The sequence below is a fragment of the Arthrobacter oryzae genome, from assembly GCF_003634095.1.
GTDB classification, from domain to species: Bacteria; Actinomycetota; Actinomycetes; order Actinomycetales; family Micrococcaceae; genus Arthrobacter; species Arthrobacter oryzae.
The window spans coordinates 57,672-110,307 of record NZ_RBIR01000012.1 but is presented as its reverse complement, the minus strand read 5'-3'; the positions used below and the strand labels follow the sequence as shown (position 1 = coordinate 110,307).

General features: G+C 66.0%; 50 protein-coding genes and 1 pseudogene. 17 read left to right on the top strand and 34 right to left on the bottom strand.

Annotated features, from left to right (window positions below; all coding sequences use genetic code 11):
- From C8D78_RS18750 to C8D78_RS18730, 5 genes and pseudogenes are all read right to left on the bottom strand, one after another.
- Positions 1-493 (bottom strand): annotated as a pseudogene (locus C8D78_RS18750) (HNH endonuclease signature motif containing protein); the annotation flags it as partial.
- 98 nt (positions 494-591) lie between these two features.
- The gene (locus tag C8D78_RS18745) at positions 592-1,485 is read right to left on the bottom strand and encodes a YqjF family protein (RefSeq protein WP_120955371.1); all 894 of its coding nucleotides are present in this window, start codon (positions 1,483-1,485) and stop codon (positions 592-594) included.
- Positions 1,486-1,594: 109 nt separating this feature from the next.
- Positions 1,595-2,383: an isocitrate lyase/PEP mutase family protein gene (locus C8D78_RS18740; RefSeq protein ID WP_120955370.1), complete on the bottom strand. Its 789-nt coding sequence runs from the start codon at positions 2,381-2,383 to the stop codon at positions 1,595-1,597.
- A gap of 35 nt (positions 2,384-2,418) precedes the next feature.
- Complete coding sequence (locus C8D78_RS18735) at positions 2,419-2,802, bottom strand: DUF1622 domain-containing protein (protein ID WP_120955369.1); 384 nt, start codon at positions 2,800-2,802, stop codon at positions 2,419-2,421.
- A gap of 42 nt (positions 2,803-2,844) precedes the next feature.
- Positions 2,845-3,774, bottom strand: coding sequence for an SDR family oxidoreductase (locus C8D78_RS18730; protein ID WP_120955368.1), 930 nt, complete (start codon positions 3,772-3,774; stop codon positions 2,845-2,847).
- Between the two features lie 183 nt (positions 3,775-3,957).
- Between C8D78_RS18730 and C8D78_RS18725 the strand changes: the two genes are divergently transcribed.
- The 3 genes from C8D78_RS18725 to C8D78_RS18715 all read left to right on the top strand — a co-directional run bounded on the left by C8D78_RS18725 (position 3,958) and on the right by C8D78_RS18715 (position 5,836).
- Positions 3,958-4,578, top strand: a complete 621-nt coding sequence (locus C8D78_RS18725) for a TasA family protein (RefSeq protein ID WP_120955367.1) — start codon at positions 3,958-3,960, stop codon at positions 4,576-4,578.
- 86 nt (positions 4,579-4,664) lie between these two features.
- On the top strand, positions 4,665-5,483 hold the full coding sequence (locus tag C8D78_RS18720; protein WP_244208499.1) for a signal peptidase I: 819 nt from the start codon (positions 4,665-4,667) through the stop codon (positions 5,481-5,483).
- Entirely contained in the window at positions 5,480-5,836 is a 357-nt protein-coding gene (locus tag C8D78_RS18715; protein ID WP_120955366.1) for a hypothetical protein, read from the top strand. Before C8D78_RS18720 ends, C8D78_RS18715 begins: the two co-directional genes overlap by 4 nt.
- Here the strand turns inward: C8D78_RS18715 and C8D78_RS18710 are convergent.
- A complete protein-coding gene (locus C8D78_RS18710) occupies positions 5,826-7,037 on the bottom strand; it encodes a sensor histidine kinase (RefSeq protein ID WP_279629538.1) in 1,212 nt (403 codons plus the stop codon). The genes C8D78_RS18715 and C8D78_RS18710 overlap by 11 nt on opposite strands.
- A 42-nt stretch (positions 7,038-7,079) precedes the next feature.
- On the bottom strand, positions 7,080-8,042 hold the full coding sequence (locus C8D78_RS18705; RefSeq protein ID WP_244208497.1) for a response regulator transcription factor: 963 nt from the start codon (positions 8,040-8,042) through the stop codon (positions 7,080-7,082).
- A gap of 235 nt (positions 8,043-8,277) precedes the next feature.
- Between C8D78_RS18705 and C8D78_RS18700 the strand changes: the two genes are divergently transcribed.
- On the top strand, positions 8,278-8,748 hold the full coding sequence (locus C8D78_RS18700; protein ID WP_120955364.1) for a hypothetical protein: 471 nt from the start codon (positions 8,278-8,280) through the stop codon (positions 8,746-8,748).
- A 48-nt stretch (positions 8,749-8,796) separates the two neighbouring features.
- Here the strand turns inward: C8D78_RS18700 and C8D78_RS18695 are convergent, their stop codons facing one another.
- Positions 8,797-9,693 (bottom strand): MSMEG_6728 family protein, encoded by an 897-nt coding sequence (locus C8D78_RS18695; protein ID WP_120955363.1) that lies wholly within the window; start codon positions 9,691-9,693, stop codon positions 8,797-8,799.
- A 145-nt stretch (positions 9,694-9,838) separates the two neighbouring features.
- Between C8D78_RS18695 and C8D78_RS18690 the strand changes: the two genes are divergently transcribed.
- Positions 9,839-10,411: a hypothetical protein gene (locus tag C8D78_RS18690; protein WP_120955362.1), complete on the top strand. Its 573-nt coding sequence runs from the start codon at positions 9,839-9,841 to the stop codon at positions 10,409-10,411.
- 129 nt (positions 10,412-10,540) lie between these two features.
- On the opposite strand, the gene C8D78_RS18685 is transcribed toward C8D78_RS18690, so the two are convergent.
- Both C8D78_RS18685 and C8D78_RS18680 read right to left on the bottom strand, forming a co-directional pair.
- Positions 10,541-11,191, bottom strand: coding sequence for a LysM peptidoglycan-binding domain-containing protein (locus tag C8D78_RS18685; protein WP_120955361.1), 651 nt, complete (start codon positions 11,189-11,191; stop codon positions 10,541-10,543).
- Positions 11,192-11,469: 278 nt separating this feature from the next.
- The gene (locus C8D78_RS18680; RefSeq protein ID WP_120955360.1) at positions 11,470-14,151 is read right to left on the bottom strand and encodes an excinuclease ABC subunit UvrA; all 2,682 of its coding nucleotides are present in this window, start codon (positions 14,149-14,151) and stop codon (positions 11,470-11,472) included.
- 48 nt (positions 14,152-14,199) lie between these two features.
- Here C8D78_RS18680 and C8D78_RS18675 point away from each other — a divergent pair, with 48 nt between their 5' ends.
- Positions 14,200-15,363: an adenosine deaminase gene (locus tag C8D78_RS18675; protein ID WP_244208496.1), complete on the top strand. Its 1,164-nt coding sequence runs from the start codon at positions 14,200-14,202 to the stop codon at positions 15,361-15,363.
- 89 nt (positions 15,364-15,452) lie between these two features.
- On the opposite strand, the gene C8D78_RS18670 is transcribed toward C8D78_RS18675, so the two are convergent.
- On the bottom strand, positions 15,453-16,427 hold the full coding sequence (locus C8D78_RS18670) for an aldo/keto reductase (protein WP_120955359.1): 975 nt from the start codon (positions 16,425-16,427) through the stop codon (positions 15,453-15,455).
- A 280-nt stretch (positions 16,428-16,707) separates the two neighbouring features.
- On the opposite strand from C8D78_RS18670, the gene C8D78_RS18665 reads away from it, so the two are divergent.
- Both C8D78_RS18665 and C8D78_RS18660 read left to right on the top strand, forming a co-directional pair.
- Positions 16,708-18,441: a SulP family inorganic anion transporter gene (locus C8D78_RS18665; RefSeq protein WP_120955358.1), complete on the top strand. Its 1,734-nt coding sequence runs from the start codon at positions 16,708-16,710 to the stop codon at positions 18,439-18,441.
- Positions 18,442-18,670: 229 nt separating this feature from the next.
- The gene (locus C8D78_RS18660; protein ID WP_120955357.1) at positions 18,671-19,555 is read left to right on the top strand and encodes a pullulanase X25 domain-containing protein; all 885 of its coding nucleotides are present in this window, start codon (positions 18,671-18,673) and stop codon (positions 19,553-19,555) included.
- A gap of 631 nt (positions 19,556-20,186) precedes the next feature.
- Here the strand turns inward: C8D78_RS18660 and C8D78_RS18655 are convergent.
- On the bottom strand, positions 20,187-21,962 hold the full coding sequence (locus C8D78_RS18655) for a glycoside hydrolase family 13 protein (protein ID WP_120955356.1): 1,776 nt from the start codon (positions 21,960-21,962) through the stop codon (positions 20,187-20,189).
- A gap of 166 nt (positions 21,963-22,128) precedes the next feature.
- Positions 22,129-23,391 (bottom strand): mechanosensitive ion channel family protein, encoded by a 1,263-nt coding sequence (locus tag C8D78_RS18650; RefSeq protein ID WP_208642010.1) that lies wholly within the window; start codon positions 23,389-23,391, stop codon positions 22,129-22,131.
- Between the two features lie 200 nt (positions 23,392-23,591).
- Here C8D78_RS18650 and C8D78_RS18645 point away from each other — a divergent pair, with 200 nt between their 5' ends.
- Both C8D78_RS18645 and C8D78_RS20025 read left to right on the top strand, forming a co-directional pair.
- The gene (locus C8D78_RS18645; protein WP_147429667.1) at positions 23,592-24,443 is read left to right on the top strand and encodes a hypothetical protein; all 852 of its coding nucleotides are present in this window, start codon (positions 23,592-23,594) and stop codon (positions 24,441-24,443) included.
- A 464-nt stretch (positions 24,444-24,907) separates the two neighbouring features.
- Positions 24,908-25,384, top strand: coding sequence for a hypothetical protein (locus C8D78_RS20025; RefSeq protein ID WP_244208495.1), 477 nt, complete (start codon positions 24,908-24,910; stop codon positions 25,382-25,384).
- A gap of 96 nt (positions 25,385-25,480) precedes the next feature.
- Here C8D78_RS20025 and C8D78_RS18635 read toward each other — a convergent pair whose 3' ends face one another.
- Entirely contained in the window at positions 25,481-25,747 is a 267-nt protein-coding gene (locus C8D78_RS18635; RefSeq protein WP_120955353.1) for a YegP family protein, read from the bottom strand.
- 277 nt (positions 25,748-26,024) lie between these two features.
- On the opposite strand from C8D78_RS18635, the gene C8D78_RS18630 reads away from it, so the two are divergent.
- Positions 26,025-26,342, top strand: coding sequence for an acylphosphatase (locus C8D78_RS18630; RefSeq protein ID WP_120955352.1), 318 nt, complete (start codon positions 26,025-26,027; stop codon positions 26,340-26,342).
- 92 nt (positions 26,343-26,434) lie between these two features.
- Here C8D78_RS18630 and C8D78_RS18625 read toward each other — a convergent pair whose 3' ends face one another.
- Positions 26,435-28,201, bottom strand: a complete 1,767-nt coding sequence (locus tag C8D78_RS18625; protein ID WP_244208500.1) for a RecQ family ATP-dependent DNA helicase — start codon at positions 28,199-28,201, stop codon at positions 26,435-26,437.
- 263 nt (positions 28,202-28,464) lie between these two features.
- Between C8D78_RS18625 and C8D78_RS18620 the strand changes: the two genes are divergently transcribed.
- Complete coding sequence (locus tag C8D78_RS18620; RefSeq protein WP_120955350.1) at positions 28,465-28,800, top strand: cupin domain-containing protein; 336 nt, start codon at positions 28,465-28,467, stop codon at positions 28,798-28,800.
- A gap of 72 nt (positions 28,801-28,872) precedes the next feature.
- Positions 28,873-30,243 (top strand): diacylglycerol/lipid kinase family protein, encoded by a 1,371-nt coding sequence (locus C8D78_RS18615; protein WP_120955349.1) that lies wholly within the window; start codon positions 28,873-28,875, stop codon positions 30,241-30,243.
- A gap of 369 nt (positions 30,244-30,612) precedes the next feature.
- Here C8D78_RS18615 and C8D78_RS20020 read toward each other — a convergent pair whose 3' ends face one another.
- Both C8D78_RS20020 and C8D78_RS18605 read right to left on the bottom strand, forming a co-directional pair.
- The gene (locus C8D78_RS20020) at positions 30,613-31,350 is read right to left on the bottom strand and encodes a TM2 domain-containing protein (RefSeq protein ID WP_120955348.1); all 738 of its coding nucleotides are present in this window, start codon (positions 31,348-31,350) and stop codon (positions 30,613-30,615) included.
- Between the two features lie 255 nt (positions 31,351-31,605).
- Entirely contained in the window at positions 31,606-31,893 is a 288-nt protein-coding gene (locus tag C8D78_RS18605) for a hypothetical protein (protein WP_120955347.1), read from the bottom strand.
- 40 nt (positions 31,894-31,933) lie between these two features.
- Here C8D78_RS18605 and C8D78_RS18600 point away from each other — a divergent pair, with 40 nt between their 5' ends.
- Positions 31,934-33,298 (top strand): MFS transporter, encoded by a 1,365-nt coding sequence (locus C8D78_RS18600; protein WP_120955377.1) that lies wholly within the window; start codon positions 31,934-31,936, stop codon positions 33,296-33,298.
- A gap of 16 nt (positions 33,299-33,314) precedes the next feature.
- Here the strand turns inward: C8D78_RS18600 and C8D78_RS18595 are convergent, their stop codons facing one another.
- The gene (locus tag C8D78_RS18595; RefSeq protein ID WP_120955346.1) at positions 33,315-34,040 is read right to left on the bottom strand and encodes a YoaK family protein; all 726 of its coding nucleotides are present in this window, start codon (positions 34,038-34,040) and stop codon (positions 33,315-33,317) included.
- Between C8D78_RS18595 and C8D78_RS20085 the strand changes: the two genes are divergently transcribed.
- The gene (locus C8D78_RS20085; protein ID WP_279629537.1) at positions 34,039-34,161 is read left to right on the top strand and encodes a hypothetical protein; all 123 of its coding nucleotides are present in this window, start codon (positions 34,039-34,041) and stop codon (positions 34,159-34,161) included. The two genes, C8D78_RS18595 and C8D78_RS20085, sit on opposite strands and share 2 nt — an antisense overlap.
- A gap of 518 nt (positions 34,162-34,679) precedes the next feature.
- Entirely contained in the window at positions 34,680-35,099 is a 420-nt protein-coding gene (locus C8D78_RS18590; RefSeq protein ID WP_120955345.1) for an ester cyclase, read from the top strand.
- A 198-nt stretch (positions 35,100-35,297) separates the two neighbouring features.
- On the opposite strand, the gene C8D78_RS18585 is transcribed toward C8D78_RS18590, so the two are convergent.
- The 13 genes from C8D78_RS18585 to C8D78_RS18525 all read right to left on the bottom strand — a co-directional run bounded on the left by C8D78_RS18585 (position 35,298) and on the right by C8D78_RS18525 (position 48,689).
- A complete protein-coding gene (locus C8D78_RS18585; protein WP_120955344.1) occupies positions 35,298-36,155 on the bottom strand; it encodes a PhzF family phenazine biosynthesis protein in 858 nt (285 codons plus the stop codon).
- Between the two features lie 154 nt (positions 36,156-36,309).
- A complete protein-coding gene (locus C8D78_RS18580; protein ID WP_120955343.1) occupies positions 36,310-37,155 on the bottom strand; it encodes an HAD family hydrolase in 846 nt (281 codons plus the stop codon).
- Positions 37,152-39,782: a phosphoribosyltransferase domain-containing protein gene (locus C8D78_RS18575; protein ID WP_244208494.1), complete on the bottom strand. Its 2,631-nt coding sequence runs from the start codon at positions 39,780-39,782 to the stop codon at positions 37,152-37,154. The genes C8D78_RS18580 and C8D78_RS18575 overlap by 4 nt, the downstream gene beginning before the upstream one ends.
- Complete coding sequence (locus C8D78_RS18570) at positions 39,779-40,960, bottom strand: HpcH/HpaI aldolase/citrate lyase family protein (RefSeq protein WP_120955341.1); 1,182 nt, start codon at positions 40,958-40,960, stop codon at positions 39,779-39,781. The genes C8D78_RS18575 and C8D78_RS18570 overlap by 4 nt, the downstream gene beginning before the upstream one ends.
- 34 nt (positions 40,961-40,994) lie before the next feature.
- Complete coding sequence (locus tag C8D78_RS18565; RefSeq protein WP_208642009.1) at positions 40,995-41,387, bottom strand: hypothetical protein; 393 nt, start codon at positions 41,385-41,387, stop codon at positions 40,995-40,997.
- Between the two features lie 398 nt (positions 41,388-41,785).
- Entirely contained in the window at positions 41,786-42,328 is a 543-nt protein-coding gene (locus C8D78_RS18560) for a TerD family protein (protein WP_120955339.1), read from the bottom strand.
- 8 nt (positions 42,329-42,336) lie between these two features.
- Complete coding sequence (locus tag C8D78_RS18555) at positions 42,337-42,858, bottom strand: hypothetical protein (RefSeq protein ID WP_120955338.1); 522 nt, start codon at positions 42,856-42,858, stop codon at positions 42,337-42,339.
- A 34-nt stretch (positions 42,859-42,892) separates the two neighbouring features.
- Positions 42,893-44,089 (bottom strand): toxic anion resistance protein, encoded by a 1,197-nt coding sequence (locus C8D78_RS18550; RefSeq protein ID WP_120955337.1) that lies wholly within the window; start codon positions 44,087-44,089, stop codon positions 42,893-42,895.
- A 30-nt stretch (positions 44,090-44,119) separates the two neighbouring features.
- A complete protein-coding gene (locus C8D78_RS18545; RefSeq protein WP_120955336.1) occupies positions 44,120-44,701 on the bottom strand; it encodes a TerD family protein in 582 nt (193 codons plus the stop codon).
- Between the two features lie 68 nt (positions 44,702-44,769).
- Positions 44,770-45,351, bottom strand: coding sequence for a TerD family protein (locus C8D78_RS18540; RefSeq protein WP_120955335.1), 582 nt, complete (start codon positions 45,349-45,351; stop codon positions 44,770-44,772).
- A 59-nt stretch (positions 45,352-45,410) separates the two neighbouring features.
- A complete protein-coding gene (locus C8D78_RS18535; protein ID WP_120955334.1) occupies positions 45,411-46,001 on the bottom strand; it encodes a TerD family protein in 591 nt (196 codons plus the stop codon).
- A gap of 56 nt (positions 46,002-46,057) precedes the next feature.
- On the bottom strand, positions 46,058-47,164 hold the full coding sequence (locus tag C8D78_RS18530; RefSeq protein ID WP_120955333.1) for a DUF475 domain-containing protein: 1,107 nt from the start codon (positions 47,162-47,164) through the stop codon (positions 46,058-46,060).
- Positions 47,165-47,405: 241 nt separating this feature from the next.
- Positions 47,406-48,689, bottom strand: coding sequence for a GmrSD restriction endonuclease domain-containing protein (locus tag C8D78_RS18525; protein ID WP_120955332.1), 1,284 nt, complete (start codon positions 48,687-48,689; stop codon positions 47,406-47,408).
- A 523-nt stretch (positions 48,690-49,212) separates the two neighbouring features.
- Here C8D78_RS18525 and C8D78_RS18520 point away from each other — a divergent pair.
- Positions 49,213-49,980, top strand: a complete 768-nt coding sequence (locus tag C8D78_RS18520) for a VWA domain-containing protein (RefSeq protein ID WP_120955331.1) — start codon at positions 49,213-49,215, stop codon at positions 49,978-49,980.
- Between the two features lie 387 nt (positions 49,981-50,367).
- Here the strand turns inward: C8D78_RS18520 and C8D78_RS18515 are convergent, their stop codons facing one another.
- From C8D78_RS18515 to C8D78_RS18510, 3 genes are all read right to left on the bottom strand, one after another.
- A complete protein-coding gene (locus C8D78_RS18515) occupies positions 50,368-50,952 on the bottom strand; it encodes a PASTA domain-containing protein (RefSeq protein WP_244208493.1) in 585 nt (194 codons plus the stop codon).
- 284 nt (positions 50,953-51,236) lie between these two features.
- A complete protein-coding gene (locus C8D78_RS19605; RefSeq protein ID WP_147429661.1) occupies positions 51,237-51,434 on the bottom strand; it encodes a hypothetical protein in 198 nt (65 codons plus the stop codon).
- Between the two features lie 109 nt (positions 51,435-51,543).
- Positions 51,544-52,437: a potassium channel family protein gene (locus C8D78_RS18510; RefSeq protein ID WP_120955329.1), complete on the bottom strand. Its 894-nt coding sequence runs from the start codon at positions 52,435-52,437 to the stop codon at positions 51,544-51,546.
- Positions 52,438-52,636 lie beyond the last annotated feature (199 nt).

Genomic DNA, 52,636 nt, shown 5'->3' with positions numbered 1-52,636 from the left:
GGCGCCGGGCCTCGCCCGCGCCGATCAGCAGCCGCGCCCGCAGGAATTCCACCGTGTTCCGGTACCCGTCATCCACCGACCCCGGACCACCCGGACCGCCCGCCGCCACGGAACCGTACACGCCGCCGGTTCCGGCTGCACCGCCCTCAGCCGCACCGGACATACGACCGGCGGTAACCGCGGCAGATGCGGTCTCCTCGCGCCAGCCCGTGGTCCACGACGTGGCCGCCGTCCCGGCGGCCGGGGTGGTTTGTGTCCGGGTCCGGTCCACCGCGGCGGCCGCCACCAGCTGCTGATACTCCACCCAGCGCGAGAGCTCCTCGACCCGCCCGGCGAAATCCGACGCGGCCCGGAAATCCCAGGACGCCGCGTCCTCCGCCGTCGCACCCGCGGCCCGGAGCGCGGCCAAGGCGACGTCCACCCCGGATGCCCGGGCCGGGCCGGTGCCCTGCCCGTCGTCCCCGAACGGAATGAAATCCCTTGCGGCTTCCATGATTCAAACCTAGCCACCAGGTACGACATTCTTACCCGGCACCGAGCCCCCCAGGCCGCCCACACCCCAGTGCCAGCCGGAGAACGATCGGACCGTATTTAGACGGCGCGGCCCAGGACCCTCGGCCGGCCAAACTGCGTGCGGACTCCGGGCGAGAAGAGCACAGACTCGGGAAGACCCGGGACCTCGATTCCCGCAGCACGGACCAGCTGATCCTCCAGAAGAGTGAGTCGCGCACGGTACAGCGGCCACGCGCTATGCGTGTTGGGAATGTAAAGCGTTCTGCCCCTGAACCGGGAATGCAGACCGAACCGGGCTGTCAGGTGGACCGACAGCGGGTCCGCCGCTTCGACGTCGAACTCGGGGACGACGGCGAAATCGCTCCTGGCTCCCCGGAACCGCCGAACGGAGTATCCGGTCGTCAGACCAGCCCGGACGTCGCTACTCACAACGTGCCCGGCGGCGACGTCAGGCGTCGCTGCCGTGCCCGCTGTGCCGTCCCGGAATCCGTCCCGGAATCCGTCCCGGAATCGGCCCCGGAAGGTGCGCCCCGAACCAGGGGAAGCCGGACGGCCAGGCTCCGCAGGGTGCAAGGGGTCCCCACGAACGAAGCTCGCGCGCGACCATACATAGGGGATCCCGGCAGCCCGGGCAGCGAGCACCACGGCCAACCGCGAGGCATCCAGGCTGAGGAAGACCACGCCCTGGGTCCCATCCGGTTCCCGGGAGTAGAGGCGCACATTGATTTCGTTGAAACTCCCGAAATAAGGAATGCCGGGTCCACGGCCCAAACCCGCGCCCAGCATCCGGAACCCGATCAGCCCCACCCAAGCGGACCCGTCAAAGCTGTCCGGAGCAACGCCCGGCGGCATGAACGACGCCGCCACCGGCTCCGGGATGCGCCAGTGCAGGAAGACCGCATCTCTCCAACTCTGATCCATGATGATCGGGGTGGGAAGGTCCGGGGCCTCCGGCCAGGGATCCAGGTCCATGAGATCGTGCCCTTCTCGGTAGGCGGTACCGGTCGATCTACTTGGGCGGTCCGCCCTCCGGACGCCACGGCCCGGACCGGGCGCCGGAGCCGGGCCCCTGACAGGCGCCCTAATTCAGCGGCCGGGTGCCTTCAGGGAGTGCCCCGCCGGCCAGCAGCTCCGCCGTCGCGTCGGCCAGGGCCGTCAGCGCCACCCGCTGGGTCCACGGGCCGTAGGAAATACGGGCCACGCCAAGCTCCTGCAGTTTGGCCGGGGCAAGCGACCCCGGCACGTTGATAACCGAAACCTTGTTCCAGCCGATTCCATCCACCAATGCAGTGACAGTCGCCTCGTCCAAAAGGCCCGGCACAAACACCGTGGTAGCGCCGACGTCGAGGAAGGCGCGGCCGCGCTCGATGGCCTCGGCCCGAACCGCGGCCGGATCGCGGCTGCCGGCCTTGAGGAAAGCGTCGGTGCGCGCGTTGAGGACGAAGTCGATGCCCTCGGCATCGGCAGCGCGCATCGCAGCGTTCATTTGGTCAACGGCATCGGCGAGTGGACGCATTTGATCTTCGATGTTGGCTCCGACAATCCCGACGCCGATCGCCCTGCGCACCGTCTCGCCGGGGTTCCCGTAACCGGATTCAAGGTCCGCGCTGACGGGCAGAGACGTGGCGGCAGCAATCAGACCGACGGCGGCGATCATCTCATCAACCGGGATGTTCTCGCCGTCCTCATAGCCGCGGGAGGCAGCGATGGAGTGACTGGCCGTGGCCAGAGCCTTGGTCCCGGGAACGTCGGCAACCACTTTTGCCGTGATTGCGTCCCAAACATTAATTACCTGAAGGACCTCGGGGGCCCGGTGGAGCCGGAGTAGTTCGGTGGCCTTGGGGACGAGAGAATTCGCTGCTTCTGTCATGCCGCGAGCCTAGCTGGCCGCCGCCCGGAAGGGTTTCAGCTGGTCGCGGCAGAGCCAGAGCCGCGCTGACTCTGCCAGGGCCAACGTCCGGTGATTTCCAGCTCGAGCGAGAAACTCAAGAAGGTCCGGATCAACACGATAATGCCCAGCACTCCGACACCCTCGAAGGTCGGTGTGACGGCGACTGAGCGGATGATGTCGGCCGCGACCAGCAGCTCCAGGCCAAGGAGGATGGAGCGGCCCAGCAACTGCCGGTACGAGCGGTAGAGGGTAAGCGGCGCGGAGCCTGCCGGCAGGCGCTCGGGCTGGTATCCGCGCAGCGCCAGGGGGATGGATATGAGCGCGCCGAGCACCATGACGGCCACCCCGGCGAAGTCCATGAAACTACCGACCGACTCAATAACGTGTTGAAAATCCATAGTTCCCCTCAGAGAAGTGGGCGGTGAAATTCATATCAGGGCTCAAGGATGCCGGACGCCGACGCCGGCCAGAATGGCCCGATAACCTTCCCGGAAACTCGGGTAGTGAAACTCGAAGCCAGTGCTGCGGAGCAGCGCGTTGCTAACTCGCTTGTTGCCGCCGCGCGACGGTTCGCCGCTGCCCGCAGCGCCGCTCGCGCCGGCGCCCGCGCCCCCGTTCGACGTCGGCGCCGCGGCCACGGCGTCGGATTCCGACGCCGGCGCAGGGAGTCCCAGCTCTGCCGCCAGAAAGCCGAGGACATTGCCAAGTTCCGCCGGTTCGTTGTCGACGCCCAGATAGACGGGCCCGGGGACCGTGTCCATGGTGCACAGGTGGACAATCGCGGCGGCCGCGTCGTCACGGTGGATGCGGTTGGTAAATCGCGATGCTGCCGGAATGACCGCGCTTCCACCGCGCACCTGGTCAATCAGGCGCGTCCGGCCGGGGCCGTAGATTCCTCCGAGCCGCAGCACCACCGGGGTGATGCCGGTGCCGCGCAATCGGCTGTAAAGGAGCTCCTCGGCTTCGCGGATGATGCGGCCGGAGAACCCGCCGGGTTCCGGCGTCGTGCGTTCATCAATCCAGCCGCCGCCGGCATCGCCATAGACAGCGGTCGAGGAGACGAACAAGACCCGGCGGACGCCGGCCCTGGATGCCAGAACCGCGTCCAGCACGTGGGCGAGACCGTCCACGTAGGCGGCCCGGTAAGCCTCTTCCGTGGGGGAGTCCGCGGCAATAGCGACCACGACGGCGGTGGTATCCGCCGGGACCGGTGGCAGCTCGCCTGAGCTCAAGTCAGCGGCGACGCCCTCGATGGCAGCCGGAAGTTTTTCCGGCGAGCGGCGCCACCCCACCACGCGGTGGCCGGCAGCCGCGAAACGCAGCCCGGCCTCGGTGCCCAGATCGCCGCAACCGGCCAGAAGTACAGTCATTAGGCCAGTCTGCCAGCCTTCACGAGGCGCCGCGGTCAGGCTTGAGCAAATCTTGAAGTGATCTTGCTGCCCACTGAAGCGTTGCCTTGAAGGTGTCCGGGCATCGTTGTACGGGTCAGCCAAGGGGCTGGCGGACACAACTACTTCACTCGGCCACGGCCGGCTCCACGAAACGGATAACTCATGGGTCTCAGCCTCAAGTCCACGTCCAGCAAGGTCCTTGCCTCCGCCGCGCTCCTCGCCGCCGCTGCCGGCGTAGCCGGCATGGGCACCTACGGTGGCTTCACCGCCAGCACTTCGGCTTCCGCGACTGTCAATGCCGGCACTGTTAAGTTCGATGTGGGCACTGCCGGCGCGGCCAACCGACTCACCGTTGCGGCCACCGGCGCAATTCCGGGCGACACCGTCCAGCGCGCGGTCACCCTGACCAACACCGGTGACCAGAGCCTGACCGCGGTAACCCTCACGACTGCGGCTGCACCGTCCTCCAAGCTCGACACTGACGCCGTCAACGGCCTGCAGATGCAGGTGGACGCCTGCCCAACGGCGTGGACAGAAGCGGGCGCGTCCCCGTCCTTCACGTACACCTGCTCGGGCGCGATCACCCCGGTCCTGGTTTCACGTGCCGTAGTCGGAACTAAGATGGCGTTGACTGGACTCACATCCGTGGCCCCGACGAAGACCGACTTCCTCCGCGTCACGCTCACCGTTCCCACGAGCGCTGACAACACGTTCCAGGGCTTGACCAGCACCATCGGCTTTGTATTCGACGCCGTCCAGCGCGCCGGCGGCGCAAGCAAGTAGCGATTTCCAGGAGCTCAGTCCGGGCTGGGCCGGACTGAGCTCCTGGCGTGAGTCGCACTATCCATACCGGCAGGAGGAACGACCCCGTGAGTGCCGTCATCAAGCTGAGTTCCCCGGAACCAACCGAACACGCCTTGGCCGCTGACGGCGCCCGGGAGGACATCCTCCTGAACGGTCCCGTCAAGGAAAGCGCCGTCCTGGACAGTCCCGTCACAGCTCCTGCGCCCCAAGGCCACGGACGCCGTCGGGCCGAACCGACCCCCGCCCGTATCGACCGCCCCCGACGCCTGGTGTCCAAGACGGTCGCGGTGGCCGGACGAGCCGTCTTCACCAGCATCCTCATCTTTGCCGCAGTGGTTTTTCTCTTCCTCGCCGTCGGGCCGCGCTTCCTGAACTACCAGACGTCCACCATGCTCACGGGGAGCATGGCGCCGGGGATCAACCCGGGCGATGTGGTGGTCAGCGTGAAGACGCCGGTGTCCGAGCTGAAGGTTGGCGACGTCATCACCTACAGCATCCCGATTGATGATCACCGGATTGAGACCCACCGGGTAGCCAGCATCAAGCGCGACGGCGCGGGCGCCACGTCTGTGACCACCAAGGGCGACGCCAACGCCGGGGCAGATCCGTGGACTGCCGTGCTGTCCGAGGACTACGTCTACACCCAGGCGGGCGTAGTGCCATATCTTGGCGACGTCATCAGGGCCCTGCGTCAACCGTTGCTCCAGTCCGTCTTCCTCTACGGCGCGTCCGCCCTGCTGGTTGTCGTCGTGCTGACGGCAATCTGGCGGAAGCCCACGAAATCCGCCTCCGGAGCACCCACCGCGGAGGGCCCGGAGGGCGTTGCGGAGGGCCCGGAGGGCACGGAAGAAACCCCTGGCACCGGTTCGGAATTGAGCAGGTGATCGCCGACGGCGTCATCCTGGATAGCGGGCAGATCGACAGGCTTGCTGCGGAACTGGAATCGCGTTCCACCGCCGTCGGCTTCGTCAGCCGCTTCCTCCAACGGCTGCCGGACAGCCTGGCGTGCGTCCACCGCAGCCTCCTGGAAGGCAAGAGTGAAGGGGCGTTAACCGCGATCCTGAGCGTGGCGACGTCGGCGGCGACGGCCGGCGCGGTTCAGCTGGAAGGTCACAGCCGGGCGGTCGAGCACAGCATTAGGGCCGGTGACCTGGGCGCGGCCCGGGCTGCCGCGGGGATCCTCGACGCCAACGCCGCGGACTTCGCACGGCACGCGAGCGCACTCTTCAGCTGCTGAGGATGCCGCTCGTGACGGCCGGGAGCCAAACGGACACTGTGGTTCCGCCGTCGGGTGCCGAACCGATGCTGAGCCGCCCGCCGTGGGCCTTTGCGATCCGGACGCATGTTGCCAGCCCCAGACCGGATCCCGGGGGATCGTCCTCCCGGTGCAAACGGGCCAGCGGCTCAGTGACGTGGATCCGCTCTTCGGCGGGAATGCCCTTGCCGTTGTCCGTCAGCCGGACCTCTATGGTGCCGGGAGATTCCTCGGCCGTGACCAGAATTCTCGGCGGGACGCCGGGCCGGGAGTAAGCCACGGCATTGTGGATCAGGTTTTGCAGCAGGATGCGCAGCTGCTCGCCGTCGGCCTGCAGGACCGCATCCGAAACCTGGATGTCCGCCCCGCTGTCCTTCAGGACCGCCGTGAGGTCCTCCTCGACGGCGCCCACCAGGGCCGCGAGGGACACCGGCTGGCGGCGGAGCGCTCCACCGATCCGGGAAAAGGACAGCAGATCGTCCACCATGGCCAGCATCCGGCGTGAGGTCCTGCCAATGAGGCGGACGTCGTCCGCGTCCGCGGCGCCTTGCATTTCGCCAAGTTCGGTGAAGCCGATGATGCTGGTCAGCGGGTTACGCAGATCATGGCTGATGCGGGCAGTGAACGCTTCCAGCAGCTCGTTGCTGATGCGTGCCTCGTCCAGGGCCCGGGCGAGCATCCGGGCATGGTGGTGTAGTTCGAGCACCTCCACCACCTGCGAGGCGATGATCTCCAGCGCCGACTGCTGCGCGGCAGCGAGTTCCGCGGGTGCCGGCGAAAAGACGCACAGGGACCCCAGCACGAACCCATCGGCCGTGGCGAGCGGGACCGAAGCGTAGAACCGGATGGCGGCGACGTGGCCCGTGACAAAGGGGTGGTCCCGGAACAGCGGGTCCTGCGAAGCGTCGGGCACCACGGTGGTCCTGCCGCTGAGGAAGACCCGGCTGCACAACGAATCTTCGCGGGAACAAATGCCGGGGTCCATGCCAACTGCGGCAATGTGATGCTGCTGATCTTCGGTGATGATGTTGACCGCGCCGAACGGGATACCTGTGGTTGCAGTGGCCAAGGCCAGCAGCTTTTGCAGCTGGGCCCGCGCATCTGGAGCCCGCGTGCCGGCAGTCGCGGGGATGGGTTCGAGGCGAGGCAGCCCGTACTCCGCGAGTCTCGACTGCCGGACCACTGTGGATTCGGCCGAGGCGGGGGCCGACGGCGACGCGGTCAGTTATCCCACCCCTTCTGCCGGTGCCATCCGGTAGCCAACGCCTCGTACCGTGCGGATGAACCGCGGTTCGCGGCCTTTGTCGCCGAGCTTCTTGCGCAGGTTGCCGATATGCACTTCCACGAGGTGTTCATCCATGGGCCACTCGGTGCCCCATACCTTGACCAGGAGGGCCTTCCGGGTCCACACCCGCCGCGGCGCGCCGGCCAGCGCTTCCAGCAGATCGAATTCCGTGCGCGTCAGCTCCAGTTCGACGCCGTCAATGGAGGCCGCCCGGCCTTCCGCCTCGACAATCAACGGACCGTGGCGGACGACGCCGCAAGCATCGGGGTGGATGCCGGCGCCGGCCGCCATGGCGGCCTGGCGCGACGGTGTGCCGGCAGGCTCTGGCGGGACGGGCACGAGGTCGCCCGCCCGGCGTCGTCGTGGCTCGGCCTGAGGGGGAGCAGTCAGTGGGAGGGTGGTGTTACCCGCTCCGGGCACGACGTCGTCCGCCCGGCGCCGCGGAATGTCCGGCAGCTCGGCAGTTGATCCGGGGGATCCAGACGATGAGTTTCCGGGCGCGACCGGCATGAAATCGGTGGCGCGTCGCCGCGGGGTGGGGCGTTGCGGGGTGGGACGGTGGCGCCGCATCACGGCTGTCACCCGCGCCTGGACGGAGCGGGGGCTGAAGGGTTTGCCGATGAAGTCGTCGGCGCCGATCTCCAGGCCCATCAACTCGTCGATTTCATCGGACCGTGCCGTGAGCATGACGACGTAGGCATCGGAAAATTTGCGCAGCCGGCGGCACACTTCAACGCCATCCAAGTCGGGCAGGTTCAGATCCAGCGTCACAAGGTCCGGCCGGTGTTCCTGGATGTTGACGAGGGCTTCGGCCCCGGAAGCAGCCTCAAAAACGGCGAAGCCCTGCATCTCCAAGGTCCGGCGAAGGAGCAGACGGACATCGCCGTCGTCGTCTACAACCACAGCTCTGAGCTGATTCGGTGAATTGACCATAATCCCAGCTTCTAAACAGGAGACCCGCGTGTCACAGCCACCCCCTGCGCCACACAATGTGACGCAAACCTCATGCGTCACAGTTTCGATTCAGGCTAACACGCTTTTCTTGAGCAAATGTTGAAGTTTAACCCGGCTCTGGGTTGAAGCTCGGCTGACAGAGTTGAAGCCACCAGATCACCTGCCCGGACAGAAAGCGCCACCAGTGAACCTCGCCAAGCCCTTTGCGGCAGCCTCGCGGGTCTCGCCCGCACGGCTGGTACATCGGCGCGGGCTGCTGGCCATCCCCTTGGCCGTGGGCTTGGTGCTCGGCGCCCCCGGGTTGGCTCTTGCCGCGTTTACGGCCAGGACCACCGCGTCCCTGAACGTTGGAACGTACACGGTCCCGGCCCCGGCATCCATCAACGGCACCTTGGTGTGCACCACCATCCAGGGGAAAAAGGGCGCATCCATCAGTTTCACGGGCTTTGCCGCCGTCGACCGAGCAACGGGTTACACCGCGACGCTCAGTTCTCCCACCGGCCCCACAGCCGTGGCCGCCATCGCTGACGGGGATACTTCGCAGGGGATGACGCTGCTCAGCAAGGGCAGCGGCAAGGGAACCTACACCTTCACGCTCTCCGCGGCCGTGGGTTCGTGGACCGGGCCGGCGCTGCAGCAAGCGGTCACCTGCTGAACTGCGCCGGCGCCGGGAGCCGGCGCCGGGCAGGCTGGCGGCGTGCCGCTATCGCGCCGGAATCGGGAAGAAGGCCCGCGGGTCCTGCAGCAGTGCCGGGTAATCGAAGGCCGAGCGGTCCACGATCTCGTCCACCTGGAAGTTGCGGGCGAACTGGCCGTCCACGGTAATTGGTCGGCCCAGGACCTTGCCGATCGCAAAGGAGGTCCCGCCATTGACCGGGATGGCCACCACGGAGTTGCCGGGAAGGGTGGTGAACGCCTCTTCCTGCTGCTGGCGCTTGCGGGTGGGCTTCTTGACGAGCTGCTTCGGCGGGAGCTTGCGCACCTTGGCCGGGCGGCGTGAGCCCGATTCGGCGTAGACGAACTGGTAGTCGTCGTCCGTCGCGGCCTTGGCGCGTCCCACGGGCGGCAGGCTGACGGTCTTCAGCTGTTGGGGCTCGGTGTCGCCGAGCGGCAGGCGCAATACCCACATGCGCTCTCCAGCCGGATCTTCCGGCAGGAGCTCGTGCTTCGGCTCGGGCCAGACGTACTCCAGGTCCGGATCGGTGCCCGGGAAGACCTTGGCGTAGAACCGCGGGTCCTTGGCCACGAGCCGGGACCGGTGGCTGAGGTGCAGATCAGCGTTGCCCAGCCACGGTGGCATCGGGATCTTGGCGGCGTAATCGGGGTGGGCCGCCTGCGGGGCGAACTCCAGAATCTTTTCGCGCGTGGTGTCCTCGCCGCCGCGGGCCGTCCATTCATCCACCATGGTCAAGCCATACATGGTGAGCGCCGGCACGTAGCCCATCCACATCCGGATAGCCGGGTGCGACTGCCAGCCGTACTCCGGGATCACCAGCGCACGCAGGATCTGCAGCGCTTCAACGCGCTGCTTGCCGAGCCGCTCGCGGTCCAAAACCGCGGCGCTCTGCTGGAAATCGGGGAAGGGGAGGAAAGTCTGCATCTTTCCAGTTTGAGGCCACAGACCAAATGCGCCAATTGCTGGGGACCTCGCGTGCCCATCTTCACATTTTGGAACGAAGCAGACAGTTCATTACGACGGGGCGTAATATAGCAGGACCCCACTAATGCCGCCCGGAGGACACGCCATGAATCCAGCCCTTGTTGAGCCGTTTGTACCGAAATATGGACAGCTGCTCGGACCGGAAGCGAACGGTATTTTGGTGCTCGAGGAAGTCATCCTCGATCCCGTGGCAGCCCGCAAGGAACAGCACGGGTTCCGCGCCGCCATGGCATCGGTGGCCCTGACCATGCGCCGGATACTGGCGCTGCGCCTCTGTATCGCCGTTGTGGCGATCGCCAACCTGCCTCTCTTCCTGCTCAACAAAGGCTGGTGGATCTACGCGGTCTCACTCGCTCTGGTGGTGGCGGTCCACGCAGCAGTGTCCTGGCTGAACCGGCACGAGCCGCGGATCCGCCAGCGCCGCATGCTGGAACTGCACCTGAGCCGGGAGCGGAGCGACAACTACCGCAAGGTCCGCGACGCCGTGAAGTACGTCATCGACGCCCCGGCCCGGATGAACGAGAGCCTCTACCTTGAGCTGCTCGCCGCAAAGCGGGTGGCCCTGCACCTGGCCATGGGCACCGTGGCGCTGCTGGATACGAGCGACGACGCCGCGTGGAAAGTCCGGATTGTCCGCGAACTCCCGCAGGCCGCCTGAGCCCGCACCCCTCACCGAAACAGCGCGCCTCACCTAAGCAGCACGACGCCGGAGCGTCCCCTTGCGGGATCGCTCCGGCGTCGTGGTGTTTACGCCCTACTGCCTGTGTGAGGCAGTGCTGTAACAGCCCTATCCGGGGAGCTGCAGCACCTGGCCCGGGAACACCAGGTTGGGGTTGCTGATGGTCGCCGCGTTCGCGTCGGCCAGCGACTGCCAGCCGCCGCTGATGTTGAGCTTGGCGGCGATCGTGCTGAGGGTTTCTCCGCTCCGGATGGTGTAGGTCTGGCCGCTCACTGACACCGGTGCAACGTGGCGCGGGACCTGGACGGCGGCCGCGGGGACAGCCTGCACGGGGACAGCCTGACGGACGGGAACCGCGGCGGCCTGCGGCGAGGGGGTTGTGCTCTGCGGGGCCGCGGCACCGCCGCTCAGGCCCAGCTTCGCAGCGCAGGCCGGCCACGCGCCCCATCCCTGACTTGCCTGTATCTTCTGGGCGACGGCGATCTGTTGTTCACGGCTGGCAGAAGCCGCGGACCCCGTGCCGCCATTCGCCGCCCACGTGCTTTGGCTGAATTGCAGGCCGCCGGAGTAGCCGTTTCCCGTGTTGGTGGCCCAGTTGCCGCCACTTTCGCATTGGGCCAGTGAGTCCCAAGTGGAGGCGGGGGTTGTCGCCGGGGCGGCGGCGTTAGCCGAAGTTGCGGACATCGCGACGGCGGCAAGCGAAACGGCCGCCAGGGTGATGCCGCGGCGCGCGGCAGTGCTGTAGGTGGATTTCTTCATGTTTCAGATGCTCCTGAGGGCCACCAGCGCTCGGTCCGTCCCCGGACGTTATGGCGCCACTGCCCGCCCCTGACAATAGAGGTCATATGCGGTGTCTACCGGTCGGGCAGTATCTGGTGGTGGTAGCACCGGGCATGCACTGCCCGGTTGCGGGCATTGCACAATAGGCTAAGTCAGGTCCGGCCCGTTATCAAGTCGTTATTTTTGGGCGCTTCTGCGGTTATCATAGGGCCGCTGCCCGGGCCGGCCGCGGACCCGCGTGAACATGCTGGCGGGCGTCAGCTTTTGAGCATCGCCGCGAGGTAGGGGGCCGTTCGGCTCGTCGTCGAACGCGCGACGGCGGCTGGGGTCCCGGTTGCCACGATCCGTCCGCCGGCGTCGCCACCGGCCGGGCCGAGGTCGATCACCCAGTCCGCGGCGGCCACCACATCCATGTCGTGTTCGACCACAATGACGGTGTTGCCCGCGTCCACCAGCCGGTGCAGCTGCGCCATGAGGAGTTCGACGTCGGCAGGGTGCAGCCCGGTGGTGGGCTCGTCCAGCAGGTAGAGGGAGTGGCCCCGCTGGGCGCGCTGCAGTTCGGTGGCGAGCTTGATGCGCTGGGCCTCGCCGCCGGAGAGCTCGGTGGCCGGCTGACCGAGGCGCAGATAGCCTAGGCCCACCTCGCGCAGGGTCTGTAGGCTGCGCGCCGCCGCCGGCACCTGCTCCAGGAACTCCGCGGCCGCGTTGACGGTCATGCCCAGCACCTCGGCCACGTTCTTGCCGCGATAGGTGACTTCGAGGGTTTCCGGGTTGTAGCGCGAGCCGTCACATTCGGGGCACGGGCCGTAACTGCCGGGCAGGAACAACAGCTCCACGGCCACGAAGCCCTCGCCCTGGCAGGTCTCGCAGCGGCCGCCGGCCACGTTGAACGAGAAGCGCCCGGCGCCGAAGCCCCGCGCCTTGGCCTCGTCGGTGGCGGCGAATTCCTTGCGTACCGCGTCAAACAGGCCGGTGTAGGTGGCCAGGTTGGAACGCGGGGTGCGGCCGATCGGCTTCTGGTCCACCTTGACCAGCCGGTCGAGTTGGTCCAGCCCGGTGACCGGGCCGACGCTGAGCGGGCCGACGCTGAGCGGCCCGGCGGCCTCGCCGGCCTCGGCCTCCAGATCCTCGAGGGCTTTCGCGCCAGAGTCGGCTGCCGCAGTGTCGGCTTCCGGATGGAGCCGGGCGCCCACCACTTCGGCCAGGACCTGGCTGACCAGCGTGGACTTGCCGGAGCCGGAGACGCCCGTGACCGCTGTCAGCACGCCCAGCGGGAAGTCGGCGTCGAGTTCACGCAGGTTGTGCCTGCTGATGTCCCGCAATTCCAGCCAGTCGGCGGCCTCGCGGCGGCCGCCGCCAGCCTTGCCGCCAGCCGCGCCAGCCTTGCCGGCCGTGCCGTCGTCCGCGCCAGCGTCCGAACCGTCGCGAGCACCGCCGTCGTCCGTGTTTTCCGGAACGTCAGCCGGCCCGTTCGGGAACAGGAACGGCCGGGTGACGGAGGCTTCCACCCCGGCGAGGCCGGCCACGGGCCCGCTGTAGAGCACGTCGCCGCCGCCTTCACCGGCGCGCGGCCCCACGTCCACCAGCCAGTCCGCGCGGCGGACGATGTCCATGTTGTGCTCCACCACGAACACCGAGTTGCCGGAGGACTTGAGCTGGTCCAGGACCGCAAGGAGGGGCTCGGCGTCGGCGGGGTGCAGGCCGGCGGAGGGCTCGTCCAGCACGTAGATCACGCCGAACAGCCCGGAGCGGAGCTGGGTGGCGATCCGCAGCCGCTGCATTTCGCCGGGGGAGAGCGTGGGTGTGGACCGGCCAAGGGCCAGGTAGCCCAGGCCCAGGTCCAATAGCACGGTGACGCGCTGCAGGAGGTCCCGGGTGATGGCGACGGCCACCTCGTTGCCCTCGCCGGAGGACTGTTTGCGGGAGGCGGTCCCGGCCTCCGTGAGCTCGGTAGTGGGGCGGATGATGTCCGCCAGTTCGGCCATCGGGACGGCATTGAGGTCCGCGATGGTCCGTCCCGCAAAGGTCACCGCCAGCGCAGCGGGCGTCAGGCCGCTGCCGCCACAGACCGGGCACGGGCCGGTTTCCATGAACCGCAGCACCTTCTCGCGCATGGTGGTGCTCTTGGAATCGGCCAAGGTATGCAGCACGTAGCTTTTCGCGCTCCAGAACCGGCCCTTGTAGGGCTTGGCGACGCGGTCGCGCTGGGGCGTCACCTCCACCACGGGCTGTTCTTCGGTGAAGAGGATCCAGTCGCGGTCTTTGCGGGGGAGCTTCCGCCAGGGGGTGTCGACGTCGTGGCCTAGGTGGGTGAGGATGTCGCGCAGGTTCTTGCCCTGCCACGCGCCGGGCCAGGCGGCGATGGCGCCGTCGCGGATGCTCAGCGAGGTGTCCGGGACCAGGGAGGACTCGGTGACCGTGTGCGCGATCCCCAGGCCATGGCACTCGGGGCATGCGCCGGCAGCCGTGTTCGGCGAAAACGCGTCAGAATCCAGCGGACTGGCGCCGTCCGGGTAACTGCCGGCGCGGGAGAAGAGCATGCGCAGCGAGTTGGACAGTGTGGTGAGCGTGCCCACCGTGGAGCGCGAACTCGGTGTTCCGCGGCGCTGCTGGAGCGCGACGGCGGGCGGCAGCCCGGTGATCATTTCCACCTTGGGATTGTGCCCCTGCTGGATGAGGCGGCGCGCGTAGGGGGCAACGGATTCGAAGTAGCGGCGCTGGGCCTCGGCGTAGATGGTGCCGAACGCCAGGGACGACTTGCCCGATCCGGAGACTCCCGTGAAGGCCACGATCGCGTCGCGGGGCACGTCCACGTCCACGTTGCGCAGGTTGTTCTCCCGTGCGCCGCGTACCCGGACAAACCCGTCTGTGGGGCTCCCTGAAGCGAGATCCGGGACGATCGGGAGCGGCAAATCGGAAGCATGCTGTGTATTTTGCATTGATTCGACTCTATCCGCTCCCCGCAGCACCGGGCATATCCTTACCGAATGGAAACCAACGAGGCCGGCACCACCACCGGTACCAACACCGGCACAGGCACCCCCACCGGCGCCGGCACGAACTCCGGCACCGGCACGAACACAGTGGCCGCAAACGACGCGTCCGGCCCTGACAATGGCTTCGACACCGGCGAGGCCCCCGATTTTGCCGAGGTCCCCCAGGGCGTCCTCTCGCTCCCGGTGGCCGAACTGCACCTGCACATCGAGGGAACGCTCGAGCCGGAACTGATCTTCGCGCTGGCCGAACGCAACGGGATCCAGTTGCCTTACGCTGACCTGGACGAGCTGCGCTCGCGGTATGAGTTCACGGACCTGCAGTCATTCCTGGATCTGTACTACGCCAACATGGCGGTGCTGCAGACGGAACAGGACTTCGCGGACATGACCCGGGCCTACTTGAGCCGGGCTGCGCTCGCCGGGGTCAGGCATGCGGAGATCATGCTGGACCCGCAGGCACACCTGTCCCGCGGAATATCGCTGGAGACCTGTGTCAACGGGGTGGCCTCGGTGCTGGCCGGATCCCTCGAAGAGTTCGGGATCTCCACCCTGCTGATCGCGGCCTTCCTGCGCGACCTCACCGAGGAATCCGCGCTTGAGGTGCTGGAGAAGCTGATCGCCATGGACGCCCCGATTGCCGGCATCGGCCTCGATTCCGCCGAGGTGGGCAACCCGCCGGCCAAGTTCGAGCGGCTCTTCGCCCGGGCCAAGGAGGCCGGGCTGCACCGGATCGCGCACGCCGGCGAGGAGGGCCCGCCGTCGTACATCATCGACGCGCTGGACATCCTGGAGGTGGAGCGGATCGACCACGGCATCCGTTGCATGGAAGATCCGGAGCTGGTGGAACGGCTGGTGGACGAGCTCATGCCGCTGACGGTGTGCCCGCTGTCCAACGTCCGGCTCCGGGCCGTCGACACCCTGGCCGAGCACCCGCTGCCGGCGATGCTGGCGGCGGGCCTGAACGTGTGCGTGAACTCGGACGACCCCGCGTATTTCGGCGGCTACGTGGATGACAACTTCGCGCAGCTGAAATCGGTGATCGGCCTCTCCGAGTTCGATTGCGTTCGGATGGCCGCGAACTCGATCCGTTCCTCCTTTGCCAGCGAGGAACGCAAGGCCGAACTCCTGGCCGAACTCGCCGCCTCCGGCCACTAACCACCCAAGCAACGCGGGGTCACTTACGGCCTGTCCGGAGGCTCCGGATGGGCCGTAAGTGACCCCGCGTTGCTTTTCCTAACGGCCGGTTAGACGTCGATCGAGTCCATGTGCGGGTACCGCGCCCCGGCTGCCACGCCGGCCGGAGCGAGTTCGTCCAGACGGGTCAGGTCCTCGGCGGAGAGCTCGACGTCGGCTGCGCCCAGGTTCTCGCGCAGCCGGTTGACCTTCTTGGTGCCCGGGATGGGAACGATGTGCTCGCCCTGGGCCAGCAGCCAGGCCAGTGCCAGTTGCCCGGGGGTGCAGCCCTTCGCGTCCGCCAGCTCCTTGACCCGGTCCACGAGTTGGAGGTTGCGGGTGAAGTTCTCGCCTTGGAAGCGCGGGGAGTGCCGGCGGAAATCGTCCTCCGGGAAGTCATCCGGGCTCCGGAACTGGCCGGTCAGGAAGCCGCGACCCAGCGGGCTGTAGGGGACAAAACCGATGCCCAGTTCCGCGAGGACCGGGAAGACCTTGGTCTCCGGCTCGCGCTCCCACAGCGAGTATTCGGTCTGCAGGGCGGTGATCGGGTGCACGGCGTGGGCCCGGCGAATGGTGTCGGCGCTGGCCTCGGACAGGCCAAGGTGCCGGACTTTGCCGGCCTGCACCAGCTCGGCCATGGCTCCGACGGTGTCCTCGATGGGGACGGTCTTGTCCACCCGGTGCTGGTAGTACAGGTCGATGTGGTCCACTCCCAGCCGCTGCAGGCTGGCGTCGCAGGCGGCGCGCACGTACTCGGGGGAGCCGTTGATGCCCACCCAGGACCCGTCGGGCCGGCGTTCGTTGCCGAACTTGGTGGCCAGGACGACGTCGTCGCGCCGCCCGGCGATGGCCCGGCCGACGAGCATTTCGTTCGTGAACGGGCCGTACATGTCCGCGGTGTCGAGCAGGCTTCCGCCGGCGTCGAGAAAGGCATGGATGGTGGCGATGGACTCGTTTTCCTCGGCTTGGCCGTAGAACTCGCTCATGCCCATGCAGCCCAATCCGAGGGCCGAGACGGTGAGTGAACCGAGCGTGCGGGTTTCCATAGATATCTCCTCGATACGAACGTTTGGGGGCAGACCGCCACTCTAGGCCCATCGGCCCGGGGGCACAACGACCGACGCAACCGGAGCTCCCCGCGTCCGGGAACCCGCTGACAAGCAACGCGGAGTCACTTGCAGCCCGTCACGGGGCACGACATGGGCCGTAAGTGACCCCGCGTTGCACCTTCTGCCCAAAGTCCATGCGCCGGCCCACGTCCGCCGCTGAGACGGTTCACCCTCGCCGGGGGATGCGTCGGCCAGCCTCTGGCGGCAGAGTGCAGCTATGACGAAGACCGGACGGCGGCGCAAGGACTCGCTGCGCCAGGTGATGCCGGGGATTGACGCCGCCGCCACCTATCAGAGGGAGTGGTTCGGCAAGGACGTCGTCGCCGGAGTCGTCCTGGCGACGTTGCTCGTTCCCCAGGGCATGGCCTACGCGGAGCTGGCAGGGCTGCCGACGATTACGGGGCTCTACACCACCATCCTGTGCCTGCTGGCCTATGCGGTCTTCGGTCCGTCCCGTGTCTTAGTGCTGGGCCCGGACTCTGCGCTCGGTCCGATGATCGCGGCCACCGTCTTGCCGCTCGTCGGGTCAGGCGGGGACCCTGTGAAGGCGGTGGCGCTGGCGTCGATGCTCTCGATCATGGTCGGCCTCATCATGGTCCTCGCCTCGGTGGCCAAGTTCGGCTTCATCGCCGACCTCATCTCCAAACCCACGATGATCGGCTACATGAACGGCCTGGCGCTCACCATCCTGGTGGGTCAGCTCCCAAAGCTCTTCGGATTCAAAGTGAGCAGCGAAAGCTTTGTCGGCGACTTGGTCGGCTTCGTACAGGGCGTGGCCAACGGCGAAGCGGTGGCCGCCGCCGCAGCAGTCGGCATCACCGGAATCGTGCTGATACTGGCCCTGCAACAGTGGCTGCCCAAGGTCCCTGCGGTGCTCGTCATGGTGGTCCTCGCGATCGCGGCGTCGACGATCTTCGACCTCGCCGCCCGGGGCGTCTCTTTGGTCGGGGAACTCCCGCAAGGCTTCCCCCCGTTTACGATCCCCCATGTTGATCTCGCGGACATCGGACTGATGTTCGCCGGTGCTTTGGGTATTGCGCTGGTGTCCCTGACGGACACGATCTCGAATTCGACGGCGTTCGCGGTGCGTTCCGGCCAGGAGGTTCATGGCAACCAGGAGATGATCGGCATCGGTGCCGCGAACCTGGCCGCGGGCTTCTTCCAAGGCTTCCCCGTCAGCACCAGCGGCTCCCGGACCGCCGTCGCGGAACGTTCCGGCTCCAAGAGCCAGCTCACGGGCGTGACAGGTGCCCTGCTGGTCCTGCTCATGCTCGTGCTGCTTCCCGGGCTGTTCCGGAACCTGCCGCAACCGGCCTTGGCGGCCGTGGTGATCACGGCGTCCGTTTCCCTGGCCGACGTGCCCGGGACGGTGCGTCTCTGGCGCCAGAGCAAGTCCGAGGTCAGCCTCTCGCTCGCAGCCTTCCTCGGGGTTGCTTTCCTCGGAGTGCTGCCCGGCATTGGCATTGCCGTGGGACTGTCGATTCTCAACGTGTTCCGCAGGTCGTGGTGGCCGTATGAGACGGTGATCGGGCGGGTTCCGGGCTACGAGGGGTTCCACGACGTGAACTTCCACCCGGACGCGAAGCACCTTCCTGGCCTGGTGATCTACCGTTGGGACGCCCCGATCTTCTTCGCCAACGTCAAGCCGTTCCGGGACAACATTCGTCACCTGGCCAGGGCCGAACCCAAGCCACGGTGGATCCTGCTTGCGGCCGAGCCGATCACGGATGTGGACACCACGGCCGCCGACGTGCTGATCGAATTGGACCGTGAGCTGGACGCGCAGGGCACCTCACTGGTCTTCGCCGAGCTCAAACACCTGGTCCGGGAGAAGATCGACCTCTACGGGCTCAAACAAGAGATCGATCCGCACCATTTCTATCCGACCCTCGATGCCGCCGTCGAGGCCTACATCGCGCTCACCGGGGCCGATTGGAGCGTCGGGGACTGACCTCCGAAGCCACGCGGGGTCACTTACGGCCGGTCCCATGGTCTTCCATGGGCCGTAAGTGACCCCGCGTTGTTTTTCTACTGACGGGTAGCGGTGAGTTGGTCCTTCCCGCGCTCCCGCCCACGCTGTCATAGTGGGTCACGACACATAGAGTTAACCGATCCGGCTCGCAAAAACCAATGATTCCTTGGCAAAATGCAGGTGGATCAATTGCTTCTAAAGGAGACCCATGGGCGCGAACACCGCGGAAAACACCAACCTTCGGCTGAAGGCCGTGCTGGATGTGCTGACAGAGGAGGGATGGACCGGCGAGAAGCTGAACGCCGGGGCCGTGCTCGGCGAGGCAATCGCACGGGTGCCCCTCAACGACCACGAACGCGAACTCCTCAGCGGCGGCATTCCCCGCGGCCACAAGACGCTGACCACCGCCACGGCAAAGCTGGTCAAGGCTGGCTGGCTGGTCAAGGGCCGCTCCGGCTGGTCCATCACCGACGACGGCCAGCGCGCCACGGTTGCTTTCGCCGATCCCGCTGCCTTCAGTGCAGCGCTCGACGCCGGCACCCCGGTTCCGGCCGGCACCCCGCTGCCGTCTGCTCCCGCAGTCAAGCCTGCCAAGGCAAAGCCTGCCGCCAAGGCCGAGGAAGCGCCGTCGAAAACGGGCAAGGTTGCGGGCAAGGCCGCCAAGCTCATCGAGGAGGCCGTCGCTCCCGTCGCCAAGGCCGTGCGGAAGCGCAAGCCCGCCGCCAAGGCCGAGGCGGCGGCGGAATCCGGGGCGGAGGCTCCGGCGGCGCCCGCAGTCAGCGTCGAAACCATCGAGCAGCCGGAAGCCGTCGCGGTGGCCGGCGACTTCGACATCCTGCTGGGCGCGCCCGCCAACTGGGCGCCGCAGTATGACGAAGTCCAGATGGAACTGGACCAGGTGGACCAGCTTTGGAAGATTGCCGCGGACATTCCGGCCGGCTTCTACTCCTTCAAGATCGCCCTGAACCGTTCCTGGGACGAAAACTACGGTGCGTTCGGCGTGTTCGATGGCCCCAACCACGAGGTACACCACGGCGGCGGCCCCCTGGTCATCCAGTACGATCACCGCACCCGGGACATCCTCCTGCCGTAAGGAGCGACGCCCAAGCTTTCTGCCGACGCGCAAAGGACCCTTCGATACCGGAATTCCGGTGTCGAAGGGTCCTTTGCGCGTCGCGGGCAGTTTTGCGCATCCTGGCACCTGACGAACCTGACGAACCTGACGAACCTGACGGTGGTCAAAGCCCCGGAGGACCATAGCGCGGGTCCGGCCGTAGCGCCTCGAACAACCAACGCGGGGTCACTTACGGCCCATGTCGTGCCCCGGAATGGGCCGTAAGTGACCCCGCGTTGCTCTTAGAGGCGGCGAAGGCTCAAAACCGGGTCGGGTCGGGCCGCGGCGGCACTGGGCCCGGGTCTGGAATCGGCAGGGGATTGGGCGTCGGGAACGGACCCGGGGCCGGGGAAGGCGTGGGCGCTGGCCCGGGCACCGGCTCGGGTCCCGGAACCGGCGGCGGGGTGACCGGACCGGGCTCCGGCGGGAACGGGTCTCCGGGTTCCGGCGGCGGGGCGGTGGGCCCGGGTTCCGGCGGAAACGGATCGGGTTCGGGTGTCGGTGGGATGGTCATGCCGGGCTCCCTTCCTCTATGTGGAAAATCTTGCGGATCGTGCGCCGTGTGGTTCGTGGGCCGTGTGGTTCGTGCGCCGTGGGGATCCTGCGCGGTCTACCGGTCCGGCCGCGCCACTCCGCCGCGCAGGACCTTCAGCTCCCAAGGGCGGAGGTGCAGTCGGGGCGCCCCGGAATCGGCGGGGTAGTTTCCCAGGACCAGTTCCGCGCTGCCCCAGTCAACCAGTGCGTCGCCGTCGAGCGTCACGTCCTGCTGGGTGCCCGAAAAGTTGCCGAGCACCAGCAGCGTGGTGCCGGCCAGGGCCCGGGTGAAGGCGTAGACGTGGGGGTCATCGGGCAGGAGCATGGTGAAGTCCCCGTGCGAGACCACCGGCTCCGCGTGCCGCAGCGCGATGACCTGGCGGTAAAAGCTGTAGACCGAGTCCGGATCGTCCACCTGGGCGGCGGCGTTGATGTGGTTGGCGTTGGGGTTGACGGCGATCCAGGGTGCGCCGGTGGTGAAGCCGGCGTGCCGGGAGGCGTCCCACTGGACCGGGGTGCGGGCGTTGTCCCGGTTCAGCGGTGCGAGGGCGGCGAGGACCTCGGCGTCGGTGTGGCCGAGGTGGGCGGTGGCCTCGCGGTGGTGGTTGAGGACCTCGATGTCGCGGTAGTCGCTGATCGCCCCGAAGCTCATGTTGGTCATGCCCAGTTCCTCGCCCTGGTAGACGTAGGGGGTGCCGCGGTGCAGGTGCAGGATCCCGGCGAGCATCTTGGCGGAGAGCTCGCGGTACTGCGGGCTGTCGTCGCCGAAGCGGGACACGGCGCGGGCCTGGTCGTGGTTGCCCCAGTAGAGGCTGTTCCAGCCGGTCTCGGCGAGGCCTTCCTGCCAGCGGCCCAGGGTCTCCTTCAGCTCGGTGAGCTGGAGTTTCTTGGGGCGCCATTTGTCGCCGTTTTCCTGGTCCAGGGCCACGTGCTCGAACTGGAAGACCATGTCCACCTCGGCCCGGGCGGGGTCGGTGAAGAGGACGGCGTCCTCGACGGTCACGCCGGGCATTTCGCCGACGGTGAGCAGCTCGCCGGTGCGGCCGGCGAAGACTTCCCGGTGCATTTCCTGGAGGAACTCGTGCATGCGGGGCCCGTCGATGTAGAACGGGGTGCCGTCGCCGAAGAGCTTGCCGTCGGCGATCGGGCCGTCCGGGAGGGAGGTGTCCTTGGAGATGAAGTTGATGACGTCCATCCGGAAGCCGTCCACGCCGCGGTCCAGCCACCAGTTCATCATCTCGTAGACCGCCGCCCGGACCTCGGGGTTTTCCCAGTTCAGGTCCGGCTGCTTCTTGGAGAAGATGTGGAGGTAGTACTCCCCGGTGGCCTGGTCGAACTCCCACGCGGGGCCGGAGAAGGCCGAGCCCCAGTTGTTCGGCTCCGCGCCGCGCCGCGGGGAGGCGCCGGCATCGGGCTCACGCGGTTGCCGCCACCAGTACCAGTCGCGCTTCGGGTTGTCCTTGGAAGACCGGGACTCGATGAACCAGGGGTGCTCGTCCGAGGTGTGGTTGACCACCAGGTCCATCACCAGCTTCATGCCGCGCGCGTGCAGCCCGTCGGTGAGTTCCCGGAGTTCCTCGAGCGTGCCGAAGAGCGGATCGACGTCGCGGTAGTCGCTGATGTCGTAGCCGTTGTCGTCCTGCGGCGAGGTGTAGATCGGGGACAGCCAGACGACGTCGACCCCCAGCTTGTGGAGGTAGTCCAGCTTGCTGATGATGCCGCGGAGGTCTCCGACGCCGTCGCCGTTGGAGTCGGCGAAACTGCGCGGATAGATCTGATAGACGACGGCGCGCTGGAACCAGTCGCGGGCAGGCGCCTGCAGGGTTTCCGTGGGGGACTGTTCGACCGTCATTGGACTCCTCAGCTGCTGCGGCAGACTACGGGGGCAACGCTGATGCTGTCCCGCCAACGTCTGATTATTGACCAGTTAGTGGAGGCTGGGAAGACCTGCCCGGTCCGCGGCCGGCCCGGTAGGTCCGGGTAAGCCGGGCACGTCCGGCTCGAACAGTCCGGCGGAGCTAGTTCTGCGAGGCGATGGCGTTATCGCGGTCCTCGAAGACATCCTCGCCGGGGCCAGAGAAGGCCTTGGAACGCTGGATCGCCTCGATGGAGCCGGTGAACAGCTGGGAGTCGTGGGGATCCGGGTGATGCGGGTGCTCGTCGGCAACGGAAATCTTGCCCGGCCGGCGGGTCCCCGATCCCTGAAGGCCAGTCCCGGCGTCGGACGCGGCAGAGGAGGCGAACGCCGCCGCAGGCACCGACTCGAGGCGCACATGGGGGAGCGACGTCGGGTGGTTCCGCTGCAGGAACAGCACGAGTTCCTCGCGGATCAGGCAGCGGAGGTCGAAGAGGGAGGCGCTGTCCGCGGCGCTGACCAGGATGCGCACCCGGACAAAGCCTGCGGTGGCGTCCGTGATCTGCAGAATCCCCACGCGCTTGTCCCACAGCGGGGTCTCGGCCAGGACCTTCTTCAGCTCGGTGCGCATCTCGTCGACCGGTGCCCGCCAGTCGAGGTCGAACTCCACGGTGCCCATCACCTCGGACTGCCGCCGGGTCCAGTTCTCAAACGGGGTGGTGGTGAAGTACGTCGATGGCAGGATCAGCCGGCGGTCGTCCCAGATGTGGACCACCACGTAGGTCAGGGTGATCTCCTCGATCCGGCCCCACTCCTTCTGGACCACCACCACGTCGTCCACCCGGATCGCGTCCGTGAAGGCAAGCTGGATGCCGGCGAAGACGTTGACGAGTGAGGTCTGTGCGGCGAGGCCGGCGACGATCGAGATGACGCCGGCGGAGGCCAGCAGCCCGGCGCCGAGGGCCCGGACGGCGGGGAATGTCAGCATCATGCTGCCCAGGGCCACCACCACGATCAGGGCGACGCCGATCCGCCGGGCCAGGATCACCTGGGTGCGCAGCCGCCGGGCACGTCGGTTGTCCGCGACATCCACCCGGTACCGGGTCAGCACCATCGACTCGACGATGAGCAGCATGGCGATGGCCAGCCAGCCCAGGGAAGCGATGAGCGCGATCAGCAGCAGGTGGTCCAGGCCGTGGCGCCATTCGAAGTTTCCGGTGGACGTGGCCAGCGCGATCCGGACGGCGACCAGGCACAAGGACAAGCGCAACGGAAGCCGGGCCACGCGGGAGGTCTCGCGGAGTTCGGGCTTGCTGCGGTTGAGCCGGAGCACAATCTTGCGGACCAGCCAGGACACCACGAGCCCGGCAGCCACGGCGAGGGCCATGGCCAGGAACGGCATTGCTTGGGTCAGGAATTCTTGCATTAGTTAAGCTCTAGCAAGCTTCCGCGTGCCACCTGAAATCGGCTGAAAGTCAACGTGGGTCTTGTCACGCCGCTCCAGGCAGTGGAGAGCCAGCGGAATCGGATACGGGCGGGTCCCCAAGCCTGGGACTTTCGGCTCTGGTTTCTGCGCCCGAACCCAACAGACTGGTCGAACCACTTGCGACCCATGGGGAGGGTGACATGCGTCGACTCCGGCCGATCGGCCCGGCAGTATCGGCCGGTTTCCTGGTGGCTGCATTGCTGGGTGCCTGCGGGGCACCAGCCGCCACGGGACCAGGCACGGGTACGGGCGCTGGTCCGGATACGGCGACGGCGGCCGTGCCCACCGTGCCCCCGCTGACGTCCGCGCCCGCCGGCAGCGGCGGAGGCGACGTCCCGACGCCCGCCGGCACCGGCTTAAGCGACGTCCCGACGCCCTCAAGCAGCGGCGGGGCCGACGCCCCGATGACTGAGTCGCCTCCGGCACCGGTCACGTCCATGCCCAGAGCGGTGAACTGGCAGACCCTCAAAACCCCGGACGGGAAGCTCCAGTTCGATCACCCCGCCGAGTGGACCGTGAAGGACCGCGGCGCGGAGGCCGCGAACGGCGGGGTGTTCCTGGAGGTCCTCAACCCGGGCGGCAAGTCACTGGCCACGCTGCGGACCAACGTGGCCACCGGCGCCGAATGCAGGCAGAGGATCCCGTACTCGGTGCTCGAGCTCGACCCCGTTCCGGCCCTGGAGCAGCAGGGGGTCATCCCGCACTTCATCTTCGAGCTGCGGCTGTATGCGGCGGAGACGGACCCCACCAAGGCCAACATCATGGCGTACGGCATCAGTTCGGCGCCCAAGCCGTCCGGGCGGGACGCCTGCCCGATTTTCCAGTTCTTCACCTGGCCGCCCGGCGGAGCGTCATTCGGCGGCGTCTACAACCCCTTCGACACCACCCCGGGCAACCAGCCCCACGTCGACACCCCGGAGGCCTACCTGGAGACCGCCGAATACCAGGACATCAAGAAAATGATCACCTCGCTGCGTCCGGTTGGGCAGTAGGGGCGGCCCGGCTCATGGCAACGCGGATGAGAGGACGGTTGGCAGTGGTCCCGGCTCCTGCACAGGCAAGGCGCGTATTCGGTTCGCGGGTTGTCCCTGTCCTGGTTCTGGCGGGCCTGCTGCTGACCGGCTGCGGGTCGCCGGCGGCCCCGCCGGTCACCTCCGGGCCAACGACGCCGGGGACAGCGTCCGCAACCGGGCCGTCGGCAAACACACCGTCGGGAACCCAGGGACCTCCGTCGTCAGAAGTGCAGTCAGGAACGCCGTCGGACACATCCCCGGGAGCGGGGACGGGATCCGGGACTGCTCCGGGGACCACGACGCCGGGAAACGCACCGACGTCGGCGCCGCCGTCGCCCGGCTGGAAGACGTTCACTACGTCGGACGGGACGCTGAGTTTCGACTACCCGGCCGCGTGGATCATCAAAGACCCCGCCGGGGAGGCACCGCTGGGCGGGGAGTTCGTGGACGTGCTGAATGCTGCAGGCAAGCCGATGGCGGCGTTGCGCACGAACATCGTCACGGGCTCCGAATGCGGCGACCAGCAGCCGTACGTGCTCATCGATTCGCAGCCGATGCAGGCCCTCGCCGAGCCCGGTGTGGCGGATCAGGCCGTGCCGCGTTACGTCTTTGAGGGCCGCGGTGACTTCACTGCGGCGAAAGCTTCGCCGCCCACCATCGCGTCGTACGGGATCACGATGATGCCGGAGGTGACCGGACCTACTTCGTGTCCGATGTTCCAGCTGTTCCTCTGGCCGCCCAGCGGCGCGCTGTTCGGCCAGGTCTATGACCCGGCGACGAACACGACGCCGGGGGACCCGGGGCTGCCGTATCTGGAGAAGGCAAAGCTGTACGCCACCACGGCCGAGTATCAGGATGTCAAGAAGATGATCACGTCGCTTCGTCCCGCCGGCGCGGCGGTGTCGGAACCGGCGAAGTAGCCGAAGCGGTCGAAGCAGCCGAAGTAGCCGAGGTGGTGTCGCCCGCTAGCCGACGACATTGTCGGCTAGCGGGCTGGCTCAGCTCACCGCCATGCTTTAGACGGCGGGCAGGTGCCGGTGATGGTGGTGGCTCGCGGACGACGGCGAGGCGTTCCTGCTGGCGTGCTGCCCGGTCCACGGGTTGCTGCGGGCCTCCCGGATCAGCCCGGTGCCGGCGCACTCGCGCACGGCCATGATGCCGTTCGCCGCCTGATTCTTGTTGTCGAATGCTCGGGAAATGGCCAACACGGTCCCGTCGGCGCCGAGGAGCCGGAACCTGACGTTGGATTCCGCGTCGGTGAAGATTTCGAATTGTCCAGCCATCGTTATGTCCTTATCTGGCAGCTGTTGCTGCTGGTTGGGGGTACGAGCACTTTCTTGTGCTGATGCCGGGTCTTCGACAAACTGCTTCAGTGCAAGTCACAAGCCTGTCCGGGGCCGCGGGCGCACAAAAGAGTCAAAGGTCCCGTCATGTCTGGCGGGTGAGACTGAAGGGGCAGGACTGAACGGGCAGGACTGAACGCGTGGGGCTGGGCCTGCGGGACTGCGGTGGGGCAAATGACACCGGACCGCGGGCCCGCCCGGGCGCTACATTGGGAGCATGGCTGACAAGCACCACGCGCAGTTTTCCGCGGATACCGGTGAGCTGGTGCGGCTGAACGCGAGGGTCTCCGGTGTGGTCCAGGCCGTCGGCTTCCGGTACTGGACAGTCCGGAAGGCGGAGGAACTCGGACTCACCGGGACGGTCCGGAACAACGACGACGGCACCGTGGGCATCGTGGCGGAGGGGCCGCAGCCCGTGGTGCTGGAGTTGCGCCGCTGGTTGCGCTCGCCGGAGGCGCCCGGCCGGGTGGAGGAGGTCCAGGAGTCTGTCTCGGCCGCCACCGGGGAGTTCGGCGGATTCCAGGTGGCGTACTGAGTCCTGGCCCGTGAACCGGCCCGGAAACTTCGGTCCCGCCGGTGGGCGGGCAGGTCGTCGTCGAGCCGGGCGGAATTCGGGAGCGCACGAGCTCAACAACGCACGAGCAGCCCGTGGCCCAGAACCGCCTTGCAGGACAGCGTCCGGTAGCCCTCGTGATCGAACAACACGGTGATGAGGTCGCCGTCGTGCCCCATCACCACGCCCGGGCCCCAGAGGGCATGCTCCACGCGGGACTCCAGCGGGAACGCCCCGGCATCGGCCGGGGGCGCAGCACCGCCGGCGGCAGCACCGCCGTCGTGCCCGCCGTTGTGCCCTTGCAGCAGCGCGGTCCCCGCCGAGCAGGTGTCGCAGTTCCCGCACGGTTCGGGCAGGTCCTCGCCGAAGTAGCCCAGCAGGAACTGGCGGCGGCAGCGGTGCGTCTCGGCGTAGCTGCGGATCATCGCGATGCGGGACTTGTCCACGCGCTCGCGGGCTGCGGCGAGGCCGACGGCGTGTTCCACCACGCGGGCGGGGTCCGCCGAGGGGTCGAGCGCCACCTCGAGCCGGGCGCCGTCATGGCATGCGGTGACGGCGCCGGTCTCCTGCAGCTGGTTCAGCAGGCCCGTGATCCGCCGGGTCGGGAAACCGGTCCGGACGGTCAGCGACTCGGGCTGCAGCGGCCCGCCCGCCTCACGCAGCGCGGTGAGGACCGCCAGCAGCGCCGTCTGGTCCGGGGTGTGGGTGGCGAAGTAGCGGCGCAGGCCGAGGTCCTCGGAGCGGTAGTGCAGAACGGCGACGGCGGGTTGCCCGTCCCGTCCGGCGCGGCCGATCTGCTGGTAGTAGCTGTCCAGGGATTCCGGGATGTCCGCGTGGAGCACAAACCGGACGTCGGGCTTGTCGATCCCCATGCCGAAGGCGGTGGTGGCAACCACCACGTCCAGCCGGCCGGCGAGGAACTTCTCGTGGACAAGCTCCCGCTCGGCAGGGGTGCGGCCGGCGTGATAGGCCTCGGCGCGCAGGCCGTTCCGGGCCAGCTTCGCGGCGTACTTCTCGGTGTCCTTCCGTTTGGCGGCGTACACCAGCCCGGGCCCGCGCCCCAGACTGATCAGATCTGAGGCCGGTCCTGGGGCCGGTCCGGTTACTTGTCTGGTGGCCCGTCCGGTGACCAACTCGGTGACCTGGCTGACGACCGCGCGGCGCTTCTCCTTGTCCTCATGGTGGCGGAGCACCTCCAGGCGGATGTTGGGCCGGTCGAAGCCATGGACCAGGACCAGCGGCTTCGCCATGCCGAGGCGGGCCAGGATCTCCTCGCGCACCGGGGGAGAAGCGGTGGCCGTCAGCGCCGCGGTGGTCGGGTTGCCCAGGCGCTCGCGGACCTCGCCGAGCCGGAGGTAGTCGGGCCGGAAATCGTGGCCCCAGGAGGAGACGCAGTGCGCCTCATCCACCACGAACAGGGCTATGTTCAGGGCCGCGATCCGTTCCACCGTGCTGGTCTTGGCCAGCTGTTCCGGGGCGAGGAAAAGGAAGGCCGCCTCGCCGTTTTCCACCGCCCGCCACGCGTCCTCCTGCTCGGCGGCGCTGTGCGAGGAATTGACCGCGACGGCGCCCCCCGGCCCGTCGGCCTGCCGCAGCCCCTCCAGCTGGTCCTCCTGCAGGGAGATCAGCGGGGAGACGACGACGGTGGGCCGCTGCTGCCGGCGGTGCAGCAGGAGGGCGGGGACCTGGTAGATGGCCGACTTCCCGTAACCGGTGGGCATGACGGCGAGGACGTCGCGGCCGGCGGCGAGGGCGCGCATCCCGGCCAGCTGGCCTTCGCGGAGGTGCGGCAGGCCAAAGGTGACGTCCGCGAGGAGGCGGAGGCCGGCGTCGTCGTTCACGGAAAGCTGGGGCGCCGGAGACCGGAGGGAAGGGGCGCCCGGCGGCGGAGCATCCGCGTTGGCTGCGACAGCTTCGGTCATGATGGCAGCTCCGTTGGGACAGATTCAGAGGGAGGCGGGCGGCCCTGCTGCGAGCCGGTGATTTCAGGGTAGGACCGCCCGACGCGTTAGGAAACCTGCGGGGCGTTGACGGCGTGCCTGGTCCAGCCTGAACGGGGCAAAGGACCCTCGGCAGGGAACGTGTTTCTGAGTAGGGTGACCCCATGCAAAAGATATCGCTCGATGCCCTTGCCCGGCAGCAGATAGCGGCTGCGGTGGCGGCACCCAGCGGACGTGCGGCGGACACTGCCTTTGGCGGACATGAGAAGACCCTCCGGCAAACCGTGATGGCTTTCAGGGCGGGGACGCAGCTCAGCGAGCATCAGAATCCCGGGGAGGCCACGGTGTTTGTGCTCCGCGGCTGTGTTCGCCTGCGCGCCGGAGACGAGTCTTGGCAGGGGAAGACCGGGGACCTGCTGATCGTGCCGGACGGGCTGCACAGCCTGGAAGCGGAAGAGGACTCGGCGATCTTGATGACCGTGGCGAAAATCAAGACCTGACGGCACAGCCGCAGGCGGGCAGACCGGTCGGGGCGGTCGACCCCGAGGCCGGACTATCGCAAGGAGCAGGATATGACTGTCACCCCTTTCGAAGATGTCCCACAGACCCGGCGGTGGTGGGCGAGGGGCGCTTACGTTGCGGTGGTCCTCGCCGCGGCCGTCCTCCTTGGGGCCGCGGGTCTCGCAGGAACTATTGTTCTGCTCCTGACGGCTGCCGGCGGCCTCGTGGTGACCGTGGCCGGGATCTACTGGTTCCTCATCAGCCGCGGTGTACTGCGCTGGTGTGCGCTGGGATTGGCGGTGCTCGCCCCTCTGGTGATCCTGGTCCTTCACATCCAGGCGGGCCTGGTGTTGGAGGTCACGATCGCGATCGCGCTGGTGGTCGTGGCGGTGGCCTGTGCCCGCGCCGCCCTCCGGGAGCAGCGGGAGGGTTCGTCCATGGCCGAGTACCCCGCACCCACCTGGAAGCATGCCTTCCTGGTCATGAATCCACGGTCCGGCGGAGGCAAGGTGGTGAAATTCGACCTTCAGCGGAAGGCGGAGGAGCTCGGCGCCGAGGTGGCACTCTTGGAGGGTCCGGGACCGGTGGACGTCGATGCGTTGGCCCGGCAGGCCGTGGCGCGCGGGGCCGACCTGCTCGGCGTCGCCGGCGGCGACGGAACCCAGGCGCTGGTGGCCGGCATCGCAGCCGAACACAACCTGCCGTTCCTGGTCATCAGTGCCGGCACCCGCAACCACTTTGCCCTGGATCTCGGGCTGGACAGGGAGGACCCGACGGGTTGCCTGGACGCTCTCCGGGACGGGGTGGAGCTTCACGTGGACCTCGGGAAGATCAACGGCCGCACCTTCGTCAACAACTCATCGTTCGGCGTGTACGCAGAGGTGGTCCAGAGTCCGGCGTACCGGGATGACAAGACCGGGACCGTGCTGGAGATGCTTCCGGATCTCATCAAGGGCGACAAGGGCGCGCGGCTGCGCGCCCAAATGGACGGCGAGACGGTGGACGGCCCGCAGGCGGTGCTGGTCAGCAACGGTCCGTACGGCAGCAACGATCTCGCGGGCCTGGGCCGCCGAACCAGGCTGGACCGCGGCGTGCTCGGCGCCGTCACTATCTCCGCGGAAAGCACCCGTGAAGCCGTGGGCCTGCTGCGCCGGGCGACCAAGCACGGTTTGATCCAGCGCACCGCCTCAGAGGTGGTGGTCGGCGCCGACGTGCCCGAGATCCCCGTCGGCGTGGACGGTGAGGCTCTGCTGATGGCCACGCCGGTGCGGTGCACCATCGAACCCCGTGCCCTGCGGGTGCTGGTTCCGCGGAACCGGCCGGGCGTCCCCCCGGCCCAGCCCTCCCTGGACCTGGTCCGGCTCCGTGAGCTGGCCTGGGGGCGCCGGCACGCCGCGGTGTCCGCGCCGGCCGCGCCGTCGGCGTCGTCCGCCGGTGATTGATCGCGTTGCGAGGCGCCTGACCGCCCGGGAGCCCTAATCCACTTATCGCTGCCCGCCACACGTCACTCCCGGCAGTTTTTGGGGCCCCGGCCCTGAGGTATTCCCTGGTATTCCGGGAGAGCCCGGCTGACGCAGGGCCCAAAGTCTGTCCTGCGTGACGCTCCAACCGGCCAGGTGCCGCGGGGGATGGCAGCTAGTTGTGTCGGGCCCATAGCTGCAGCCACACGAGCAGGCGGGTGCCGGCGTCGTCGAGGTCCAGGCCGAGGAGCGGCGCCACCCTGGACAAGCGGTACTCGCTACAATGCTTGCCGCGGCCGCGGCTCCGACGCGGACCAATTTCGTGGGCCGTCCGCGTCGGAGCCCGGTGGACTACTTTTTCACGTGGACGACTACGGCCTTATCAGTCGACTGTTCCACGCCGGGGTTGTCGATACCCGTTACGGTCCAGTTACTGAGCAGGAGAACGGTCTTCCCTGTGTCCGAGTTGTATATGACCTTCTTGAAGCCCAGAGCCTTCAGATCATCGTCCAAGGCTTCGGCGTTGGTCCCCGCGACGGCTGCCGGAATGACAGCCGCCAGGGGCGCGGCCGAAGCTGCTGGTGCGGCTGCCACAGGGGCGGCGGGGGTAGTAGTCGAAGCGGCCGGATAAGTCACCGGAGCAGTGGCAGGGGTTAACGCCGGAGCGGGTCGGGTTGAGTTAAAGATGAAGCCGAGCACCATTACGACCGCAGTGACGATGAGGGCGACCTTTTTGTGCTGGTCGTAACCCGCAAGTTTGTATCCTTGTTTGTCTGTCTGCTTGTTGGTGAGGATGAGAATTAGGTCCACAAGAGCCCAGATTCCGAAGCCACCAAATGTGACGAGCTTGAGGATGCCGGTACCGTTCTTGCCTAGGTAGAAGCGGTCGACACCGAAGACGCCGAGGAGCAGGGACAGAAGCCAAGCTGTCAAAAACGACTTGCCGCCGACGGCATACTGCTGGCTGGACTGAGTCTTCCGAAATGCCTCGGGGACATCCTGATAACCCGCAGGAGTTCCCGGGTAGGGTACAGGCGCCGGCGGGTACGATGCTGGGGGACCTGCGGGAGGGGGTGTTGGCTGGCTCATTGAGACCCTTTTCTTGGGCAGCCCTGTGGCGGGCAGCCGAGGCTAAGTGCGAGGTGCGGTTCGAGTTGTATTGGCTGGCATTTTGGCCAGTTCGGGGCGCGACATTTGCGCTGGGAGCAGTCGGGACCGCTGCGGACTAAGCCCGTTTTGAACGTTATTCATGCCCATTTCCCCCAACGCAATGTGCGGCGTCGCTGCCCATTCAGAGAATACACAGAAGATTGCCGTGCAATCGAGTTTGACGCCGTTATCGCCCTACGCTGTCGCGAAGAACGAAACCTTCATCGGAAGCTCGAAACGACGGTCATTGAACACGATGCCGCCGGTGTCTAGAAATTCCAGAATGATCGTTGAACCGGAAAACTTGGGATAAGCACCGTTCACCCGAAGAGTCGGCGATTCAGCATCGAGCAGCAACGTGCAGAACAGGTCAAATTCAGAGCGCGAAGATATGCCTGGCAATTCTCGCGACATGATCGCCCACGGGTCATGTTTGGCTGAACGCCCGCAGTTGAAGCAGTCGGCGTCGAACTCGCCCGTCATGGAGTTCCGGTCAGCGGCGGCCTTGGGACAGACTGTTGCCGTGAGCAACTCTTCCCGGACGGGACTAGCCGTCGCCGGACTTAGTCTAGGCACGTCGCTGAACCCGCTGAATTCCTCGATGATCGCCGTCGCCCTGGTGGTGCTGCGCGAGGACTTCGGGCTCGACGTCGCCACGGTCACCTGGGTGATCACCGCGTTCTACCTCACCTCCGCGGCGGGCCAGCCGCTCATGGGCCGGCTGGCGGACCGGTTCGGCCCGCGGCGGCTGTTCCTGCTGGGCATGACCCTGGTGGCCGCGACCTGTGTGCTCGCTCCGTTCGCGCCGAACTTCGCGCTGCTCTGCGTGGCGCGGGCGTTCATGGCGCTCGGGACGGCGACGGCGTACCCGAGCGCCGTCGTCATGGTCGCGGCGCTGGCGAGGCAGGCAAATGTGAAATCCACGCGGCCGCTGGGCCGGATCCAGATGGCGAACACGTCGGCGGCCGCCGTCGGCCCCGTGGTGGGCGGGCTGCTGGTGAGCCTGGTGGGGTGGCAGGCTTTGTTCCTGATCAACGTCCCGCTCTCGCTGGTGGCGATCTTCGTGGTCCGGCGCTTTGCCCCCGCGGACGCCGCCCGGGAACGCGGCCGGGTCTCGGAGCTGGTCCGCGACTCGGACCTGCCCGGCATCGGGGCCTTCATCGGCGCCCTGGTGCTGGTGATGATGGCGCTCCTGAACGTGCTCCCGGCCTACCGGTGGTGGCTGCTCGGGGGAGGGCTGCTCCTCGCGGTGCTGTTCGCGTGGCGCGAGCTGCGGTTCAGGCCGCCGTTCCTGGACCTGCGGCTGCTGGGCCGCAACCGGCCGTTGCTGCTGGTCTATCTGGGCTTTGCGCTGTTCAACGGCGTCTACTACTTCGCGTTCTTCGGCCTGCCGCAGCTGCTGCAGACCGCCGGCGGCTACGATCCCGGCGTCGTCGGTATCCTCATGCTGCCGCTCGCCGCGATCTCGGTGGTCGGGACGCCGTTCGCGGTCCGCGCGATCGACAGGTTCGGCGTGCGGCGGGTGCTGATCGCCGGCGTCGTGCTGCTCATCGTGGCGTCGGGGGCGATGTGGCTGCTGACGGCGTCCCTGGCTGTCCCGTTGGTGCTCGCCCTGACCGCGCTGCTGGGCGTGCCGTATTGCGTGGTCGCGATTTCCTCAAGCCAGGGCATGTACGTGTCCACCCGGCCGGAGGAGCGCGGGGTGGCCGCCGGGATCTTTCAGACCTGCCGCTACCTGGGCGCGATCACGGCGACCGTGCTGATCGGCATCTTCTACGGCAGCGGCGTCAACCAAGCGAACTGGGGACTGATGGTGTTCGTGATGCTGGGGCTGGGCGCGTTGGTGCTTGTGGTGTCGCTGGCGTGGCGGGAGCGGGTGAAAGTCTAGGACCGCCGGGTGCCTATCAGCGAGACTCCGCCGGTACGGCTGGTTCGGCTGCGGGCGCCTGCGCCCGCAGCCGGGCGGTGCCGCCGGCGAGGGCCACGCTCACGGTGAGCACCGCGGTGAGCAGGACGCCGTAGCCCGGATGCAGATGCAGCAGGGCTGCGCCGACGGTGGCGCCGGCCAGGATGAGGACGACGGCGCTGAAGCGGCGGCCCGCATGGGCGCCCTTGCCGCCGCCGAGGCGGGAATCGGCCGCCAGCCCGGTCAGCGTCGAGGTGACCACTACGGTGGTGACGTCCTTGACGCTGAGGTGGCGGGCCGTGGCGGCCTGGATTCCCATCGCGACCGCCAGCGCGCCGGTAATCGCCAGGGTGACGGGATCGCCGCCGTGCGGGGCATGGACAAACAGGACGGCGGCCACCGCCGTCATGGTCACCCCGACGGCGGCCAGCAGGGCCGTGGTCCGCCGGCTCCAGCCTGCCGGTTCGGGCCGCAGGGTGCGTCCGGCGATCACGGCGCCGAGCATGAAACAGCCCAGGGCAATCGAGGGCCCCACCACGGGCAAGTTGTTCCCGCCGATCAAGGCCATGCCCAGGATGACGACGTTGCCGGTCATGTTGCCGGTGAAGACCCGGTCGAGGCCCAGATAACCCACGGCGTCGATGACTCCGGTGGAGAACGTCAGGATCAGCATGAGGATCAGGTGCAGCCGGGCCGGTTCGGCGGACTTCAATCTTTTACGCATGGGTCATCTTTCGCTGCTGGAGTTGGTCGCTGATCTGGCGGGCCACGCGGAGGAGACCGGCGTCGCGGTGTACCGGACCCACAATACTCACGTCGCAGGGGAGTCCGGCTCGGGTGGATAACGGTATGTTGTTGGCCGGGAGGCCGGAAATCCCCGCGTGCTGGTCAGTTGCCTGGTGGAGCGACGCACGGCTTTGATGGCTTCACCGTCCGGGGCGGCTTCGCTGGTCAGTGGTGCCACGGACGCCGCCGAGGGGACCATTCATGCGCCGGATTCGTTGCGTGGGTACTGCCCCGGCGGCGGCTGCGCGCGGCCCGAGCAATGACATCTTGACACGCCGGAAGGGCCGGAATAAGTTCTGCCTTAACGAGGCGTTTCGCCCGTTCCTCACTCGTTTTTTCACAGTATTGTTTGGCGCCCAACACGGGCCGCTGAAGCCTGGCCGCGGAGCCAGCAAGGGAGAGTCCCTCCCGTTAACCGCCAGAAAGTATGGCGATAAAACGTGGCATCCGGCGGCGACCCGCGCTGCGGTCCGGGGCGTTGCCCGGAAGGCCGACCTGATGGAGTGGGTCTGCGCGCGGCCGGTTCAAGACGCCGGGGGGATCCAAAATTCGGTCTCTCGCCTACAAGGAGTCGGAAATGTCTGAAGGTGTTGGATTGCTTGAGAGGTTTTACAGGGACGTCATTGAGAGTGGAAATCTCGCCCTCATTGATGAGCTGGCCGCGGACAGCTTTGTAGATCACGAAGAGGCCCTGCCCGGGCAGCCGACCGGCAAGGACGGCGTCAAGTACTTTGTGACCACGATGCGGTCGGCTTTCCCGGACATCAAAGTCAAGGAGATCATGCCCAAGGTGGCCGCCGGAAACCTGGAGGCGTGCCATGTTGTTCTTACGGGTACGCATCGCGGGGACCTGGCCGGTATGCCGGCAACGGGCAAGAGCGTCGAGTTCGACTGCACTGACATCATCCGTGTCGAGGGAGGCAAGGTGGCCGAGCACTGGGGTACCACGGACAACCTGAGCCTCATGCGGCAGATTGGCGCCGTGGCGGTTGGCTGAACCTGTCGACGAACAACAGGGCCGACGCCCCGCAAAAAGTGGCTGTCCACGTTCCGTACCGGGAAGCGCGGACAGCCTTTCGGCGTCGACTGCGTCGAGGGCATCGTTGTGTCAGGCGCTGTGCCGGCCACACATCCTCGAGTCGGACCGTCACGCTGGATCGACGGAAGAGCTCGCCCTACGACCGGTTCGTACGATTCAGCTGATCTCGACGGCTCCACCGCTCACGATAATCCCGCCGGACGAAGGAATGTCGACGGTGAGCACGCTCGGTCGGCCGACGTGGCTGCCTTGGTGCACGATCACGCGGCTGGGCGGCTCCACGAGTGAGAGCAAGCGGAGGTATCCGCCGAAGGATGCGGCGGCCGACCCGGTCGCCGGATCTTCGGTGATGGTGCCCACCGGGAAGAGGTTGCGCGCGTCGAACTCGCCCGGGCCCATCTCGTAGAGCGTGGTGACGGTGCCGGCCCAGTTCTGGGCATCCATCAGCGTGCGCATGGAATCCGGGTCGAAAACGAACGAGTCGAAGGTCTTTCGTTTTGCGAAGACGAGAATGGGGTGCCAGTTCCCGGCAAAAGCGATCATCGGAGGGTACGCGGGGTTCAGATCGTCCAGGCTTACGCCGAGCAACCCGAGCAAGGTGGTCAGAACGCCGTCGGGGAACTCGGCCACTCGCGGTTCTATGCTCGTAAAGCTTGCCGTCACCTCTGCGCCCTGGGCTGTGGTCTCGATGGCGACTGGCCCCACCGGCGTGTCGAAGACAAAGGTGCCCGCCCCATCGCGTCCTGACAGTGCGACGGCCAAAGCAATCGTGGCATGGCCGCAAAACGGCACCTCGGCGATGGGGGAGAAGTACCGGACACGGTTTCGGCGGGAGTCGCCGTCCACCGCGGCTTCGGTGACAAAGACCGTTTCCGCGTAGCCGACGTCGGCCGCGATGGCCTGCATCCGGGCGTCGTCGAGCCGGGTTGCGTCCAGGACTACTCCGGCTGGATTTCCCCCGTCGGGGGTGGTGGTGAAGGCGGCATAACGCAGTATTTCCGACGTCGGTTCCATTCCGACATCGTCGCACAGCGGCCCGGATGGCGGAGAACGCCGTGCGCGCCCTGCTTGGACTCACCTCTCGACGTCGTCCAGTTGCCCTTCAGAAGGAAGCGGCTGGGAGTGCCGAAAGCGCGGATCGGCCAACCGGCCTCTGTCTGGCGACAAACTAGGGGAGTGGAACCAAGGTTTCCGCGAGGACGCGGCTGACGAAACGCAGGATCTCCTCGCCAGCCAGAATTCCTGAAGCCGAAGTGACCGCCAGGTTCGGCAGGGTGAACGCGTCGCTGTCGAGTTCGCCGTGCGCTGGACGGATCGCGATGTCCGCCAGCTCGAGGATGCCCGCATCCAACCGGGAGTCGCCGGCGGCTAGAAGAAGACCTGATCCGCTCCGCCGCCGGACCTCGTTCACAGCGGCTTCCTTGGTGATCGGCGCCGGCACGCAGTAAAGCTTCCGGCCCTGCAACGAGGTCGTCCAGCCGCGCGCCTCACACCAGGCGTCGAGCTCGTCCAGATACCCGTCGGGCAGCGCCTGCCGGTCAACGATCGAATACACAAAGTATTCTTCGGCGGTCCGGACCCGCAAGACGGCGGGGACCGCCGCCGCGCCCCTGAGATGGCCCAACACGTCGTCCAAGGGCGCACAGCCGGACCCCACAGACCGCTGGATATGCCGCGACCAGTCACTGTCCGGCTCGCCGTTGTGCAGCAGCACTGCGCCGTTGGTCGTCACGGCGTACCCGCGGCCGGAACCTGGCAGCCGCACGCGGGAAAACTGCGCCTGTGTGCGGGTGGTGACGGGCACGAAGACGCTCCGCTCGACGATCCCCTCCAGCAGCTCCTCCGCTGTCCGGGTCATAAAGGACAGCGGCGCTCCGTCATACACCTCGGCGACCACCATCCGGGGCGCCAGGTTGTCGCCTGCAATGAGCGCCATTGAGTTCGCCGAATAAATCAGCGTGCGATCCAAGTCGCTGGCCACCATGACCGGCTCGGCGCGTGAGTGAACGCTCATACGTCCACCACGGCCTTGCCATCGGCGCCGGTCGCTCCCGGCGTGTGCAACGGGTGGATCAGTCCGACGCAGCTGTAGGCCAGGCCAGGGACCTCCAGCACCTCTACGCCGCGTTGATCGGCCAGATGCAACACATGTGCGAGTTCCGGGACGGCCTCGGGGCGCACCAGCACCTTCCAAGGCACGCGCCGCAGGAGGACCCTGGTGGTTTCGCCGACACCTGGCTTGACCAGGTTTACGTTGTTGATGCCGAAGCTGCGGCTGATGTCCTCGACGGCGGACCATCCGGACCAGTCTGCTTCAGGGAGCCGTGCGATGTCGGACGGGGCGTCGGCCGTTGAGTGCAGGACGTCCTCCCGCACGCTGGCGAACTGGGCCGTCACGGCCGCCAGGAAGTCGCGGGAGACGTCGCTGCCGGACAGCTCCGAGTAGAACTTGGCCCCGTGGAAATCGCCTGGGCCGATCAGCGCCTTGTTGAAAACGGTGCGGGAGACGAGACCGGAGACGGTCGAGTTCAGGCAGGCTGAGGGAACCAGATAGTCGTCCCGCGTGCCGAAGATCCGGACGCTATGCCCCGGGTCGGCGAGAACTGCAAGGTCGGGACGGAACGCAGGCCCGTCGGTCTGTCGGAAGAGTTCGACGGCGGCGGCGAGTTCGCGGGCGATGGCTCCCTTTCCGGTCCAGCCGTCGACAAACATGATGTCGTCGGGGCTGTGCTGTGACGCGAGATAGCCGAGGGCGGTCTGGTCGATGCCGAGGCCGCGGACAATGCTGATGGCGTAGTGCTGCAGTTTCAGTCCGTGGACTTCCCAGGCCCAACGCTTCATTAGGATCCCGACGGGAGTTCCGGCGCGGGCAAGGGAAACCAACACTGGTGCGTTGCCGCGCAGCTTCAGGACCTGCTCGGTCAGCGTTCCTACGGCGTGCGCAATCCGGACCGCAGTGCTCTCCAGAGCGGACTGGAACAATGCGCCGTACTCGGGCGAAGGTTCGAATTCCTGCGGCAGCGATTCGGCGTAACTGGCCTTGCCGGATTGGATGGCGGCCTCACGCTCTTCCCTCGGCGCCTCCAGCTGGGCAGAACTCAGGTCCTTCAGCAGCCATTGAACGTCTTCCGGCTGATAGGAACCAAAGGCGGGGCCTAGCAGCGGCGTCGGGAACGGTTGCTGGACCGGCAACATTACTAACCGGACATCGTCGGCACTGCCGGAAACGGCCTCGGCGATCTTACCGGGGCCCAAGAGCCCGGACTCCGCGGTGCCGGGTTCCGCCATGATCAGCACGGTATCGAAGCGCCCTACTGGGTGCGTGAAGTTGTAGGCAAACCGCGGCCCCGGTCCGTCCGGGGCGTCGTCGTCGCTGCCAAAGGCAATCGCCGAACGGATCGCGTAGTCCGGTTCGTCCAGCGCGGCGATCGGTGAGCGGGTGCTGGTGGAATAGCGGATGTCAGTGTCAGGGCGCAGGTCTTGCAGCCGGGCGGCGACCGCCAGTGGCAGTGCCATGAATTCCTCCGTGGCGAGGACCAGCACTCGGGCACCCGCCCTGCCGCTGCTGCCAAGGGCATCGGCCAGGGCGCCCGCGATGTGCGCCGCCTGGTTCGGATCGGGACGCCCGGCAACGCCAAAGCGAGCGCTGCGGATTGGTGGAACGATGCCGCGCAGGTCCAGCAGTTGGATCTGGCCCGGCGCGGGGACCGGTGCGCGCGAGAGCGGGATGCTGCTGATCAGTTCCGCCGCGTCCGCCGCGAGCGTTTGCGGCAGTTGGATGCGTCCCTGCGCCAGCGCCACGGAGCTGATTCTGGAGTCGAGCTCGCGCGCCAGTTCCTCAAGGCGGTCCCGGTCTGCCGGGGAGCGCAAGTCCACTAGGGAGGCGACGACGTAATGGCGGTGCGGTGCGGTGCGGTGCAATTCGCGGATGGTGTTGATAATCGTGGAGCCTGTGCTCAGCTCGTCATCCACCAGGACTACGGTCTTGGCCAGGTTCAGGGCAGCACGGCTGGTCGGCAGCAACTGGTGGGAGGTTGCGTGCGAATGCATTTCCTCGAACGCGCCGTAGGGTTCCACCCCGCTGCTGCTCTGCCGTGTCGAGTGGATGTAATACGTCCCTAGTTGCCCGGCCACCAGGTGGCCCAACCCGGTGGCGGTTTCTGCGTAACCGATGGTTACGACGCCGGGAAGTTCTGTTTGCCATCGGGCGAGCAATTCGCCCAGGCCCGCCAAATCGGCAATTCTGCGGCGTCGGCCGTCCTCGTCCGGGGCCGTTCCGCCGTTCGGGGTCATGTCCCGGTCCAGCAGACTCGCCAGCCTGCCTGCGCCCTCGGCAATGACGGCAGTCAGCGATCCGGCGGCGGCGTCCGGACCGGCGGCCGCGGGGAGTTCGAGTTCCCTGCGGACCAAGAGCCCCAGAAGCTGCCCCGCGGAGGTCGCGATCCCGGGTTCGGTGGGGACGTGCTTGGCGAGCACCTGGGAGACAAGCAGGTGGGCCCTTTTAGGATTGCGCCGCAGGGCCAGCCCGACAAGTGCCTTAACCGGCAGCACGCTGGGGCCGGGTTCCGAGGCGACGTCGACGCCGAGGGCATCGCGTACGTAACCGCCGCTCCAGCGGGCATCCGTTGAGAGTTGCTTCACCGCATGCTCGCTTCCAGTAGTTCGACAAAATTGACGCCGGGCCTTGCGACCCCGAAGGCCCTGGCACGCAACAAGGTGCGCTCCGCCCATGCCCGGTGTGGTTTGAACTCATTCATCTTGTTCCCATAGGACGACGCCTTCACGCCTCCGCCCGCGCTCCCGGCTATGTCCAGGGCATCGAGGTATTCCTCGTGGCTTACGACGCACATGGCGTGCACCACGGGCACATGGCTGGGATGGATAACCGTCTTGCCCAGCAGGCCGTTGGCGAGGTCCAGCTCGATCTCGCGAATCAGGCCGTCCAGATTGTCCAGCAGGATGCGCTGCCGGAGCTTGCCCTCGTTGACGGCCTCGAACGGGGTGGACCGCAGCTGCGGCCGCAGGATCCGTTCCGTGTTGACGAAGTGTTCCCAGACGGGCCCTGAGATGATCCAGCCGTCATGCGGGCGGCCGAAGATGTTCACGACGTCGCCAATGATGTTGGCGACCACCTTGACGTTGTAGATGGTCAGATCGCGAGAACGCCGCAGGCCAAAGGCACTGGACATATCTGTGGCACCGATCCGGACGCACAGCACCAGTTCACGGAACTCTTCGACCAGGGCCAGATTGTCCGTCAGAACCCGTACGCGTGACTCCAGATGGGTTGTCGAAAGGTCCTCGATGATCGGCATCGCCCTCAGAGCCTGGTCCTGTGAGCCCCCGGTGCGGCCGGCTTCCTTGTTCAACAACTCCAGTGCCTCAAGGAAGGCACGCCCGCGCCCCGTCTCGTTCTCGAACTTGGGCAGAACGAAGCCGTAGACGACTCCGAGGGCCGCGCCTGCCCTGCGTCCGACGTCGAGAAGCTGTTCGGGCGTACGGCACCGGATGAAGATCAGGGGGAGCTCGCCCGGATCGTCCTGGGACAGTTCATCCAGTGCAACGAGCAGGTTCTCCTCTGCGGCGGGCACTTCCTCGTCGGGAACGGCATCTTCAAGGCAGACGACGATGCTAAGACACCCTGCCCCGGCTTGTTTCCGGATTCCGTGTGCCAGCGAGCCTCTCGTGGCCGGCGAGTACAGGGTGGCACCCAGTGCGACGGCGAGCAGGCCGGGGTCCGACGTGCGGTGAAGGTATTCGGGGCGCAGGTGGAAAAGCCGATCCTTGACGGAATCGGCCAAGGCTTTGAAGTGCTGCATCGTCCCCTAGTTGTTACAGTAGTGCGCTGCCGGATCAGCGCCGCAGGACCCGTTGGTCCAGTGGAATAGTCATATTGAAACCGAAAATTGCCCAGATGGCAGCGTCGGAGGCGTCCGCCGCGACGAATTCGGCGCGAAGCTCCAAGAGAGCACCGACCCGCGCGACATACAGGACGCTTCGCAAACCGGCATCGTTTCGGGCGGCCACCGCGGCGGCCGCGCCGTCGAAGACTCCGACGGTCAGCGGGGTCTCGCCTGCGACGAAAAGAACCCGGCGCAGGAGCCGAACGTGGCGCAGGGACACGATTCCGGCCGCGTCCTGCACTCCGGCCAGCGGCCGGTTTCCGGGAGTGACGACGGCGGTGCCGGCTTTGTGCCCGTCCACGTGGTGGGCACCCGCGGTGAGCTGCTGGTCTTCCCATGCCACGGAGCGAACCCCGGTCACTAGGAGCGAGCCAATCGCGGACTGCCGGGCGTTTAGGCGCACCACGGGGTTGGCTTCCCCCAACTCGCGGACGCTGCCAAAATCCGGGGCCGGGAAGAACCTCTCCGACGGGGACGGAACGGGCCCGGGCCCCGGCCCTGGAGTCACTGAGGCTTTCGCGGACGGCGTAGGCGCCGGGCGGCCATCGAGCGTGAGTCCGCCGGAACGCGCCCGGTTTGCGCCCAGCGTCAGTCCGCTGGGCGAAGGCCGGCTGGTGCCGAGCTCAGGGGACGTTGCTGTAGTTTGCGCAGCGGGTCGAGGCTCAGGCTGCGCCGCGGCCTTCCGGCGCCGGCTGAGATATCCGATGTCGGTACGGAGCGAGGTTCGGTCTAGCGCCATGCTCAGAGCCTCAATTTGAAGTCGGCGGCAACGGCTGCGAGCCCGGCTTCATATCCTTGGCCGAGGGCACGGAATTTCCAGCCCCCGGCGTGCCTGTAGAGCTCCCCGAGAATCATGGCGTTGATCTTGTCGAGGTTCCCCCGCGGCACTGTGAAACGAAGCAGCTCCCGGTTTTGGTCGGTGGCGACCCGCAGGTAGGCGTTCTTGACCGCCCCGAAGGTACCCGGTCCCCGCACCTCCGGATCCACGTAGAGCAGCACGGCGATCTTGTGGACCGACTCGGGCACCCGGGTGAGGTCGACGTCGATCTGTTCCTGGTCTTCCGCTCCCGCGAAGGAAATGCTGCCATCGGGGCTGGCGATCTGGTTGAAGAAAATCAGATGGTCATCCGAAATGGCGCGGCCGTCCGTCCCGCACATGATCACCATCGGAACCAGCTCTGCCTGCGGGCCGCGGCTAGGGACCATGTCCCAGCCGATTCCCAGCAGCACCTTGTCCAGTCCGGGGTTCTCAGCAGTGAGGGCGGCATTGCTGCCCGCAACCATAGATGCCACTAGCGTCCTTCCAGATGTAGACCATCAATATCAAACTTGTCCCTGAGGAACTGGCCATGGACAGCCAGTTCCGTAATGGCACCGGTACGGACCTGGTTGTCCAGGTTCTGAACGGTGGCGTAGAGCGTGGCGAGCTGTTCCAACAACACAGCGGTGTCGGGGGATTCGTCCCGCCGGGACCCAGCGGCCAGCATTAGGTATGCCCGCAGCGGGGACGGAAGGTAGTCGGTGATGACGGCGTTCAGCAGCACGCGCTGCTCCGTCGATGCACCCGACGGGCCGATGTAGCCAATGAGGGCCCGCAGGATGTCGGCCAACTGCAGGAGTTGGGACACCACGATAGTGGGCAGTTGCGCGCCATTGCCTAGTGCCGTCCGCCGCAGCTCTTCGAGAGCGGCCCCGGTGACTGCCAGTTCGTCCGCAGCCGGATCCGCGACACCTGGAAGTTCGGCCCCCGCAACGGCGGCGGAGCGGGGTGCCGCTCCGCCGCCGAATAGCGAACCTAAGAAATTTGCGACCATAGCCCGTAAGCCTATTGCTCAGGGCTGACGGCCACTAATTCCCCTCCTGCTGCCGCACCCTGTCAAGGTAGGGGCGGGCCCGCTCCAGCCCGGTTTCGAGGGCATGCACGGTGCCTTCCATGCTCTTGTTGGCCTGGGAACGGAAGGTGTCGATGGCGTCCATGGTCTGGAAGACGTTGTCGAATGCTTTCTGCAATGTTTCCACGCTGACACCGGAGCTCGCTGCCTGCTGGTGGATCCGCGCGGTCTGATCCTTTAGCATTTCGCTTGTCTTGAGGATCATGTTGTTCGTCGTTGTGTTGATGGCGTCGATCTGGTCCAGCACCATCTTCTGGTTCGCCAGGGCCTGGGCCACAATGACGGCGGTCCGCAGCGCGGAGATCGTCGTCGTGCGGGCCCGTTCCACGCCCTTGATCAGTTCAGTGTTGTTCTTGCGGATCATGTCGATGGCCAGATAGCCCTGGACCGAGACGGCCAGCTGGGTCAGGATGTCCTGGTGGCGCTGGCGGATCGGATACAGCACGTCAGAGTCGAGCTTGCCTGCCTCTTCGATCTGGCCCTGCATCTTCATGTCGTCGATCCTGCTGGCAGTGGCCGTGTCCAGGGCCTTGGCAAAAACTGCGTATTCACTCAGTCCCTGCATGGTCTCCCAAAGCTGGGTCTTTTCCTGTGCCAGCGAGGCGTTGTCCTTCAGCAGGGCGTCCTGGCCTGCCATCAGGGACTTGATGATCTTATCGAGCTGGGTCTGGGCACTCTCGTACCTCTGGAAGTACTTGGCCAGCTTGTTGCCGCCGGGAATAATTCCGAGGATCTTCCGGCCGACGCCCAAGTCAGCGTTGCTCGGCGTCAGGTCTTCAACTGTGGAACGAAGCTCACCGAGCGTTGAGGCGACCTGCACCTGGGCGCTGCTGCCGGACTTCTTCGCGCCGGCCAGCGACGTGGAAGACCGCTCCAGCAGGCGGCTTGAGGTGTTGGCGGATGCCACGAGCTGCTGGCCGCCAAGCCGGTTGATGCCATCGATCTTGCTGGAGTACTCGGGGCTGAACGGGCTCATGGCCGACACTTCGGTGATGAAGGCACGCGCCTGTGCATTGATTTCCTGCTGACGTTCCGCCGGAACGGGGACCATTCCCGGGGCGTCGTCTTCCTTGACGATGCCCGGAGCCTCCGGGGCATTCAGGACGAGGGGGTTCGAGGCCGACGTTTCAGGCGGGGTGAGTTGCATGCTCATTGTTAAGTCTCTCTTTCTGTGGTCTCGGACTTAGCCGAGCTGAACGCCGAAGTCCGCGGCAATACCAGTGAGGCCTGTGGCGTATCCCTGTCCGACGGCCTTGAACTTCCACTCGCCGTTGTGCCGGTAGAGCTCTGAGAAGATCATGCAGGTCTCGGGCGCGGCATCCTCGCTCAGATCGTAGCGAACCACCTCTGCGTCGCTCTCCTGGTTGACGACCCGGCAGTAGGCGGAGCGCACCTGGCCAAAATTCTGTCGGCGGGTGTCCGCCTGGTCGATCGATACCACGAACACGATTCGCTCAACATCTGAGCCCACGGCCGAGAGGTCGACGGCGACCACTTCGTCGTCGCCGTCGCCCTCGCCGGATCGGTTGTCGCCCTTGTGGATCACCGAGCCGTCTGCTGCCGACGGCTGGTTGTAGAAGATGAAGTCCGCCGAGCTCCGGACTTTGCCGTCGGCCCCGAGCAGGAGCGCTGATGCGTCCAGATCAAAGGCATCGCCTGTCGTAGTGCGGGGATCCCAGCCCAGCCCGACGAGAACCTTGTTCAGCCCCGGATCGGTCTTGGTGAGCGAGAGGTTACTGCCTTTGGTAAGAGTCAGGCCTGCCATGGTTGTTCTCCTTGTTCAATCTGGTGAAAGCGGGGTGAAGTGGCCCGGCGTTGCCGGGCCACCGACTTCTAGTCCAGCGCGATGCCGAAGTCTGTCGCCACGCCGCGGAGGCCTGAGGCGTATCCCTGGCCCACGGCACGGAACTTCCACTCGCCGCCGTTTCGATAGATCTCGGCAAAGATCATGCAGGTTTCCGCTGCAGCGTCTTCCGTGAGGTCGTATCGGACAACTTCGTTGTCCGTTTCCTGATTGACGACCCGGCAGAACGCGTCTCGGACCTGGCCGAAGTTCTGGCGGCGTGCTTCTGCCTGGTCAATGGAGACGACGATGACGATCTTCTCGATGTCTGCCGCAACGGAGCCAAGGTCAATGAGGATCTGCTCGTCGTCGCCCTCACCCTCGCCGGTGCGGTTGTCGCCCTGGTGGACGATCGAACCGTCGGCCGAGGACAACTGGTTGTAAAAGATGAAGTCATCATTGGAGCGGACCTTGCCGTCAGCACGGACCAGGAGAGCCGAGGCATCGAGGTCGAACTGTTCGCCAGCGGTGGTCCGCGGATCCCACCCCAGGCCGATCATGGCCTTGCGAAGTCCCGGGTCGGCTTTGGTCAGTGACAGGTTGCTGCCCTTGCTCAGAGTCAGGCTAGACAAGAGGTACTCCTTCAGTTTGGTGTGTAAATTCGATAGAGCTAATGAGCGCTCGTTTGATCCTAGAGGGCAGATGCCGCGGCGCCGCGGACGTCGCCGGGCGTACGCCCGTTGGCCGGCGCGCCGATTGCCTGGAAGGTCCAGGAGTTTCCGTTCCGGGAAAGCTTGGACATGATCATGGCCGTGTAGGGGCCCGATTCCGTGAGGTCGTAGCGAGCAACTTCGGGGCTACCTGCCACCGAATCGTCGATGACGCGGCAGAAGGCGTTCTGGACCATGTCGAAGGTCTGCTGGGTGTAACTGGTGATGACAAACACGATGTGCGTGACGGCCGCCGATACGGTCGGCAGGTTCACCATGAGGGTCTCGTCGTCGCCTTCGCCTTCGCCCGTCAAGTTGTCACCCGTGTGACGAATGGATCCGTCCTTGCTGGTGAGCTGGTTGAAGAAGACCGTGTCGAGGTGCTGGCCGCGAGAGTCAAACAGGATGGCCGATGCATCCAGGTCGATTTCAACCGTTTTGGTTCCGCCGAAGAAACCCTTCTTGGCGGGAACCGCGGAGTCCCAGCCGAGACCGAGACGGACATTCGTCAGGGATTCACCGTTCTGCTTTGTCAGCGACAGTGACTGGCCCTTCTGCAAACTCAAACCCATGTGATGACTCGCTTTTCGTCGTAGTAGTTGTTGTTGCTTTGGTATTAACCGCGGGGCTAGCTTTTAGCGGGCTCGAGCGCTTCTTCCTGCTCAGCGGTGCGGGCCCTGTTGTTGCGTCGGACCGAGCCAAGAAAGGCCGCACCGATGAAGACAACCCCGACGAGGCCTGTGACGATCTCATTGACCGGAACCACGATTGTGATCAGCAGGATGACGGCCAGGGCACCGATGGCCCAGTGTGCGCCGTGGTCCAGGTACTCGAATTCGTCAAGCGTGCCCTGCCGGACCAGGAATACGGTCAGGGAGCGGACGAACATGGCTCCGATGAAGCCCAGTCCAAGCGCGATGATGATGGGATCGGACGTGATGGCGAAGGCTCCGATAACGCCGTCGAACGAGAAGGATGCGTCGATGACTTCCAAGTAGAGGAAGAGCATGAGGGCGGCCTTGCCGGCAAGTTGAGCCGCACCGGAGGGACCGGAATGAACCACGAGGTCCGCATCGGCGGCATCGACGTCGCCGTCCTCATCGACGTCGAACAGGTTTCCGAGGCCGTTCACGAGGAAGTACGTGATCATGCCCAACAGGCCCGCGAGCAGCACAATGCCTTGTTGCTCGCCCGCTACAGCCCCGGCGATTGCCAGCGCCGCCATCCCGATGATCAAGGATGCGCCTTCCAGTTTGCCCAACCGGGCGAGCGGGATCTCGAGGAACTTGATCCACTTGATATCACGGTGGGCCAGGATGAAGTCCAGAAACAGCATCAGAAGGAACATTCCGCCGAAAGCCGCAATCTGCGGGTGAGCTTCGTGCAGCAGGTAGCCGTAGCTGCCCGGGGTGTGAGGGTCGCCCTTTTCCATGGCGAGGCCGACGGCTTCGACAGGATTCAGGCCTGCCGTGATTCCCACGATGAGCAAGGGGAAGAGGATGCGCATACCGAACACGGCGATAATAACGCCCACGCTCAGGAACATCTTCTGCCAGAAGGGGTTCATCCGCTCGAGGATTCGCGCGTTGATCACGGCGTTATCGAAACTCAGGCTGATTTCAAGAATGCCCAAGATAAGGCAGAGGATCAGTGCCTGGGGTCCGCCGTAAAGAAAAGCGACCACCAACGCGATGAGGGTGACCGCGAACGACCAACCGAATGTCTTGAGGAACAAGCTGGAACAACTCCTGGAGCGACGGGTCCTGTCCAGTCAACGACGGCAGGACGGCGAGAAACATCCCGGAAGTTATCCCCCAAGACTTCGTGCCCACATCATATGTGCCGGGTGCGACGTTTTGTCCTGCGACGCCCCCAAGTTTTCTTGATTGTGATCGTGCTCTTCCCGCAGTGGCCCTGGTCCAACTGCGAGGGCGACTTCATCGCACAGCAGCCGGACCAGGAGCGGGTGATAGTTGTTACTCGCAGGCGATGCCGTCGCCGTCACGGTCGAGCTTGCTGCTGTAACCGGGCTGGCCTGCATAGATCGGGGCGGCCCCTGCTTGTCTTACTGCGGTGCAGTTGGCGTAATACACTGACGCGGGTGCCGGTGCTGGCGGTACATACGGTGCCGGGGCGGGCGCGACGTAAACCGGCGCGGGAACGTGCGGAGCGGGTGCCTTTGGTGCGGGAGCAACCACACCCACCTTTGCCGAGGGGCCAGGCGCGGTCGAAGTCTTGGCGGCCTTCACCACGGCCACTTCCTTCTCACTGGTCGGAACCAACTCGCCTGCGCAGTCTGCCAGTACGCGGGCCATCGCGTCGTGCTCGGCCTGCGTCACCCACAGCTCGTAAGTCGCCTTGACGGAAATCTGTCGTGCAACGTATTTGCACTGGAAACTCTCGTTCGGCGGCAGCCACGCAGCAGCGTCGCTTTCCCCCTTCTGGACGTCGGTCGGTCCATCCGTGGACTGCAGGTTCAGAGGATCGTTGGCGAACGCCATGCGCTGAGCCTCCGTCAACTGCTGGGCCCCCTTTAGCCACGCATCACCGAGGGCGACAACATGGTCAATCTGTACGGCACTGCTCGTGCTGGGGCCGCGCTGGAACTGGATAGTCGTTGCTGTGTAGGGGTCGGCCAGAGTCCCGCTGTCTACCTTGCACGTCGAGCCGCTAGTGAAAACTACGTCGGTCAGGTCTCGCTTGAGAATGTCGTTCCGAGTGTCGCATCCGTTCCTGTCGACGTCGGCCCAGGCTTGGCCGAACTCGGCGAGGTCATCGGACACTGGCGTCGCCGCGGATTCCTTGACGGGCAGCGCTGCGAGAAGGTCGAGTGCCTTCGTAGCGAAGGCTGGTTGGCTCTTCGGGGCTTTGTAGCTGACGCCCTGGGCAAGTTTCGTAACACTGTCAGGATCCATTGGTCCCCCCGTGTCCGTCGGCGATGGCGTCGCGGAAGGGGTGGGCGAGGAGGTCTGTGACGAAGCGGCGGAAGCGGTGGCGGCTTCTTCTGCTGCTCGTTTTTCATTCGCCGAAGCTGCCTCGGCAGCAATGCTTTCAGCCGACCGGGGCGGGAGGGCTATCGCGCCGACCACGAAAATCACCAGGGAGGCCGCAAGGACGACGCCGCCAACTTTTCGGCTGCTGGGCAGTCGCGCCCAGGAACGGCGCCCCGTGATCACTACGTAGAGGCCGGTCAGCGCGGCAAATATGGCAAGGAATATGAGTGCCCCGCCGAGCCCGCCGCTGCTGGCGCCCAAAGCCATGGCCCCTAGAACAAGTGCTCCGACCACGAATGTTGAAACTTTCGGCTTCCGTAAAGACTTGGGCTCATAGTACGAATCCTGCTTGCCCAGGCGTGATTGGAACCTATTCAATTTGTCATCCCCATGTTTTCGGCCCCAAAGCTTCGCTACTGGTGCCCGACCTTTGACGCTGTAGTGCGCCACATGGAGTATATGGCCATTGCGGTGAGGTCACGATTACTGAAAGTCAGGACAAAAGATTCTTTTTGGCCACGCCGTGCCAGAGACTGACTCATGCGCTGCAAGTCCCGATGCTGACATGATGCATAAAAGCATGATCTTCAAGTCGAACGCAGCACTACGTGGATAGTCTTGCGCTAGCTTGTGGAAAGGCAGCTCCAAGAGGGCTCGCGAATTCGTGAGGTTGGAAGGTCGGATAGAGGCACACAGTTCACAAGGCGCCCGTCACGACTCGGCGAAAACTGCGAAAGACAGCCCATATGCAGCCGTATTGTGGGCAATACTCATCGAAAAGGACTCAAACATGGCACTTTCCCTCGACAAGATCAGCGAGCAGGCCCCGGGCCTTCTCTCACTGGCTAAAACCGCGTCGCAAGCCGTCGATCTCTCCGGGCTGAACGGGCAGAAGGCAAAAGTCGCCGTCGCCTTGGACTATTCAGGCTCTATGAACCGGGTCTACAGCTCCGGGGCTATGCAACGCTTGGTTGAAAAGGCTCTTGCCCTGGCAACCCAGTTCGATGATGACGGAGCTATCGATTTCTTCATCTTCGACTCAAAAGCGGCGTACTTGGGCGAGATCAGCATCGATGACTTTGCTGGCTCCGTCGGCCGCCTCACGAAGGGACGGAATATGGGCAGCACAAACTACGCCGACGCATTCCTGACCATTCGAGACCACTTCGGGTTCGCCCAGTCCGCGCCGCCCAAGACAGGATTCTTCGGACTGCGCAAGGCCCAACCCGTGACCACACCAGCACAGTCCACGCCTGCAGACCTTCCTGTGTACGTACTGTTCTTGACTGACGGAGCCCCGGACAACGAGTCCAAGGCCGTCCGCGCTTTGACTGAGGTGTCGACGGCACCCATTTTCTGGAAATTTCTCTCCATCGGCAGCCAATCGATGGCATTTCTTGAGAAGTTGGACACGCTGACGGAACGTTTTGTGGACAACGCCAACTACGAGCCGATCGGCGATGTGGACGCGATCAGCGATGCCGTTTTGTTCAACAAGATGCTAACGGAGTTCCCCGACTGGCTCAAGGAAGCCCGCAACAAGGACCTCATCCAGTAGTAGCTCCATCGTAGGCACGCTAGATTTCAACCACCGAGATTGCAGATCGCGGCTAGTCCAACGGAAATGAGCCATGCGCGGCGTGCTTTGCGCAGGTATCAACTACCAAAGCTTCCAGCGGTGACGCGAAAAGGGCCGTCCACGTATCCAGAGATAACGTGGACGGCCCCTCCGCATGGCAGATCTCTCAGCCGTGCGGCAACTCTCAGCCCCTTCGCACGCAGGCGGCGTTGTTCGGCTGGAGCCAACCATCCTGTTGCTGCGTGGGCGGCGAGCAGGACCGTCCGGGGGCAGTTGCACGCGTTCGGTGCTGATCGCCACCCCGGTAACGCACGAGACGGCCGGATACCGCTGGCTCAAGGGCCAGCGACATCCCGTCAAGGAGTACTACGCGATTCCGCCATGGCCGTGGCAGGCGCCCCGGCGCGTCGTTCCGGGCCAGGCGTAGCCGTCCTTGCAAATGATCCCGCTGTAAACGGGCGGTGCGACTGCAGGCGGAGCCTCCACGACCGGCGGCGCCACCGGCTGTGCCTTTACTACAGGCGGTGCCACCGGCTTTGCCTTCACTACCGGCGGGGCCACAGGAGCCACGACCTTTGCCGCGACCTGGGTGGGTGTGGGAGAAGGTGTCGGCGTCGGCGTTTCATCCGTGAGGTGCTTGACCCCCAGCTCTACGGTGGAGCCCTCGGCGACCTTGGCGTGGGCGAGGGGATCCTCGCTGGCCACCTGCCAGTTTTTCTTGATGAGGATCGTCTTGCCCTCGTCCACATCCGTGGCGTGGGCTTTCAGCCCGATGTCTTTGAGCTGGTCAATGGCCTTGTCGAGGGTGAGGCCGACGACGTCGGGCACCTCGATGGTGTTCTCGGCTACAGCCGTTGCCTTGGCGGTTTCCGTTGGGGCTGACGCCTGTTTGCTGCCGCAGCCCGTCAGCATGAGACCGGCGAGCATTACTAGAGCTAGTGTTTTCTTCAAGATTCCCCCTGCTTGCAGCGAGGCCGCAACTGTCGGGAAGGGCATGGTTGCCTGATGCTTCCGATGGGCTCGCTGGGAATAAGCTACCAGTTTCCTGGGAATACGATGGCAATTTGAGGGTGTGTGTACCGCTCTAGCGGAGACCATTGCATCGGTCGTCTCGACGACCTTCCAAACCCGGTGCAGCCGGCCGCCACACTTCATATCGTCTAGGGGAGCGGAACCAGGATTTCCGCCAGGACGCCGGTGACGAACCGCAGGATTTCCTCGCCTGCCAGAAATCCTTAAGCCGAAGTAACCGTCAGGTTCGGCAGAGTGAATGCGTCGCTATCGAGTTCGCCGGGCGGTGGGCGGATCGCTATGTCCGCCAGGCCGAGGAAGCCCGCATCCAGCCTGGAGTGGCCTGCCGCCACGAGAAGGCCTGATCCGTTCCGCCGTCGGACCTCGTCCACAGCGGCTTCCTTGGTGATTGGGGCCGGCACGCCATAAAGCTTCCGCCGTTGCAACGATGGGGTTTCGAGCCTGACATCACGGTTGGACAGGGCATTGTGTGCGTTCAGGCCAGGAGGTTCGCAGCAGCGGCCACGCGCGCTAGTTCGTGTCGGGTTTCCCACCCCGGAGGTGCCGGTGGTGGAGCTCGTAGCTGTCGAACACATCGGAAGATGTGGCTCCGGAATGGCCGAATTTGCCTCGAAGGACCTCCGCGAGTCCGTCCAGCGCGGCGTGGAGCATCCGTCCAGCGAACTGCAGTTCAGGGCTCTTGCTGCGCTGGGCCTGGGATGCCAGCTCCTGGGCGTAAGCCACCGTGGCGGGCAAGGAGCCGCGCTGCTCAATTTCACGGAAGTAGTAGGTTTCATGGAACGCGAGCAGGTCGATGGTCACCGTAGCCATGCTTCCGGCAATTGCCTCCAACAGGCCGGCAGCGTGCCCGGAATCCATGGCCAATACACCTGCCGGACCTGCAGCCTCCTTGAACAGGTTCAGCTGGTGGGCGAGGGCCCGGCGGCGGTTCAGGGCCGGGAACGTCTGCAGGATCCAAGTGACCGTTGCTGTCAGCAACCCGAAACCGGCGACGGCTTGGAGGGCAACAACCAGCCTGAGCAGCGGATCCGCCGCCACGATATCGCCAAACCCCACCGTGGAAAGGGTGACCATAGAGATGTAGAGGGCTTCGGCAAAGTCGGCCCGAAGTGGAACCCCGGCTCCGTAAACAAAACCGTCCGTCAGATGAGGCAGGTATAGCAGAGCCCAGCCGATGGCCGCCAAGCCTGCCCAGGTACCAATGACAGCGGCCATTGCCAAGGGGGCTGCGATGAAGGAGCCCCGGCCCCGCAGTTTTCTCGATACAAGCCAGAATCCGCGCATGATCGCCCGGCCCAGAGGACCGGAACCGTGCGGATAAAGGAGGGTACGAAAGACGTCAACGAGCATCAGCAGAACCAGCCCGGCCCCCAAAACCGTCCAGAGCGTGTCCTCGAAGTCCATGCCTCATCTTAGAGGCGGCACCCCGGGCGCAGCCGGGGTGCGACCATCAAATTGCCAGGAGCCCGTGGGTGCGCCGGCAGTATGGGTCCCTCGCCCCTGGTGGACCGCAACGACGTCAAGGGGGAGCGTTGTGGACAGCGGATCACCACCGACTAAAGGTCTCTGCCGCGCTGGGCCAGAACCGCCGCCGTCGTCTGTC

Bases quoted from the DNA above. Each gene is read 5' to 3' on its own strand.
- C8D78_RS18745 (WP_120955371.1), bottom strand. From the start codon at position 1,485: ATGGACCTGGATCCCTGGCCGGAGGCCCCGGACCTTCCCACCCCGATC.
- C8D78_RS18740 (WP_120955370.1), bottom strand. From the start codon at position 2,383: ATGACAGAAGCAGCGAATTCTCTCGTCCCCAAGGCCACCGAACTACTC.
- C8D78_RS18735 (WP_120955369.1), bottom strand. From the start codon at position 2,802: ATGGATTTTCAACACGTTATTGAGTCGGTCGGTAGTTTCATGGACTTC.
- C8D78_RS18730 (WP_120955368.1), bottom strand. From the start codon at position 3,774: ATGACTGTACTTCTGGCCGGTTGCGGCGATCTGGGCACCGAGGCCGGG.
- C8D78_RS18725 (WP_120955367.1), top strand. From the start codon at position 3,958: ATGGGTCTCAGCCTCAAGTCCACGTCCAGCAAGGTCCTTGCCTCCGCC.
- C8D78_RS18695 (WP_120955363.1), bottom strand. From the start codon at position 9,693: ATGCAGACTTTCCTCCCCTTCCCCGATTTCCAGCAGAGCGCCGCGGTT.
- C8D78_RS18690 (WP_120955362.1), top strand. From the start codon at position 9,839: ATGAATCCAGCCCTTGTTGAGCCGTTTGTACCGAAATATGGACAGCTG.
- C8D78_RS18685 (WP_120955361.1), bottom strand. From the start codon at position 11,191: ATGAAGAAATCCACCTACAGCACTGCCGCGCGCCGCGGCATCACCCTG.
- C8D78_RS18680 (WP_120955360.1), bottom strand. From the start codon at position 14,151: ATGCAAAATACACAGCATGCTTCCGATTTGCCGCTCCCGATCGTCCCG.
- C8D78_RS18675 (WP_244208496.1), top strand. From the start codon at position 14,200: ATGGAAACCAACGAGGCCGGCACCACCACCGGTACCAACACCGGCACA.
- C8D78_RS18670 (WP_120955359.1), bottom strand. From the start codon at position 16,427: ATGGAAACCCGCACGCTCGGTTCACTCACCGTCTCGGCCCTCGGATTG.
- C8D78_RS18665 (WP_120955358.1), top strand. From the start codon at position 16,708: ATGACGAAGACCGGACGGCGGCGCAAGGACTCGCTGCGCCAGGTGATG.
- C8D78_RS18660 (WP_120955357.1), top strand. From the start codon at position 18,671: ATGGGCGCGAACACCGCGGAAAACACCAACCTTCGGCTGAAGGCCGTG.
- C8D78_RS18655 (WP_120955356.1), bottom strand. From the start codon at position 21,962: ATGACGGTCGAACAGTCCCCCACGGAAACCCTGCAGGCGCCTGCCCGC.
- C8D78_RS18650 (WP_208642010.1), bottom strand. From the start codon at position 23,391: ATGCAAGAATTCCTGACCCAAGCAATGCCGTTCCTGGCCATGGCCCTC.
- C8D78_RS18645 (WP_147429667.1), top strand. From the start codon at position 23,592: ATGCGTCGACTCCGGCCGATCGGCCCGGCAGTATCGGCCGGTTTCCTG.
- C8D78_RS18635 (WP_120955353.1), bottom strand. From the start codon at position 25,747: ATGGCTGGACAATTCGAAATCTTCACCGACGCGGAATCCAACGTCAGG.
- C8D78_RS18630 (WP_120955352.1), top strand. From the start codon at position 26,025: ATGGCTGACAAGCACCACGCGCAGTTTTCCGCGGATACCGGTGAGCTG.
- C8D78_RS18620 (WP_120955350.1), top strand. From the start codon at position 28,465: ATGCAAAAGATATCGCTCGATGCCCTTGCCCGGCAGCAGATAGCGGCT.
- C8D78_RS18615 (WP_120955349.1), top strand. From the start codon at position 28,873: ATGACTGTCACCCCTTTCGAAGATGTCCCACAGACCCGGCGGTGGTGG.
- C8D78_RS20020 (WP_120955348.1), bottom strand. From the start codon at position 31,350: ATGAGCCAGCCAACACCCCCTCCCGCAGGTCCCCCAGCATCGTACCCG.
- C8D78_RS18605 (WP_120955347.1), bottom strand. From the start codon at position 31,893: ATGACGGGCGAGTTCGACGCCGACTGCTTCAACTGCGGGCGTTCAGCC.
- C8D78_RS20085 (WP_279629537.1), top strand. From the start codon at position 34,039: ATGGGTCATCTTTCGCTGCTGGAGTTGGTCGCTGATCTGGCGGGCCAC.
- C8D78_RS18595 (WP_120955346.1), bottom strand. From the start codon at position 34,040: ATGCGTAAAAGATTGAAGTCCGCCGAACCGGCCCGGCTGCACCTGATC.
- C8D78_RS18590 (WP_120955345.1), top strand. From the start codon at position 34,680: ATGTCTGAAGGTGTTGGATTGCTTGAGAGGTTTTACAGGGACGTCATT.
- C8D78_RS18585 (WP_120955344.1), bottom strand. From the start codon at position 36,155: ATGGAACCGACGTCGGAAATACTGCGTTATGCCGCCTTCACCACCACC.
- C8D78_RS18580 (WP_120955343.1), bottom strand. From the start codon at position 37,155: ATGAGCGTTCACTCACGCGCCGAGCCGGTCATGGTGGCCAGCGACTTG.
- C8D78_RS18570 (WP_120955341.1), bottom strand. From the start codon at position 40,960: ATGCAGCACTTCAAAGCCTTGGCCGATTCCGTCAAGGATCGGCTTTTC.
- C8D78_RS18560 (WP_120955339.1), bottom strand. From the start codon at position 42,328: ATGGTTGCGGGCAGCAATGCCGCCCTCACTGCTGAGAACCCCGGACTG.
- C8D78_RS18555 (WP_120955338.1), bottom strand. From the start codon at position 42,858: ATGGTCGCAAATTTCTTAGGTTCGCTATTCGGCGGCGGAGCGGCACCC.
- C8D78_RS18550 (WP_120955337.1), bottom strand. From the start codon at position 44,089: ATGAGCATGCAACTCACCCCGCCTGAAACGTCGGCCTCGAACCCCCTC.
- C8D78_RS18545 (WP_120955336.1), bottom strand. From the start codon at position 44,701: ATGGCAGGCCTGACTCTTACCAAAGGCAGTAACCTCTCGCTCACCAAG.
- C8D78_RS18535 (WP_120955334.1), bottom strand. From the start codon at position 46,001: ATGGGTTTGAGTTTGCAGAAGGGCCAGTCACTGTCGCTGACAAAGCAG.
- C8D78_RS18525 (WP_120955332.1), bottom strand. From the start codon at position 48,689: ATGGCTTTGGGCGCCAGCAGCGGCGGGCTCGGCGGGGCACTCATATTC.
- C8D78_RS18520 (WP_120955331.1), top strand. From the start codon at position 49,213: ATGGCACTTTCCCTCGACAAGATCAGCGAGCAGGCCCCGGGCCTTCTC.
- C8D78_RS18510 (WP_120955329.1), bottom strand. From the start codon at position 52,437: ATGGACTTCGAGGACACGCTCTGGACGGTTTTGGGGGCCGGGCTGGTT.